Annotated in this window: 47 protein-coding genes and 1 tRNA gene; 28 read left to right on the forward strand and 20 right to left on the reverse strand. The window is 57.4% G+C overall.

Features of this window, described 5'->3' with window-relative positions:
- Positions 1-83: 83 nt before the first annotated feature.
- Together A4E33_RS08490 and A4E33_RS08495 are read right to left on the reverse strand one after the other, a co-directional pair.
- Entirely contained in the window at positions 84-800 is a 717-nt protein-coding gene (locus A4E33_RS08490; protein ID WP_292347268.1) for a DUF4429 domain-containing protein, read from the reverse strand.
- 433 nt (positions 801-1233) lie between these two features.
- Positions 1234-1527 carry a DUF3467 domain-containing protein gene (locus tag A4E33_RS08495; RefSeq protein WP_292347269.1) on the reverse strand — a complete coding sequence of 98 codons (294 nt, stop codon included), beginning with the start codon at positions 1525-1527 and terminating at the stop codon, positions 1234-1236.
- A 113-nt stretch (positions 1528-1640) separates the two neighbouring features.
- Here A4E33_RS08495 and A4E33_RS08500 point away from each other — a divergent pair, with 113 nt between their 5' ends.
- Together A4E33_RS08500 and A4E33_RS08505 are read left to right on the forward strand one after the other, a co-directional pair.
- A complete protein-coding gene (locus A4E33_RS08500; RefSeq protein ID WP_292347270.1) occupies positions 1641-2315 on the forward strand; it encodes a recombinase RecB in 675 nt (224 codons plus the stop codon).
- A gap of 175 nt (positions 2316-2490) precedes the next feature.
- On the forward strand, positions 2491-3213 hold the full coding sequence (locus A4E33_RS08505) for a Bax inhibitor-1/YccA family protein (RefSeq protein WP_292347271.1): 723 nt from the start codon (positions 2491-2493) through the stop codon (positions 3211-3213).
- Positions 3214-3275: 62 nt separating this feature from the next.
- Here A4E33_RS08505 and A4E33_RS08510 read toward each other — a convergent pair whose 3' ends face one another.
- Positions 3276-3581, reverse strand: coding sequence for a DUF3795 domain-containing protein (locus A4E33_RS08510; RefSeq protein WP_292347272.1), 306 nt, complete (start codon positions 3579-3581; stop codon positions 3276-3278).
- Positions 3582-4097: 516 nt separating this feature from the next.
- Between A4E33_RS08510 and A4E33_RS08515 the strand changes: the two genes are divergently transcribed.
- Entirely contained in the window at positions 4098-4463 is a 366-nt protein-coding gene (locus A4E33_RS08515; protein WP_292347273.1) for a hypothetical protein, read from the forward strand.
- 165 nt (positions 4464-4628) lie between these two features.
- Complete coding sequence (locus A4E33_RS08520; RefSeq protein WP_292347274.1) at positions 4629-7232, forward strand: oligosaccharyl transferase, archaeosortase A system-associated; 2604 nt, start codon at positions 4629-4631, stop codon at positions 7230-7232.
- A gap of 333 nt (positions 7233-7565) precedes the next feature.
- On the opposite strand, the gene A4E33_RS08525 is transcribed toward A4E33_RS08520, so the two are convergent.
- The 4 genes from A4E33_RS08525 to A4E33_RS08540 form a co-directional block, all read right to left on the reverse strand.
- The gene (locus A4E33_RS08525; protein ID WP_292347275.1) at positions 7566-8489 is read right to left on the reverse strand and encodes a nucleotidyltransferase domain-containing protein; all 924 of its coding nucleotides are present in this window, start codon (positions 8487-8489) and stop codon (positions 7566-7568) included.
- A 9-nt stretch (positions 8490-8498) separates the two neighbouring features.
- Positions 8499-9071, reverse strand: coding sequence for an L-threonylcarbamoyladenylate synthase (locus tag A4E33_RS08530; RefSeq protein ID WP_292347276.1), 573 nt, complete (start codon positions 9069-9071; stop codon positions 8499-8501).
- 1 nt (position 9072) lies between these two features.
- Entirely contained in the window at positions 9073-9756 is a 684-nt protein-coding gene (locus tag A4E33_RS08535) for a DUF5612 domain-containing protein (protein WP_292347277.1), read from the reverse strand.
- Between the two features lie 13 nt (positions 9757-9769).
- Positions 9770-9840 (reverse strand) — tRNA-Gly (locus tag A4E33_RS08540).
- A gap of 247 nt (positions 9841-10087) precedes the next feature.
- Between A4E33_RS08540 and A4E33_RS08545 the strand changes: the two genes are divergently transcribed.
- Positions 10088-11035 carry a hypothetical protein gene (locus A4E33_RS08545; protein WP_292347278.1) on the forward strand — a complete coding sequence of 316 codons (948 nt, stop codon included), beginning with the start codon at positions 10088-10090 and terminating at the stop codon, positions 11033-11035.
- A 359-nt stretch (positions 11036-11394) separates the two neighbouring features.
- Here A4E33_RS08545 and A4E33_RS08550 read toward each other — a convergent pair whose 3' ends face one another.
- Positions 11395-11832 (reverse strand): hypothetical protein, encoded by a 438-nt coding sequence (locus A4E33_RS08550; protein ID WP_292347279.1) that lies wholly within the window; start codon positions 11830-11832, stop codon positions 11395-11397.
- A 247-nt stretch (positions 11833-12079) separates the two neighbouring features.
- On the opposite strand from A4E33_RS08550, the gene A4E33_RS08555 reads away from it, so the two are divergent.
- From A4E33_RS08555 to A4E33_RS08565, 3 genes are all read left to right on the forward strand, one after another.
- Entirely contained in the window at positions 12080-12868 is a 789-nt protein-coding gene (locus A4E33_RS08555) for an FHA domain-containing protein (RefSeq protein WP_292347280.1), read from the forward strand.
- A 108-nt stretch (positions 12869-12976) separates the two neighbouring features.
- Positions 12977-15241: a protein kinase gene (locus tag A4E33_RS08560; RefSeq protein ID WP_292347281.1), complete on the forward strand. Its 2265-nt coding sequence runs from the start codon at positions 12977-12979 to the stop codon at positions 15239-15241.
- Between the two features lie 48 nt (positions 15242-15289).
- On the forward strand, positions 15290-15481 hold the full coding sequence (locus tag A4E33_RS08565) for a hypothetical protein (RefSeq protein ID WP_292347282.1): 192 nt from the start codon (positions 15290-15292) through the stop codon (positions 15479-15481).
- A 33-nt stretch (positions 15482-15514) separates the two neighbouring features.
- Here A4E33_RS08565 and A4E33_RS08570 read toward each other — a convergent pair whose 3' ends face one another.
- The 4 genes from A4E33_RS08570 to A4E33_RS08585 form a co-directional block, all read right to left on the reverse strand.
- On the reverse strand, positions 15515-16678 hold the full coding sequence (locus A4E33_RS08570) for a deoxyguanosinetriphosphate triphosphohydrolase family protein (RefSeq protein WP_292347283.1): 1164 nt from the start codon (positions 16676-16678) through the stop codon (positions 15515-15517).
- Between the two features lie 97 nt (positions 16679-16775).
- On the reverse strand, positions 16776-17270 hold the full coding sequence (locus A4E33_RS08575) for a YbhB/YbcL family Raf kinase inhibitor-like protein (RefSeq protein ID WP_292347284.1): 495 nt from the start codon (positions 17268-17270) through the stop codon (positions 16776-16778).
- 74 nt (positions 17271-17344) lie between these two features.
- Positions 17345-17797 (reverse strand): YbhB/YbcL family Raf kinase inhibitor-like protein, encoded by a 453-nt coding sequence (locus tag A4E33_RS08580; protein WP_292347285.1) that lies wholly within the window; start codon positions 17795-17797, stop codon positions 17345-17347.
- Positions 17798-17855: 58 nt separating this feature from the next.
- Entirely contained in the window at positions 17856-18548 is a 693-nt protein-coding gene (locus tag A4E33_RS08585) for a zinc ribbon domain-containing protein (protein ID WP_292347286.1), read from the reverse strand.
- Between the two features lie 161 nt (positions 18549-18709).
- On the opposite strand from A4E33_RS08585, the gene A4E33_RS08590 reads away from it, so the two are divergent.
- From A4E33_RS08590 to A4E33_RS08615, 6 genes are all read left to right on the forward strand, one after another.
- Entirely contained in the window at positions 18710-19615 is a 906-nt protein-coding gene (locus tag A4E33_RS08590) for an Mrp/NBP35 family ATP-binding protein (protein WP_292347287.1), read from the forward strand.
- A gap of 3 nt (positions 19616-19618) precedes the next feature.
- Positions 19619-19924 (forward strand): hypothetical protein, encoded by a 306-nt coding sequence (locus tag A4E33_RS08595; protein ID WP_292347288.1) that lies wholly within the window; start codon positions 19619-19621, stop codon positions 19922-19924.
- Between the two features lie 160 nt (positions 19925-20084).
- The gene (locus tag A4E33_RS08600) at positions 20085-20540 is read left to right on the forward strand and encodes a hypothetical protein (protein ID WP_292347289.1); all 456 of its coding nucleotides are present in this window, start codon (positions 20085-20087) and stop codon (positions 20538-20540) included.
- Between the two features lie 72 nt (positions 20541-20612).
- Positions 20613-21731, forward strand: a complete 1119-nt coding sequence (locus A4E33_RS08605; protein ID WP_292347290.1) for a hypothetical protein — start codon at positions 20613-20615, stop codon at positions 21729-21731.
- Positions 21728-22657 carry a hypothetical protein gene (locus tag A4E33_RS08610; protein WP_292347291.1) on the forward strand — a complete coding sequence of 310 codons (930 nt, stop codon included), beginning with the start codon at positions 21728-21730 and terminating at the stop codon, positions 22655-22657. The genes A4E33_RS08605 and A4E33_RS08610 overlap by 4 nt, the downstream gene beginning before the upstream one ends.
- Entirely contained in the window at positions 22657-23001 is a 345-nt protein-coding gene (locus A4E33_RS08615; protein ID WP_292347292.1) for a hypothetical protein, read from the forward strand. Before A4E33_RS08610 ends, A4E33_RS08615 begins: the two co-directional genes overlap by 1 nt.
- A 302-nt stretch (positions 23002-23303) precedes the next feature.
- On the opposite strand, the gene A4E33_RS08620 is transcribed toward A4E33_RS08615, so the two are convergent.
- The 4 genes from A4E33_RS08620 to A4E33_RS08635 form a co-directional block, all read right to left on the reverse strand.
- Positions 23304-24521, reverse strand: a complete 1218-nt coding sequence (locus tag A4E33_RS08620; protein ID WP_292347293.1) for a hypothetical protein — start codon at positions 24519-24521, stop codon at positions 23304-23306.
- 350 nt (positions 24522-24871) lie between these two features.
- Positions 24872-26308: a proline--tRNA ligase gene (gene proS / locus A4E33_RS08625; RefSeq protein ID WP_292347294.1), complete on the reverse strand. Its 1437-nt coding sequence runs from the start codon at positions 26306-26308 to the stop codon at positions 24872-24874.
- Positions 26309-26318: 10 nt separating this feature from the next.
- Positions 26319-26885: a stage II sporulation protein M gene (locus tag A4E33_RS08630; protein WP_292347295.1), complete on the reverse strand. Its 567-nt coding sequence runs from the start codon at positions 26883-26885 to the stop codon at positions 26319-26321.
- A complete protein-coding gene (locus A4E33_RS08635) occupies positions 26878-27744 on the reverse strand; it encodes a DUF63 family protein (RefSeq protein ID WP_292347296.1) in 867 nt (288 codons plus the stop codon). Before A4E33_RS08635 ends, A4E33_RS08630 begins: the two co-directional genes overlap by 8 nt.
- Positions 27745-27755: 11 nt before the next feature.
- On the opposite strand from A4E33_RS08635, the gene A4E33_RS08640 reads away from it, so the two are divergent.
- Together A4E33_RS08640 and A4E33_RS08645 are read left to right on the forward strand one after the other, a co-directional pair.
- Positions 27756-28835 (forward strand): NAD(P)-dependent glycerol-1-phosphate dehydrogenase, encoded by a 1080-nt coding sequence (locus A4E33_RS08640; RefSeq protein WP_292347297.1) that lies wholly within the window; start codon positions 27756-27758, stop codon positions 28833-28835.
- A 5-nt stretch (positions 28836-28840) separates the two neighbouring features.
- Positions 28841-29287 (forward strand): UPF0179 family protein, encoded by a 447-nt coding sequence (locus A4E33_RS08645; RefSeq protein ID WP_292347298.1) that lies wholly within the window; start codon positions 28841-28843, stop codon positions 29285-29287.
- Positions 29288-29309: 22 nt separating this feature from the next.
- Here the strand turns inward: A4E33_RS08645 and A4E33_RS08650 are convergent, their stop codons facing one another.
- A complete protein-coding gene (locus A4E33_RS08650) occupies positions 29310-31028 on the reverse strand; it encodes a histidine kinase N-terminal 7TM domain-containing protein (protein ID WP_292347299.1) in 1719 nt (572 codons plus the stop codon).
- Positions 31029-31329: 301 nt separating this feature from the next.
- Between A4E33_RS08650 and A4E33_RS08655 the strand changes: the two genes are divergently transcribed.
- A complete protein-coding gene (locus A4E33_RS08655; RefSeq protein WP_292347300.1) occupies positions 31330-32004 on the forward strand; it encodes a hypothetical protein in 675 nt (224 codons plus the stop codon).
- A 66-nt stretch (positions 32005-32070) separates the two neighbouring features.
- Here A4E33_RS08655 and A4E33_RS08660 read toward each other — a convergent pair whose 3' ends face one another.
- On the reverse strand, positions 32071-32958 hold the full coding sequence (locus tag A4E33_RS08660) for an ADP-ribosylglycohydrolase family protein (RefSeq protein WP_292347302.1): 888 nt from the start codon (positions 32956-32958) through the stop codon (positions 32071-32073).
- Between the two features lie 55 nt (positions 32959-33013).
- Here A4E33_RS08660 and A4E33_RS08665 point away from each other — a divergent pair, with 55 nt between their 5' ends.
- The 10 genes from A4E33_RS08665 (at position 33014) to A4E33_RS08710 (ending at position 39499) form a co-directional block, all read left to right on the forward strand.
- The gene (locus A4E33_RS08665; RefSeq protein ID WP_292347303.1) at positions 33014-33280 is read left to right on the forward strand and encodes a UPF0058 family protein; all 267 of its coding nucleotides are present in this window, start codon (positions 33014-33016) and stop codon (positions 33278-33280) included.
- Positions 33281-33286: 6 nt separating this feature from the next.
- Positions 33287-34867, forward strand: a complete 1581-nt coding sequence (locus A4E33_RS08670) for a tRNA uridine(34) 5-carboxymethylaminomethyl modification radical SAM/GNAT enzyme Elp3 (protein WP_292347304.1) — start codon at positions 33287-33289, stop codon at positions 34865-34867.
- Positions 34864-35994 (forward strand): DNA primase catalytic subunit PriS, encoded by a 1131-nt coding sequence (priS, locus tag A4E33_RS08675; protein ID WP_292347305.1) that lies wholly within the window; start codon positions 34864-34866, stop codon positions 35992-35994. Before A4E33_RS08670 ends, priS begins: the two co-directional genes overlap by 4 nt.
- Before the next feature lie 15 nt (positions 35995-36009).
- Entirely contained in the window at positions 36010-36678 is a 669-nt protein-coding gene (locus A4E33_RS08680) for a hypothetical protein (RefSeq protein WP_292347306.1), read from the forward strand.
- 37 nt (positions 36679-36715) lie between these two features.
- Positions 36716-36994: a 50S ribosomal protein L44e gene (locus A4E33_RS08685; protein ID WP_292347307.1), complete on the forward strand. Its 279-nt coding sequence runs from the start codon at positions 36716-36718 to the stop codon at positions 36992-36994.
- A 7-nt stretch (positions 36995-37001) separates the two neighbouring features.
- A complete protein-coding gene (locus tag A4E33_RS08690) occupies positions 37002-37190 on the forward strand; it encodes a 30S ribosomal protein S27e (RefSeq protein ID WP_292347308.1) in 189 nt (62 codons plus the stop codon).
- Between the two features lie 11 nt (positions 37191-37201).
- Entirely contained in the window at positions 37202-37996 is a 795-nt protein-coding gene (locus A4E33_RS08695) for a translation initiation factor IF-2 subunit alpha (RefSeq protein WP_292347309.1), read from the forward strand.
- Complete coding sequence (locus A4E33_RS08700) at positions 37993-38148, forward strand: RNA-protein complex protein Nop10 (RefSeq protein ID WP_292347310.1); 156 nt, start codon at positions 37993-37995, stop codon at positions 38146-38148. Before A4E33_RS08695 ends, A4E33_RS08700 begins: the two co-directional genes overlap by 4 nt.
- Positions 38141-38896: a proteasome assembly chaperone family protein gene (locus A4E33_RS08705; protein ID WP_292347311.1), complete on the forward strand. Its 756-nt coding sequence runs from the start codon at positions 38141-38143 to the stop codon at positions 38894-38896. The genes A4E33_RS08700 and A4E33_RS08705 overlap by 8 nt, the downstream gene beginning before the upstream one ends.
- 99 nt (positions 38897-38995) lie before the next feature.
- Positions 38996-39499 carry a GNAT family N-acetyltransferase gene (locus tag A4E33_RS08710; RefSeq protein ID WP_292347312.1) on the forward strand — a complete coding sequence of 168 codons (504 nt, stop codon included), beginning with the start codon at positions 38996-38998 and terminating at the stop codon, positions 39497-39499.
- Between the two features lie 23 nt (positions 39500-39522).
- Here the strand turns inward: A4E33_RS08710 and A4E33_RS08715 are convergent, their stop codons facing one another.
- The gene (locus tag A4E33_RS08715) at positions 39523-39915 is read right to left on the reverse strand and encodes a hypothetical protein (protein WP_292347313.1); all 393 of its coding nucleotides are present in this window, start codon (positions 39913-39915) and stop codon (positions 39523-39525) included.
- 81 nt (positions 39916-39996) lie between these two features.
- Positions 39997-40470 carry a redoxin domain-containing protein gene (locus A4E33_RS08720; RefSeq protein ID WP_292347314.1) on the reverse strand — a complete coding sequence of 158 codons (474 nt, stop codon included), beginning with the start codon at positions 40468-40470 and terminating at the stop codon, positions 39997-39999.
- Positions 40471-41591: 1121 nt separating this feature from the next.
- Between A4E33_RS08720 and A4E33_RS08725 the strand changes: the two genes are divergently transcribed.
- On the forward strand, positions 41592-45426 hold a 3835-nt coding region (locus A4E33_RS08725; RefSeq protein WP_292347316.1), incomplete at its 3' end, for a PKD domain-containing protein.

The raw sequence follows: 45426 nt of genomic DNA on the forward strand, positions 1-45426 counted from the left end.
GTATCATCTTTTCTCTTGATCGTTTCCTGAAAAATCAAAGGGTGTTCAATGTTCTTTGAGCATTTCAACAGGGCCGTAATTCGTTATAATCCGAGTAATTCTTTTTTCTTTCTTTCGAAATCATCCCTTGAAATAATTCCATCATCTAGTAATTGTTTGAATTTTCTTATCTCGTCAGCATTACTAGCTGCCTGACCACCACCTGTGTTCAGCCTCATTTTTTGGACTAGTTCTTCGATTTTTTCTTTTAACCGTATTGCGTCTTCATTTTGCGAACGTTCGAAGGTCACTGTATTCTCATCATAAGCAGCATTAATAACTCCCTTTTTACTTTCGATTCCTCCGGGTAAGGTGAATTGTATGTAGCCGACTATCAAGCCAGCTTGTCGAAATTGAATTCCTGTAATTTGATTTAGATAAATTGTTTTATCACCTTTTGTAAAACCATGTGATAAAACAGCTAAAAAACCTTCACGTCTGATTACAAGTTTATCTTTGTATAATTCAATTTGACCATTTGAGCCATAAAAATCCATAATAATTCCAGCAGTCTTTGAGAAGGGATCTGGTGGTAATGGTTTGATTGAATCCCAATTTATGAGAACAAGGCATTTAGGACAAAAGCGGGCTTTTAAATTTGATATTCTTGTTCCACAGGATGGACAGTGGTAATTTAATTGTGTAGATGGAATGGTTTGAGTTTTTTGATTCTGATTATTTTGAATTACTACTTTTTTCCCACAATGTTGGCAGAAAATACTATCATCTGGATTCGGTTTACCACATTTATTACAAAACATGATTTATCGCTTACGGTAGTTTTCTGTTATAAGACTTTGAATATTCTGATTTGATGCTAGAATTTAACTATTGCATCGTCTATCCTCACGACTATTAATAAAAAAAATAAGCTCTCCGATTGTGATTTATACTCATGGATTCGATATGTCATACAACTTTTAAGAAACTCCATCCAAAAAAGGGATTCATCGCACCGTATATTAGATTCCCTTGGGGCTATGATGAATCACTTATCGGCAAAGAGGTTAATATTTACAAGACCGATACAGGTTTTATAATCCAGTTTAAACAAGACTCTTCAATACAGAAAGTCTATGACGTAAAACCAATCCAAAAACCTGATTACGAATCAGCCGCTATACCGCTAAGCCACGGCGGCGCGATACCTCACAATATCGGTGTATGCGCTAATAAAATGTACGGCCGGAAGGGTTACGAGTACCCGCTCAGCGCGGTAACGTTCTCCTTTCCCGGATTCTCCTTTGAAGCAATGGTCCCGAACTTGGCCTCGTAATCCGCTACGGTTTTGGTCAGGACACCAAGGAGGTTCTTGGCATGGGAGGGGGTGATCGATACAATGGCCTTTGCCCGGGCCTGGTTCACCTGCGGGAGCTGGTGGAGGAACAGGAACGTGAATTCATCGTCCTTGTACGCGATCTGGATCATGTTGCTGTACACGGGATCGAGGGCAGGGGGAATATTGACCGATATTTCCTGGGCAGTCATGCTGATCCTGTAGGATGCCGGGGTAGAAAATGTTTGATGTTCCCCCGTGCGGCAGGAGGAATTCCGCAAGTATAATTTAGGCGCTCCCCCAAGGATAGTTACAGGAAATACCCATGCCGGAGCCTCCGAAATTCTATACTGTCTCGGACCTCGTCCGGGTCCATACCTGCCCGGTGCGGTATTACTACGAACGCAATGAACCGTTTGCCGAGTCAGACCGGTACGCGGTCTGCAAGCAGATCTCCTACCATCTTGGCGACCCGCTCGATGCCGAGGTGATCTGGGCCGAAGTGCTCGTTGTCCGGCCGAAGATCGATCCTTCCCTGCGCGAGTTTCTCGATATCTGTATTGCGGCCTGCAACAAGGGGACATGGCAGCCGGCAGAGGAGACCGACGTGATGGTGCGATCGGAGAAGCAGGGGCTGACCGGGATGATCGACCGGGTCCTCCCCGATGGTTCTTTTTCTATTGTCCGCTCTGCACGTGCCATGCCGATCGGTACCTTTGCGGCCGACCGGCTGCGGGTAGCGGCCATTGCCCTCTGCCTCGGGGAGATGACCGGTGAACCCGTTCAGGGCGGGCACGTGGAGTACATCCCCGACGGGGTGTCGCGCTACCATACCGTCCAGCCCCGCGACCTGCGCCAGCTGATCACGACCCTGTACAAGATCCGGTTCATGCGGGACGGGGAGGTACCGAAACACCCGCTGAACGCTCCCTGCGTCCGCTGCAGGCACATGGAGAAGTGCGAGAGTACCCGCGGGCGCCGGCTCTCGGACCTGTTATGATATCACTCCTGCCCCAACCGTGCCGGATTTCCTTCGAGATTCCCCGGCTGTTTTTCGGATTGAACGCAAATCATAAATGATCCCTGCATAAAAAAAAGTACTATTACGAATCCTGCGACCGGCCTGTGGACACGCCGCCAGGCAGCGGGCGCACTATAGTTCTTCGAGGTACACCATGGAACGTTCTTCCAATCCGGCACTCCGGGACGAGATATTCTACCGCTCCCTCCTCAACGGCACCGAAGACCTGATGACCGTCCAGGGCACGATCAACAAGACCCTGGTCCTCCTTTGTATCGTGCTGGTCACCGCTGCACTCGTCTGGAACAGTTATTCCATCGTGTTCCCGATCATCATCCCCGCCATGATCGGCGGCCTGATCGTAGCGCTCGTGACGATCTTCCGGCAGCAGTGGTCACCGTATACTGCGCCGGTATACGCCCTCTTTGAGGGCATCATCCTCGGAGGGATCTCCGGGTACATGGACGCCCTGTATCCGGGTATCGTTGTCCAGGCTGTTGCCCTCACGTTCGGGGTATTCTTCCTGCTCCTGATCGTCTTCTCGACGCGCCTGATCCAGGTCACGGAGAAGTTCCGGCTTGTTGTGATCGCGGCAACGGGTGCCATCGCGCTCCTGTATATTGCGGACATCGTGCTCGGGTTCTTTGGCAGGCCGGTCGGATTCGTCCACGAGAGCGGGATCTTCGGTATCGGCTTCTCTCTCGTTGTCATCGTGATCGCGTCCCTCAACCTGATCCTTGACTTCGATTACATCGAGAAGGGCGTTGAGCACGGTGCGCCGCGATACCTTGAGTGGTATGGTGCGTTTGCCCTGCTCGTAACCCTTGTCTGGCTCTATCTGGAGATCCTGCGGCTGCTTGGCAAGATGCGGCGATAACCGTCAGGCTGTACCTTTTTTTTATCCTTCCTTCAGGGCGCGATGCAGCAGGACCGGGATCGTTATTCCGGCACCCTGCCGCATCCTGAACACCGGTAATGATGGACATCGATCGTGCCGGAGCATTCCCTGCAGGTCCAGCGCTCCCTCTCGTGCTTCACGAATGCACGGATGCCGTCTTTTCTGATTGCGGCAAGGTTGTCGAGCATGCTCATACGGTACTTCGTGCGGTACCGCCTGTCGGGCTGCTTCAGCCGCCGGTACGGGAACCTCCTGCAGTCATGGGAATATTTTCCCTTCAGGTGTTCACAGGCTGCAATCGCACAGTTCCTGCGGCAGCTGCAGTGTGCATCAGAGCAGCCCCGCACCGGTTCTTCTCCCGCAGAAAAGCAGAACAGAATGCGCAGTGCATGCCGCACGGGGCGATCAGCGTTGTCCTGATCGGATTCTTTGGTGCCATGCCGGAGCATGGATTTCCGACCAGCAAATACCGGGCGAACGGGAGGTGTCGTACCCGGGACCGATCCTGCCTGACCCGGGTTCCGGAATTAATTAAATTCGACCCCCCCCATAACACTTTTACGGATTTTTCCGGATTCTCTCCCCGTAAAAACTCCAATAATTCTCGGATCCTGCAGTGCCTTCCCGCAGGGGTCGGATTTAATTTTCTGTCCGGATCCGTCCGTCTCCGAACGGGAAAATACCTGGTTTTACGGTGATGGATGTGGTTTTTCTGCTTTGCCGGACCGCTGGTAAAAAAATAAATCCGACCCCCCGCATCCCCATGAATCGTTCCCTTCCTGCACTTTCACTCCGCGTCCTCCCGTTGTTTAAAAAGGGAATTTTGCAACCATCCTGATTGCAGTATACGGACGTGAAGAACCATGACCACACAGCGTATCGAAACCGGGACAGCTGAGGGAGACGCACTGGGTTTTTCTGCAAACTTATTCTCCGGCTGGCTCGAGCTGAAGACCGGCAGCAGGCTCTACCTTCATTATATCATCTCCCGCTGCCGCGACAACGGGAACACGCAGGCCCTGATCCGCAGCTGGCTGGACAGGGGGTACGATGTCCGGGTTGTCATGCCCCGGCCGATCATGCAGCATATCCTGGAAAAACTGGGATTCATCCCCCTGCACGAGTACCTCCCGGACCAGTACGAGGATACCGTCGAGGTCTGGTACCGGCCGGCCAGCCGGGTCATATCGCGGCTCCGGCCTCCCGGAACCCCGCGCCTGGTTTCATGATCCTGGATATTCCTCCGGAGCGGTCACCGGGAGTCAGAACGACTGGCGGTCGTGACCGGTCCCGGACCGGCAGGGTCAGCGGCTTTATGTAGGTACAGACCAATTTTTTTCCGGCAGTTCATACGATATGTTTCCGGTGTTCTTTTATCCGGTTCGGGAGGAATCATGCCGCAGAGTGAATGGATGAATTACAGGAAATACGGTATTGCTGCGCTTGTCGTGGTTTTTGCGCTCTTTGCCCTCTGGATCCGGCTTCTCCCCATGGCCAATCTGGGATCTGCCGATATTCTCGACATGCCTGCCATGGACGACCCGATGTACAACCTGCGGCAGGTTGAGGTCATGCTTGCACAGTTCCCCGGGTACGCATGGTTCGAGCCGATGACGCTGTATCCGACGGGAGCGCAGATCTACTGGGGACCCCTGTTTCCGACCATTATCGCGACAATCTGTATGCTGACCGGGGCTGCAACCCGCCCCGGGATCGTCTCGGTAGCCCTCCTTGTCCCGCCCTTCCTTGCTGCAGCCACGGTTGCTGTCATGTATTTCACCGGCAGGGTGTTCGGTGACTGGAAGACGGGTGTCCTTGCATCGGGATTTACCGCAATAATCGCCGGACAGTTCCTCGCGGTTTCGTTCTACGGGTATATCGACCACCATATCGCGGAGGTTCTCTTCTCGACGATCTTCTGCCTGCTCTACGGGTACACCCTGCTGTCTGAAAAGGACCGGAAGATCGACCTCAGGGATCCTGCAGGTTACCGTCAGACCGCATTCCTCGCGATCGCGTGCGGCACAGCCTACCTCCTGGGTCTCTTCGTCATGCCGACGATGATCCTGTTTGCCATGATCGTTGCGATCTTCACCATCATCCAGTTTGTCATCGATTTCCACCGCAACCGGTCCAGTGATTATCTTCTCGTTCTCAACTGCGGGACATTTGTTGTTGCCGCTATCGGCCTCCTCGCGTTCGGGTTCAAGAGCACCGATTTCAACCTTTCCAATTATTCTGCAGGCCACATCTTCGCATATGCCGGGCTGACAGGCGGGACCATCCTGCTCTGGTATCTCGCACGAATTCTCCGGGGAAGACCCTGGTATTACTATCCCGGCTCCATCGCGGGCATCGGGCTTGCGTCGGCAGTGGCACTCTTTGTTGTCAGCCAGCCGCTCTTCACCCTGTTTGTCTACGGGCTGTACGCCTTCTTCGGGCAGCAGGCAATCACGGAGACGGTGCTGGAGGCCATGGGATGGTCGGCTGAACGTGCATGGTACTCCTTCAACTACGGCCTCCTCCTGATGGGTGGCGGGATCCTTGTTATCCTGTACCGCAACATCCGCGAGGAACACCCCCACCATATTTTTGCCCTTACCTGGGCACTCGTCATGCTCGTCTCTACATGGCAGCATATCCGGTACGAATATTATCTTGCAATCTGCATCGCACTGCTTGCGGCGATCTGCGTCTCCTTTGTCATCGACCTTGTCTGGCGGGATATTCCCGTTCTGGCACGGGGCACGTCCCCTGACCGTGATGCAGAAGGAACAGATGGTCACGAAACCGGAACTGCATCCCGGAAGAAAAAGCAGAAACAGGTCCGGAAGAAATCCGGTTCTTCGGACCTGGCAGCATACTGGCACATCGCTCCCGGTGTTCTTGTCATCGGGCTCTCCCTGCTGTTCGTGTATACGTCAGTATCGATGTCCTATTCCTTCATGTCCGCATTCGGTCCCCAGATGGATGGCGACTGGAAAGAGTCGCTGCTCTGGATGGGCAACAACACGCCGGACCCCGGAGTCGGCTATCTCGCGATCCATGACCAGAAAACCTTCCGGTATCCGGCGCAGTCGTACGGTGTCATGTCATGGTGGGATTACGGCCACGTTATCACGTACATCGCGAAGAGGATCCCCAATGCAAACCCGTTCCAGCAGGGCGTGGCGGGGCCCAACGGGTCTGCCGCCTATTTCGTGGCTAACGACGAGGAGGCCGCCAACCGAATCCTCGATGCTGTCGGAACGCGGTATGTCGTTACCGATTATGCGATGGATGATATCGTGACCGGCAAGTTCCACGCCATGGCGACCTGGTACAACAGTTCTGCAGGGAGGGCGCCGTTCATCGGGATGTTCCTTATCCCAAGCCGGCAGAACCCGGGCCGCTACGAACCTGCCACGTTCCTCCGCCAGGCGTATTACCTGACCATGGTCTCGCGGCTGCACAATTTTGACGGGTCGATGACAGACCCGCAGAAGGTGTACTACATCGAATATGATGAATCCGCGGCTGCACGGTTCGGCATACCGGCAATCACGAGTGGCAGTCTGCTCAACTATACTGAAGCAGCAGAAAAAGCTGCAGTATATAATGCCAATGCAACGGCCGGCAGGCATGCCGGTATCTTCAACCGCGACCTGACCAGCCCGGTCGAGACCGTCCCCGCCCTGCGCCATTACCGGCTGGTTCACGAGTCCCCGACGATTGTCAATAACCCTGCCGCAGCAGATGTGCGGACAGTCAAGGTCTTCGAGTACGTGAAGGGTGCGCATATCAAAGGCGAGGGTATCATCAGCGTGCCGATGGTGGCCAATACCGGCCGCCACTTCACCTACCGCCAGCAGAGCGTCAACGGGGAATTCATCGTCCCCTTTTCGACCACCGGAAATCCCTATGACGTAAAGGCAGAGGGCCAGTACCGTATCGAGGGGACGGGTAAGACATTCGATGTTCCGGAGAGCGCCGTGATGAGCGGGGCAGCAATCAACTGATTTTTTCGCTCTGTTGAAAACCTGATCACGATAGTATTGAGTAGTGACGGAGCCACGGGTGCCCGGGGGCTGTCGACCCTCGCCCCGTGGAGCATGGCCGTATATCGGCATGAAAAAGAAGATCCTACCAGGGGGTCAAGGGGGCTTGCCCCCCTGGCTGCCTCCGCCTCGGGGGACCGAACGCAGGGAGGTCAGGAAGAATGCGGATTATTCTTGGAAAAGTGAGGGGGGCACCGTCGCAATTCTCCTTCACGCATTAGGGAAAAGATCTCACCACAGCCGATTTTTTGAATTTTCAGGGATGACACACTGCCTCTCCCTCAGAAAAAGCCGTTACTGCCCGAGCAGCGTCTTCGACACGATATACTCGCCGCGGGCTTCCCTTGTTGTGCCGACGATGAGCCAGCGTTCGCTGCCATGCTGCTCCAGGACACCGCAGGCCTCGATGATCTCTCCCGCGAGAGCCTGTCCGCTGTAGGTGTGGGTGAACGAGAGCACCCGCGATACGGATTCATGGTCGATCCCGTAGAGCGCAGGGTTGTCGAACGCAAGCGAGGCGTCGTTTACCCGTGCCTCGATTGTTGCCTTCCCAAGGACGATCCCCCTGCCAGAGGGTGCTGATTCGATCTCATCGTAGGAGCGGGTGTAGAGGATGTCGAAATACGTCCCGTCGATCTGGCCCCGGTTCCATTTCCGCTGCTCGTGGAGAACGAACTGGTCGTACGGGATCTCGGGTTTGCGCTTGTCGTACACCCTGCGCCACATGTCCCGCGACAGCCCCTCGATCTTCCCCTCTCTGATGCCCCGCTCCACAAGATTCTGGGCGGTGAACCAGTGCTTCCCGTACACGACCATATCGATGTCCGAACTCTCGTCGGCCAGGCCGCAGAGGAGGGAGCCGGTGCAGCCGACCGTGCCTTCGGGCAGCCGGAAGATGCCGAGAAGCTTCTTCACCCGGGGATGGTCCCGCGCTATGCGGCCGATCTCCAGGTCGGGTTTGAGTACCCGGACAATATCGTCGCGGGGTACGCGGTGGATAAGGCCGGCATAGTGCGGCTTCTTCCGCTGCACGAGATCATATGCCTCCTCGAAATCGTACTTGGTGTACCGCTGCCCTGAAGCATGGATCCTTGCACCCTTTTCATCCGGCACGTACCGGAGCACGCAGCCAACCGGCCCGGCATTGTCGTACGTGGAGACGGCATAGAGCCATCCGTCCCTGTCCTCGATAAAATCCCGAAGGCGAACCGGCATCATGAAAAATCCTCACATGTCCAGGAGGAACCTGGCCACCCGGTCGATATCCGCACCGGCCCGGATGACCTTCTTATCCGCCAGGTCGACAACCGTGCTCGGGATACCGGCCAGCCTGCCGCCATCAATGAGGAACTCGTACGGGACGGTACATTCGGAAGGGATGACCGGATCTTTTGCCCCGTGAAGGTTGGCGCTGGTTGCCGTTATCGGCCCGTCGAACCTCACTATCAGTTCACGGGCCAGGTCATGCGCCGGCATCCGGATCCCAATGAGGCCGGTCCCGCCGGTCAGTATCGCAGGGATCATCCTTCGGGCCGGGAGCACCACCGTGACCGGCCCCGGCAGGAACGCAGCAAGGAACGGCTCCTGCGCCGGTTCAACGCGGGCAACGGCATGGAGCATCTCGAAGTCAGCAACAGCGATCGAGACCGGCATGGCAAGCGGCCGTTTCTTGGCCTCGTACACGTGTGCGATCGCCTCATCGGAGAGAGCGTCGGCGCCAAGCCCGTATACGGTTTCTGTCGGATAGACAACGAGGCCGTCATGCGAGAGGACGGCAACGGCCTTTTCGAGCCGGTCCATCCTAGAACTCACGCCCGCGGACCCGGTTGATATCAAAGACTGCTTTCGAGCTGATATGCATCACGGCAAACACCCCTGCCTGTACAGGGTCGGTCACGACAAGGTCGGCATGTTCGGGGACGGTTCCCGCCATTTTAAGGGCGATGACCGGGATCCCTGCCTCCCGCACACGATCGACCGCTTTCGAGATGTTGCCGCCCATCAGCGAACCGGCAAGGACAAGGATGGATGCCCGGGGAAGGCGGGTGACCGCGTCCACCGCGAGGGCGAGGTTCTGCTCGCCCACGAGCGGGATGGTATCCACCGAGATCCGCTCCCCGCGGATGTTGTGGCGGTCTGCCTCGTTGACGGCTCCCACTGCCACCTGCGCGACCTGCGCACCTCCCCCGATGATGATCACCCGCGAGCCGAAGATATGGCCGAAGGGCCGGTAGGCTTTCACATCCTTTACCGACGGGATGTTGTTCAGGTCCTCCAGCAGCTGGTCGTGGTCGTCAGCAGGACCGCAGTCATACTCAAAATAGAGTTCTGCCATCCCGGCATACGGCCCGGTATCGAACAGCTCCTGGTTGATCAGAACGATATTACCCTCGTGATCGGCAACAACGGCTGCAATGTCCCGCAGGACTCCGCGCCGGTTCTCCGCGATGATCCGTATTGCCGAGCGTTCAGGTTCAGCATCCATAGACAGGCCGTGATGCGATAACCGGGGATCGAACCCGGGTTAGAAGCTTGGGAAGCTCCTGTCCTACCGCTAGACTATTATCGCGCACTGTTCGTGTGTTCTCTAATACTACGTGATTTTCACATAAATAAAGTGCTTATCCCCCAACGGGTGGCGGCCGTTGCCGCAGGACAAAGGGGATATCATGGGAACAGTTCCATGTTTTTAAACCGGGCCGATCCATGTACGTATACGACACCCGGTCGTCCCGTACTGACATCCTGTTCCTGGCTCAGGCAGCCCGCCACCGGATCCATGCGGGAGACCGGGTTATCAACCGGAGTAATAACCCATGTCGCTTCGAACCGCGTGTATTCATCTCCTTGCAGCCGTATTCCTGGCTGCGGTCGTCATCCCTGTCCTTGCCGAGACTGACATCTCCCAGAATACGAAAGTCATCTACCAGACCCCCTTCTCTTCGGATCCCCGCTGGGAGACGAACAGCCCCTCCTCCGATTACTGGGACCCGGCAACCGGACGGTACCATTTCTCGATCGAACCGAGCACCCAGAATTACGCGTGGAAGGAGATCCCCCGGACTGACGGCTCCTTTACCTTCGAGTACGATGTGACGTTTGACCGGGTCGACGACGGCGCAACGTTCCGGTTCGGCCTCACCAGCAGTGAGATGGACTTCAACAAGGGTCCCAACGTCATCACCATGTTCTCGAACGGTAAGCACGGTAAGATCATGTCGCTGCACCTGGTCACGGTGGCAAGCAAGCAGATGGTGGTGAACAGCAAGAACGAAGATTACGAGACGAGCGGTAATATCGCGTACAAGGGCCCCACGGTCCGGTACGAGCTGAACAAGACTTACCACGTGGTCCTTGAGTACGATGACGATATCACCACGGCGACCATGCGGGTCAGTGACAAGGCGAGCGGGAAGGAGGTCTGGGTATACTACCTGAAAACGGTGGAAAAATTCCGTGGGATGACCCGTATCTTCCTTGGCTCCAAAGGCGATTACGGGCAGATGTACACGTATGCCCGCGGGTATATCGATAATGTCCGGCTCACCGTGCCCGGCCCGGCACCGACACCTGTTGAGACTGCCGCGGTTGTCACAACAGAGACCACGGTGCCGGTGACAACGAAAACCATAACACTCCCGACAGCACTCCCGAAAGATACCGCAACCCCGACACCCGAATCCCCCGCGGGCGTCCATACGGTTTTCATGGCCATCGGGATCATCACAGCCTGCATGCTTCTTTCCGGTATGAAGAAGTCCTGATCCCTTTTTTCAGGGGCTTCCTTCGAAAACCCGGCAGCCCTTTTTCCCGTTCCTGATGGCACACCGGGCGGGGACCTTTTCATGGAGAACTGATACCTGCAGATCAATAACCGTATGATGGTTCTGCCACGACAGTATCATGGTTTTTTCAGACTATTTAACCCGCAGCAGAAATTCTGATCCGTCCTGTCAAAGACCAGATGGTCGTTTTCAGCATCAGGACTGGTGACAACCAGTGGTATCCTTCCCAGGATTTTGGTTATCCGGGTTGTCAGGTGTCGAAGAACGCCGGTGGGTTCTTATCCCCTTCAAGGTTCTGATGAACCTTTCGGGAAAAAAGTATTGGCTTGTATGTATGATTACAGGGAGGATTGCAGCTCCCTGTACTCTGGAGTGAGAGCTGGTCCGGTCCAATACCGCCTGTGGATGAGAGCGGCGCCGGGCCATATCGTGTTGTTGTTCACATTCCTGTGTGAGGAGATACCGGGGATGTGCATGGAGTGGTCATCGTTCATACGGGTGCGTGGCTCTTTTCCATGGGAGGCAGGTGAGGACCGGGCAGGTGGTGTCATGGTGCTTTCATGATCGTGACTGCTCAGGACCGGTGCCAGGTATGCGGCGGGGGTATCCCGCGCCAGAGGTGAGTATGGGGTCACCGTGGCACCCTGCGGGGAAGATACGCTCCGGCACCCAACCGTGCAGGAGTGCTCGGCCCCGGCTGCTCCGGACGGCGATGCAGGCATGCCGGCCGGGAGTGTGACGAGCGCGATCCCGGTCATGATTTTTCCCAGATCCATCAGACGCTCCTGTGAGGAAATTTGCGTGGGTCGGTGACACGCCGAAACAGAATCGTGTATCACCTGGTACCAGAGTCATTGGGAGAGCAGATAAATTCCCCGAATAACCGTGGTTGGAGGGTGTAACTCAGGAGTTAAATGCTGGAACCTGCGGGATGCAAACGGGGAGAGAATTTAAACCGTAACGACATTATCTTGTGGTGCGAAAACAAGTACCAATGCTACGAGCACATGCTGGTGGAGCGTAATGGCGGACCCTGCAGACAAATCCCCTACCCTGATCATCCATGAAGAGTCGGACTCGCTTGAGGAACTCTCGGAATACCTCGATGTCCTTTCAAGCAGCGCCCGGCTCAGGATCCTGAAGTTCCTTGAGAAGAAACCGCGCGATGCACGTTCGATATCGCGCGAGATCGAGACCAGTTATGAAAATACCAAGAAACATCTCGACAAGCTCCTGAGCATCGGCGTTATCAAGAAAGAGGCCGGCCTCGGGGCCCCCACGTCAAAAGGGATCCACCCGGTCTGGGAATATTCGCTCGTGCCCGGGGGGCTTGAAGCAATTATCCGCAACCTCGGGCTCTTTTCCAACACCAAGGTTCAGGTAATGGGAAGCGAGATCGCCAAAAGGCTCGATGAGGTCAAGAGCACGCTCAACCGGGAGGTTCTCGGTGACGTTCCCGCGGTCATCATCCTTGGCGGATCGGACGATGCCAGGGTTTTCCTCCTGAAGACCGACACGGTCAGTATTGGCAGGGTCGACCCGGCGAACCGTGCGGCATACCGGGACGGCGAGGACGTGGTACTCTCCGAGAGCTACTCGGCAGTCACCCGCGTCTCCAGGCCCCATGGCAGGATCGTCAGGGACAAGGACGCCTGGTATATCGAGGATTGCGGCAGCACGGGAGGCACCCAGCTGAACAACAGGCGCCTCGAGAAGGGTATCCGGACGCTGCTCCACGATGGCGACCTCGTGGAACTGGCAAAAGGGGTCACCGGGGTCCGGTTCCTCGTGATCCTTCCAAAGGATCATTGAGATATTTTATATTCCTTGTACAGCGAACCTTATTTTTAAACATTGGACGCGGGGACAACAGGATCCCCAAAGAACCGGCTCATGATACTGCACTCCCGTTTTATCAGCATGCTGACTCTCGCGGCGCTGCTTCTTATGAGCGTATGCTGCCTGCCGGCTGCTGCCGCAGAGCACATCGTTGCCCCGTCGGGAGCTGAATTTGTCTCCATCCAGGAAGCGGTCGAGTGGGCCTCGGCCGGGGATGTCATATTTGTCGAGAGCGGGACCTACTTCGAGACCATAACCCTGAACAAAAAGATCGCCCTTGTCGGTATCGACAGCGGCCGCGGGCTCCCGGTCATCGATGCCGCCCGGAAAGGCAACGGCGTGGATATCCGGGTGGATAACTGTACCGTCGAGCACTTTGTCATCCAGAACGGGTCGCTCTTCGCCGGTATCCGTGCCGGATCCAGTGACAATATCCTGCGGAAGAATACGATCCGGGATTTCAGCCAGGGAATCCTCCTCGACTCCTCGAAAGGGAGCCTTGTTACCGGCAACAATATTACCCAGAACGGACGGGCGGGGATTGCCCTTGAATCGTCGAATTCCAATGACATCGAATACAACAGCGTATCGAAGAATACCATCGGGATCACCCTCGATGAGTATTCGCTGTCAAACAGGATCAGCCGGAACAACTTCATCAACAACCAGAACGTGATCTCGAAGAGCGCCACCTCGCGGTGGGTGTCCCAGGATACGTTTTCCTATACCTACCTCGGCCACCGGCAGCAGAGCCGGATGGGCAACTACTGGAGCGATTACCGGGGGAAGGACCGGAACAGTGACGGTATCGGTGACACACCCTACACGATCACGCTCGGGGGCAATCCCAAGGCTATCCTCGAATCCAGCCAGAACATCATCGATGCGTATCCTCTCATGGATCCCACGGATTACTATACCAGTGTATCCGTTGTCCCGCCATCGGCTGTGACAAACCCCGTGTTCCCCGGGACAACGGAATCCGCCCAGACATCGCCTGCAGCCGCGGTGACAACCCCCCTGCCGCAAACTCCCCGGCAGCCCCTTGTCCGCGGCTTTTCCCTCACCGGCCCGGTTATCCTGTGGGGATCAGTGATTATCCTTGGCATCGCGATCGTTTCAGGTCTGTACCTGATGCGCCGGAGGAAAACCGGCAGCGGAACACCCCCGGCAGAAGAACCCGCACCCCCCGCACCCTCCGTACCGCCCGAATCTGCCGCAGAACCGGATAATCTTAACCAGGCCGCAGGAACGGACGGCATATCCTCCCAGGATACCGTGGCCATGCCTGCTCCTCTTGCACAGCGGGTTACCGACGGACTGAAAACCGCCCTGATTGGCATCACGAAGACCACGACAGAGGTTGCACGGGCTGGCGCTGCAGCAACCATCCCGCTCACCGCCAGGGCGGCGGAGGTCCTCCGGACCGTGGTTGCCGACCGTTCGCGATCCCCCGCACCGGCAACCGCGGTGCCCCGGACCGCCCACCCTGAGGCTCTTGAATCCCCCCCGATCGTTCCCGCTCCTGAGCAGAAGAACTATTTCCCGCGGGAGCTTGAGAGCAAGTATACCGATATCACCTACGTGGGAAGGGGCGGCATTGCCTGGGTCTTCTCAGCAAGGAGAAAGGATAACGGCGTGAAAGTTGCCGTCAAGATCCCCATCAGTTTCGATGAGACGACCGGAAAGTGTTTCCTGAACGAGATCGCGGCATGGGAGACCCTGCGCCATGACAATATTGTCGAAGTGACGGCAGTCAATATCCTTCCCGTCCCCTACGTCGAGATGGAGTTCGTGCCCGGTTCGCTGGAGGCCATGGAAAAACCGCTGCCGGTCTGGAAAGCGGTGCATATCATCCGGGGAGTGACCGCCGGTCTCCAGTACGCCCACGAGCACGGGTTCATCCACCGCGACATCAAGCCCCACAATATCCTTCTGACGGACGACGTGGTGCCCAAGATCACGGACTGGGGAATGAGCAAGGTGCTTGCCGCAGACGTAAAGAAGTCGAGCATTGCCGGGTTCTCGCTCTCGTACGCGGCGCCCGAGCAGGTTTCCCCGACGGAGTTTGGCAGGACCGGCGAACGCACGGATATCTACCAGCTGGGCGTGGTCTTCTACGAGCTGGTGACCGGATCGATCCCGTTCGGCGGCGAGAGTATCGTCGAGGTCGGGAATTCAATCCTGCGCGACGACCCGACCCCGCCCTCGGAGTACAACCCCGATGCCGAGGCCGTCCAGAAGATCATCCTGAAATGCCTTGAGAAGGACCCGGAACGCCGCTACCAGTCTGCTGCCGAGCTGCTGGGAGCCCTTGACGGGTACCTTGACGAGGATGACGGATAATCATCGGTAAGGCTTGGTGCCCGTGAAGGAGGATTTGGCTGTTTCATCATGGCAGAACAGGAAAAGCTCTACGAACCTGCCATCTGTGCCGGCTGCGAAGGTCTCGGCTGTTCCTATTGCCGGGGAACCGGGAGCGTCCTTGTCGAATCCCCGAAGAAAAAGTGCCCGCACTGCGATGGTGCGGGATGCATCTACTGCGGTTTCACCGGCTGGCACCGCCCCAAAGGGAAGTTCGACTGAAGGTGAATGTGCGGCGCAGGCTGCAATGAATGATTACCCGAACCGCTGGTCCACCCGGCGCGGGATAACACATTCTCTGAACCGCCGCCCGAAGTACCGGTCGGTCATCCCGGCAATATAGTCACGGACCAGCTCTGCCGGAGTCGCAGTATCCAGGTACCTGCTGCTGATCCAGCCGGTCCTGAGGAAATCGGTATAGATACGTGCCGACGTCCGCTCCTGCTCAAGGTCATCGAGGCAGGTGGCAAAGAGGGTGGCATACATCCGCTCGATCTTCTCCCGCTCGGATGTCAACCGCTCGTTGTCATAGATCTGCCTGCGGGAGAACCGGCGCAGGGCAATGAGGGCGTTCTCGGTCTCCCTGCTGTAGGAGATGAAGTTATCGCCGGCGGTGTCGCTGTTCTCGAGGAGATCGTAGATGAGCGTGTTGATGATCTCGCTGTTGGAGGAGCCAAGGACGGTTGTCGCCTCCTCAGGCAGCGGCGTGTGCTCATCGATCAGGCCGATCTCCCGGGCGTCCTGCAGGTCCCTGCCGATGTACGCGATTGTGTCGGCGAACTTGACAACGCAGCCCTCGATCGTTGCCGGCCGGATGGGGCGGGTGCCCCCGGAAGCATCCTGTACCTTCTTATCGAATGCAAGCCAGCCGGGACAGGGCTCCGGACGGATCCTGACATCCTCTGCCTCGCCGTTATGGCAGAGGATCCCGTCCAGCACCTGGAGGGTGAGGTCGCAGTCTTCAATCCTGTCGAGGAAATGCACGCTCTGGACGTTATGGAAGAACTTCCCGATCCCGTACTGCTCACAGAGCCGCGAGAGGCACTTCTCACCGAAATGGCCGTAGGGGATATGCCCGATGTCATGGCCGAGGGCGATTGCCTCGATGAGGTCCTCGTTGAGCCGGAGGGACCTGCCGATCGTGCGGGCGATCCGCGATACCAGCTGGACATGGATGACCCGGTGGGTGATGTGGTCGTTCTCGATCAGGTAGAAGACCTGGGTCTTGTCGATGTACCGGGAATACGCGCGTGTATGAATGATCCGGTCTGCATCCCGCGAATACGGCGTGCGGATATCGTCCCTGACGCGGTTGTGCCGGCGGAGCGCATCGGCACTGATCGTGGCACAGGGCGAGAGCAGTCCTTCCTGCCTGCCAATCTGTGCCCTGATGGATGAGAACATGCCGGGTTCAGGCACCCGACGGTGATCCTGGAGGGGACTCATTCATCTCAACGTCTCGTTCATGATCCTATAATCCTGCCGAACCCTGCACACGTTGCAGAATCCGGGGGAATCAGCGGTTCTTTGGCGGGACGGCCTGAGCAGGAAGGGGGGCTCCCGAGGCATAGGCCTCGGTCTCCCCGTACTGGAGGATATGGCCCTGCAGGGCTGAGAGGAGCGCTGTCTTGCCGGAGCCACCGGGGATCTGGAGGAAATCGTCGAGGCCGTAGACCCGGAAGAGGTAGCGGTGCGTCTCGCCGGGCCCGGGACTGGGGCCGGTCCAGCCGATAACACCGGCATCGTTCAGACCCTGTATCGCGGAGATTGGATCGGCAATCTTCTTTCCTTCCGGGATGCCAGCGGGGATGGTCCTTGCTGCAGGCATGTCCCAGACAAGCCATGCACAGTAGGAGAGAACCTCCCTCACCGACGGGTTGAAGACCATGATGGCAAGGGAAGATGATTCATCGATTCCCTCGATGGTAATGGCAGGAGAGAGGTTTCCTCCGTTGCAGGTATGCTCCGGGGGGAAATCCTGGAATTCCAGACTGACATTCAGTTTTTCCATAACAATCGCTTTATACCGGAGAAATAATGCCCCCGGGCTTAAATATCTAGTGGATACCCGGATTTCTGGTGCTGCTACCGTGAGCAGACTGCCGCAGTCTCGGCATACTGGATGACGTGCCCCTTCATTGCTGCGATGAGCGCATGCTTGTCCGAACCTGCCTGCAGGTCAAGCATGGTATCGAGCCCGTAGACCCTGAACTGGTACCGGATCATGCTGCCCGGCGGAGGACAGGGACCGGTCCAGCCGATCGTCCCGTAATCGGTGATTCCCTGAACCGCGTTCACCGGCAATGTCGTCCTGCCGTCCCGGGGGATACCGGCCGGGATGACGGGAATTGGCGGGAGATTCCAGCAGAGCCACGCGGTGAACGAGCAGCAGGCCTTTTCGAAGGGATTGAAGACCATGACGGCGATCGATGCTGCTGCAAGACCTTTAAGCCGCAGGGATGGCGAGAGGTTTCCGCCATCACAGGTATGGACGGGCGGGAACTCGAGGAAGTCAAGGGAGACGGTGAGCGGATCCATTGTTCTTTCCAAGGGCGGACCGAAAGAAAAAGGCTCCGTTCCTGCCAAACCCTAGGATTTACCTGTATTCCTGCCCTGAGAGCAGGCGATCGAGTCCCCGACGGTGGTGAAGGTGGTCTTCCATGGTGAGCCGGTCCCCGAGGAGCGGAGCCAGGATGCGGGCGAGGTACGGCCCCTGCGAGTACATGAGGTCGAACGTCTGTTCCCGGTTCCTGTCCCTGACGTACAGTTTGTCCTGCGTCGATGTCAGGGTCTCGCAGACGATGTTGATATCCGCGATCTCATCGACCGGAATCGTGATCGTTCCGGGGGCACCGGCAATGATCGCATCTGGGTTCATAGACCGGTACCGCTCCCAGGGTCCGCCGGCCCAGTCTTTCTCCCGGAAATGGGCGATCTCGTCTTTTGTCCCGCTGATGTCGCACGACTCCTGCATCACGGCATCGTCAGCATCGGACATTGCCTCGTCGCTCTCCGGACTCCACGTGCAGAAGATGAGCCTGCGGTCGGTGACGATGAGGGTGTAGTGGATGACCGACAGGAGTCCCTGTTCGATGAACGGAACGATGCCGAGGATCCGCTCCCCGCTCCCTCCGACAGCGGGAGCCACGGGGGCAGCCCGGATGGTTTCCGGGGCCGTTGTGGCGGGCTGGCCCGGCAGTACGACGGGTTGTCCGCACTGTGTGCAGAACCGTTTTCCGGCAGCAAGCGGAGCACCGCACGCGGTGCAGAATTTCGGGGGAGCAGTCATTGCTCACCAGTGAGCGGGGATAGGTAAAAAAACCGTCCCCTGTGTGCTCCATTACCGGACCGGCTCTCCGGTATGCCGGTGCCACGATCCCTGCATCTTTATTGTCTTCCGTACATAACCTATGAGAATACAGAGCGTAATTTTTCCTTTTGAGGTATCCCATGGCAAAGAAAGAAACAAAAAAGAAACAGGAACAAGAGGAGTGCAACAGCAACTGCGCGGGATGCGCGAGCGCCTCGACCTGTTCATCGGTAAAGAAAGAAGGGCAGGCTGCCGGCGGCCTCCCGCCGAAAGTGAAGATGGACGTGAAGCACGTCATCATGGTCCTCTCCGGCAAGGGCGGCGTGGGCAAGTCCACGGTCTCCGTGAACCTCGCTTACGCCCTCTCGGCGCACGGCAGGAAGGTCGGGCTCCTCGACCTCGACATGCACGGCCCCAACGTGCCCAAGATGCTGGGGATCGAGGACCATAAGCTCGGCGTGATGGGCCAGCAGATCGAGCCGGTCCGGATCACGGGTAACCTCTCGGTCATCTCGATGGCCTTCCTCCTCCCCGACACGAGCACGCCCATCATCTGGCGCGGGCCGATGAAGATGGCGGCCATCCAGCAGTTCCTCGGCGACGTGAACTGGGGGCCGCTCGATTACCTTGTCGTGGACCTCCCGCCCGGCACCGGTGACGAGGCGCTCACGATTGCCCAGCTCGCCCCCAATGTCCGGGGCGCGGTCATCGTGACCACCCCGCAGGACGTTGCAACGCTCGACGCCCGCAAGTCGGCGAAGTTCATCGAGAAGCTCGGCCTGCCGGTCATCGGCGTGGTGGAGAACATGAGCGGCATGGTCTGCCCCCACTGCGGCGTGGAGATCGAGCTCTTCGGGAAGGGTGGCGGCAAGAAGATCGCCGACGAGCTGAAGGTCCCGTTCCTCGGCTCCATCCCTCTTGATATCGAGATGCGCAAGGCCGGCGACGAGGGTCGCCCGTTCATCATCCGGCGCAGCAGCGAGAGCCCCACGTGGAAGAGCGTGGACAGGGTCATGGAAGAGCTCATCCGGGTCACCGGGGGATAAGCCATGGACTACCTGCGGATTCTCACCGGGAAGGAAAAATCCCTTCCCGTGTACACGAATGTCGTAGCAGCACTCGAGAACCCGCTTGCCTTCCCTGACCTCCTGGAACCCATTTACCGGGAGGCCATGAAACTCGACGACGAGACGCTCGACCGCTTCCGCTTCTCCCTGATGCGTCTCCAGATCTGGGCTGATATCCACCGCAACGAGGACCTCGAGAAAGCGATGCACATCAAGTACGTTGCGCAGGTGCTCGAGAAAGTGGTCTTCGGCTCGCTCATCATGGAACCGGCCGAACCCGCGGAATAAGGAATCATCCCCTCCACAATCCTTTTATCGGGGAAGATCGCCCGCAGTGATACGCTTATCACCACGCCCGATCAATACTAGGAACAATCCACAACCCGATACAAAAACCGTTTTCCCCACCGCCCGCTGAATACCCGATATACCCTATAACGGAGCAATAATGACATCACGCATGCAATCCCCGCACACGACCTGTCCGGGGTGCCAGGAAGAGGTCTTTCTCGACGAGCTCGTGGGCGGGAAGTGCCCGCTCTGCGGCTGCTCGCTCGAGGAGTTCGACGAGCAGTTCGGGGAGTACGAAGGGATCCTCGACCGCTCGGACCTCTCGTGGCTGATCTTCAACTATTTCGTCTTCAAGAAGTTCGTGGACCTCGGGGTGCCGCCGCACCAGATCATGGAGTTCGTGGCGGCCTACGAGGAGAACACGGAGAAGCCGCCCGAGGAGTGGACGAAGACCGCGTTCGTCCTCGAGCTCCCGATGGGCTGGCTCGACCGGATCCGGCCCAAGCGCTGCGCAAAGTGCGGCAAGTGGTTCATCGCCGGCGGCAGCAAGCAGATCTCGGGCGACATGCGCCGGACGGCGCTGAACGTCGGGTACGTCTGCGACCGGTGCTGATTCGATACTCTCCCTTTTTTTCATCGGGTTGCAAATAACAATCCATATATCGGATTGAATTTTACGCTGGTTATGAAAGGGGCGGCATTCGGGATTGTAGTTGTCTGTCTGGCGATGGCGGGGTTTCTTGCGGGAACGGTTTCTGCTGATCTAATGCTGCCGACAATAACTCATGTGTATATTGAACAGAATGGGACTCCTTTTCATGAAAGCGTTAATTACACAGTCACCTGTTTTGGATATCGTACGCAACTCTCGCCCCCGCCAGTAACTACTCTCGCCCCTGGTTCATATCAACCGGAATCCGTTTACTCGTATTCTGCAACCTGTCCGGATTACGGTTGTGTGATCTATGAGCCATATTATACCAAACACAGCCATATTGACTGGTGTGATCTTCAGGTAAATACGAAAGACACTAAATTTATTTTCAGGAATTTTTCCCATAATCCATATTCAAAATGCACAGACGTACCGTCACCTGAGAAAATATCTCGGAATCGATCTATGGGATTATACTATAAAACCCCGGAATATCTGGCTTGCTGGGCGCACGGTCAGGGATATATTCAAGAAAAAACGGGTAATTGGCCAACGCGTCACCGTGTTTTTCAAACATGTGATTCGGATTCAGAGCCTGGTTGTATTAAATTATTTTCGGAAATGAAACCTGTGAAAGAAATCTCATCTGATGAGATACCTACGCCGAAGTCCCGATGGTCTGGGATGAATGATCAGGAATTCCTGTCATTTCTTGAAACATGTAATCCCATCTCGGATACTTCATGTGGGGGCTGGATCATTGATGGAAAACCGGTAAAACGAATCCCCGGAATGAGGCCCTTCGCAAATACATCCTCGGGAAAGTCTTGGATTTGCGACAAATTCCTTATCAATGCGAGTCCTGCAATCATGGTACCTGAAGAAATTATCAACGGAGCATGGGTTGACAACGATTATCTTGCAACAGAGGTATGTGAGTTGAGGATTAATCTTCCCCCCGTTAACCGAACATCAAATAAATCTCCTACCTTTATCCAAACCCCGACCCTTTCTGTAAAGCAGGAACCTCTGATTAAACAGGGTCCGATAATCACAACAGATCCGACAATCGTGCCTGTAAAGGTCCAATCCCCCGTCGAATCCCTCTACTGCAGCCTTCTCCAGCGTATTGGCAGGATGTGCGAATGAGCCGTCTCTCGATCAAGAAAATCCTTGCCTGCAGCATCCTGCTGGTATCGGTAATTGTCTCAATACTGCCTGCTTCCGCAGACATCATGGTCCCGACGAACACCCGCGTGTATTTCGAGAAAGACGGCGTTCCTTTCAACGGGTCGGTCGATTATACCGTGGACTGCTACGGCCACTACGATTACCCGTGGATCCGTGAAACAGCCACCACGCAGGCGAACCCGTCCGGTGAAAAAGGGATCGTCTTCTCCTACTCGGCGTCCTGCCCGGGATACGGCTGCACCATCTACGAACCCTTCTATCTCAACTACCGGGCAATCGATACCTGCGACATGCAGGGGACCGCGGGGGGAGTACCATTTGTCCTGCGGAACTTCACCCGGGATCCTACGCCGAAAAACTGCATCAACCTCCGGCAGTTCGATATGTCGAAAGGCGATGAGGGCTATTTCCGTGCAACACCGAAGTACCGGGAGTGCGAGAACGAAAGCCTTGAGGCATCGGCGCTCTGTATCCAGTACGTTGTCCCCTGCACCGCGGGCACCGACGCGGACTGCGGGAAGTGGGTCATCAACGGCCTTCCGGTGAAGGATACGGAGAAATCCCGTTCGTGCCGGGACGAGGCGGACAAGAAGGAGCGTGCATGCGAAGCGTATCTCGAGAAGGTTGATCCTTCATCCATGATCCTCTGGAGGAACAACTGGACCGGGAAGTACGAACCTGCCATGCTGTCCTGCGAGCTGCGGATGACACTGCCTTCGGAGACCGGAGGAATGTCCGCCGGGCTACAGGTCACACCTGACGGGATCGGTCAGACGCCGGCCATGACGTACGGGCCGCAGGCCGCTGCACCTGCCGGGTCTTCCGGTCCGGTCAGGACATTCTGGTGCAGCATCCTCTCACTCTTCGGCGGGAAGTGCGAATAGTGCTCTACGAGACCCGCTTCCTCCTCGCCCTCGTCACAACCTGGTGCATCGAGATACCAATCCTCTTTGCCCTCATCCGGTTCGTTCTCCGCGACAAAACACAGCCGGCCATCAGGATTGCAGGAGTGGGGGCGCTCTGCACCGCCCTGACCCTTCCTTACCTCTGGTTCATCCTGCCGCCGTATGTCGATGCGGCGCAGTATATCGTTGTCGGGGAGACGCTCGTTTTCCTTACCGAGGCATTCATCCTCAACCGGCTGCTTGGCCTGAAACCGGCCGCTGCCCTTGCCTGTTCGTTCGCGATGAACCTGGCTTCGTTCCTGCTCGGGCTGGTCCTGCTCTGAAGATTGCCGGTACACTCGATGCGGATGATTTTATCCCCAGCGACCCCCCCTACCCCGTTTTGAAAGCCCATGCTGGAATTATCGTCACTACAACAGGGAAAAAGCCATACCGGAAACCCGGGCTGTTGGGGGGGGTCAGTGGGGATAATGTACTGCAGGGAACCCTATCAGGCAATGATAAAGCGTTCTTTTACGGGGTAATCCAGAAGCCCGCTGCCGGAGTGCCGGATCCCGGATATCCCCGCTGACCCCCTGGCACTGGTAAACAGATGATATTGTTGGTAAAAGGAATGACGGGGAGATCAGTGCGGGTACGAGATATCGATAATTTCCCCGGTATAGGTATCCACCCAGCCGACACCCGGCTTCAGGATATCCGGGTTTGCCCGGATGGTTTCGTCGGTGAAGACCACCTTCCACGCCAGCGGGATGGAAGACGGCCGCGGGGTGACACCCGGTGCATGTCCGTCCTTCCAGACCCGTTCTGCCGAGACGACCTGCAGTGACGAGATCGAGGACGGATAGATGGTCTTGGCCTTTGCCTGTACTGCATAGATGGCATCGTACTTGGGCACGGTCGGGGTGTCGAGGATCATGAATGCATTGTCGGGGGATTCCCAGCGCTGTTCCCACTCCGTGACCGCACCGGAGACGGAATCGATCGAGACGATGAACCCGTCATTGTCGCAGGGGTAGTCCTGGATGATGCGGTCGAAGACGAACCGGTAGGTCCCGGCAACATTGCCCCCCGGGGTGGAGAGCGGGATATACCTGCCGTCGCTCATGTTGATCGAGAGGATACCGGTGTTCCGGTCGTTTATCGTGCTGTCGGCAATCTGGCGGGCGTTCCCCATGGTGAGCACGGGGTTCTGCGGCCGCCCTCCCGGGTGGATCGTGCGGTTGAAGGCAACGACCGTTCCGGACTGCGCATCGATGAGGCCGGAGGCTTCCGTTGTTGTGCCGGCCTGCAGCGTGAACTTCCAGACCTGCCCGAACACGGGATCGGTTGCCAGGTCAACAGAAGTCCGTCCGGCCGGAAGGTTGGGGAAAGCGACGACGGCTATGGCCTGTGCCTCTTTCTCGGTAATTTTCGGCCCGTCTGTTTTCTGGGTTGTGATGACGGCAGCGCGTGCGGTCAGGATCGGTTCCGGTGTCTCGGTTGTGGTGATGATTGCGACCGTGTCCGGCTTTAAAATGGCCGTTGTCGGGACTGGTGTCTTCATCGTTGCCGGGGCTGCGATCGTGGTCTGTATCACCTGTGCTGCAGTTGTCGTTGTTTTCGTTGCGGAGGGTGTGGTAACGAGGGTTGCCTCTGGTGAGGGACTGGTTGTGGGTGCGGGGGACGGTTGCGGGGATCCCCCGAATATCCCGCTTGCGAGAATAAATACCACGATGATTGCAATGACGGCAATTGCAAGTATCGCGATCTTTTTGAGCAGGCGGCGCTGCTTCTTTTTCCGGACAACTTCCTTGTATCGTGCAGGAAGGTATGGCTCGTTGAATTCGTCATCGTCTCTCACGGGTGCCGCCTCAGAAGTATCTAATTATCTATCTCTTCTGTTAATAAAAATGACCGGGGTATATCCGGGGTGATTCTCCGGCTTTTCCTGAATGAAAAAAAGGTTTTTCAATCAGTGTTCTGTAAAAAACCTCCTGAGAGATCGCTGAAAATTATGACAGGGCCACGGGCGCCCGAGGTCTATCGACCCTCGCTCTGTGGAGCATTACCTTTTCCGGACATCTTAAAAAAATCGAATATGGGGATCAAGGGGGCTTGCCCCCTTGGGCTGCCTCCCCCTCTGGGGGAGAGAGGGGGTCACCTTCGCAAATTCCGCTGAGTGTTTCTTTAAGGATTTCTACAGAGCCTCAATCAGTACGTCCTTCCGACAAGCGTTGCCCTGCCGGGCTTCCCGCAGATGATGCACTTCCCGTCCGATGCATCAACATACGGGGAGCGCACTTCGGTGCCGAGGATGGACGAGTTCGCCTTCTCCTCGATGGCATCCCCGCAGCCCCGCTCCCGGCACCAGTGGACGACCGCGACCTTGCCCTCGTTGAGGGCGGTGTTGAGTGCATCCGTTGAGTCAACGGCGCAGAGGTGGGATTTCGTGTGCTCTTCGGCACGGGCCCGGATCGCTTCCGTGATCTCCGCAAAGACCGTTGTTATACCGTCAATGATGGTTGCACGTTCAAGGGACGTCTTCTCTCCCGTCCTCTTCACTGCCATGACCTTGCCGGCATCGATATCCCGGGGGCCGAGTTCGAGCCGGAGCGGGACGCCCCGGAGTTCCCACCAGTAATATTTGGCGCCCGGCCGCATGTCGCGGGTATCCATCTTCACGCGGAACCCGGCGGCTTTCAGGTCAGCCTCAAGCTTCGTGGCTGCAGCGAGCACATCCTCGTGCCGCTTCCCGATCGTGATCGGGACGATGACCGCCTGGACCGGTGCAACCGCCGGCGGGAGGATGAGGCCCTTGTCGTCGCCGTGCATGGAGATGAGAGCTGCGATGGACCGCTCCGAGATCCCGTAGCAGGTCTGGTTTGCCAGCTGTGCTTTCCCGTCCTTGTCCTCATACTGTATCCCAAAGGTCTTCGAGAAGTGCGTGCCGAGGTGGTGGACCGTGCCGATCTGGAGTGTTTTCCCGTTCGGCATGATCGCGTCAACGGCGATCGTATAGTCGGCGCCGGGGAACTTGTCCCAGTCCGGCCGTTTCGAGATGGTGACGGGGATGCAGAGGCCGTCGTAGAACTCCTTGGTGAGGCCGAGCTCATACTCGCACTGGGCCTCTGCCTCGTCCCATGTGGCATGGACCGTGTGGGACTCCATGAACGAGGTGATCTCGCGGAGACGGATGAGCGGCCGGGTCTGCTTGGTCTCGTACCGGAATGTGTTCACGATCTGGTAGTACTTCATCGGCAGGTCGGCGTGGGAGCGGAGCCAGAGGGCGTACATCGGGTAGATTGCGGTTTCGCTCGTCGGGCGGAGTGCAAGCTTCACGTCGAGCGGGGTCGTGCCCCCGTGGGTCACCCAGTAGACCTCATCCTCGAAACCCTTGATGTGCTCGGCCTCCTTCATGAACTCCTGTTCGGGGATGAGGAGCGGGAAGAGGGTCTCCTGGTGGTCCCGGTCAAGGAGTTCGCGGAGCCGGTTGTACACGAACTTGCGGATCGCAAACCCGTACGGGTACCAGACGTACAGCCCCTTGACGGGGTAGCGGACATCCATGATCTCGGCCCGCCAGAGAATATCGTTGAACCATCCTGAAAAGTCCTGCCGGGGCGGCAGGGTGCCACTGTCGTCGTCCATGGGGTGTCCTCTACGCTACTAAATGTATGACCACCGGCGTAATAAAAGCCTCGACCACGGCTGCAGTTGCGACGAGCGGCAGCACCACGGCAAGGAACAGGCGGGCGAACGTGTGTGCGGCGACCGCGGAGTCCCCGCCCCCGTACCATTCCGCGATCAGCGACTGGGCAAGGAGGATCCCGAGCGCTCCCGAGATGATGAACGCGGGGATCTCGAAGATGCCGTGCGGAACGATGGCGGCTGCAACAAACAGCGCCGTGTGCTCCTTGCTCACCATCTCCATGATGGCCCCGATGACGATGCCGTTCAGGCTCATGATGAAGATCGTGAGGATCCCGAACGTTGCACCGCCCAAAAAGAGCAGGATGCAGGCCTGGAAGTTATTGAAGAAGAGCTTGACGCACATATCCGCGGGATTGTTGCCGTCTATCTGGCCGGCCACCTCCTTTGCGAAGAGTTTCAGGAGTTCTTCACCAATGGCCGGGTTCTGGGCCGATCCCACCCACCCCATGGTGACCGTGGCCAGAAAGAGAAGGAAGACCACAATGATTGCATTGGTGAGCGGGGCATCAGACATAGAGAACCATCCGGACCATATCGCGGACGCCCGGTGCAAACCCGACCACGATCATGGCGAGCAGCACGAGATGCCAGAACGCCGGACTTGCCTCTTTCCGGTACAGCTGCATGACGTAGACCGCCGGAAAGAGCACGATCAGCTTGAGGGGGAACATCACAAACGCTGTCCCGGTCATGGCGATTAGCGTTGAGCCGACGACGTGCTGTTCCACATACTGGACATGGGGGTGCAGGTCGATGCCGTAGCTGGTGGCGCTGGCGTCCAGCAGCTGGCCGAAGATGAGGGTCAGGTACACCGGGTCAGAAACATAGCTCCATCCGAGGGCATACCGCATGACCCCCCAGACGACAGCGGTGGCCGTTACCGCCATGAGCGGGATGACCGACAGGATGACGAGGTCAATGCCGTTGTGGGCCATGCCGAACCCGAGCAGGACAAGGGAGGCGATGACCATCGCCGCAATGCCGGCGAAGGCGTAGAACTGGATGAAATTTTTCGTGATCCCCCGGACTGCCAGTTCCCGTGCCAGGAACATCATGCCGATGACAAAAAAGAAGAGCGTGAAGTAGATGAGGGGCGTGATCAGCAGGAACCGCCAGTCACTTTCGATCATCCCGGTATCCTCGACCACCCGGAGGAGCCCGCCGAGAATGACGTAGGGAACGGTTGCGAGGATGAATGTGCCGTCGAACCGGAAACCGGCATCAGACAGGTACGTGGAGGCGGACAGCCAGCGGTACAGGATATAGACACCGATGACGAGGATGATCGCGTAGGTCAGGGTGTCGACGACATTATAGGCTTCGCCGTATCTGATGGGATCGATGTAGTATTTGTATATGAAATCACTAATCATCCTTGATCAGAATGAGCGCAGATGCAATAAAATTACTCAAACCCCGGGTCTTTGACAAGTCCAAGTGGATGCAGCTCCCCCGCGACGTGGTGATCGGCCACGACGTGCTCGGGCAGCTGCCTGCTGTCTGCGGGGATCTCAAGCTCGGCGGCACTGCGCTCCTCGTCTCCGGCAGGGGGACCATGGATCTTGCCGGCGGCACCGTGCAGGAGATCCTTTCCCGGGAATACACGGTGAAGCCGTTCATTGCCGAAGAGATCACGGCTCCCGTCATCAAGAAGGGCGAGAAGGCCGCAAAGGGTGTGGATTTCCTCATCGGTGTCGGGGGCGGGCGGGTGATCGATACCGCGAAGATCGTCTCGTTCAACCTTGACCTGCCCTTCATCTCGGTCCCTACAGCCGCGTCCCACGACGGGATCGCATCCGCCCGTGCCTCGGTTGCCATGGAGGGCGGCCATTCATCGCTTGAAGCCCACCCGCCGGTTGCGATCGTTGCTGACACCGGCATCATCGCCTCCGCCCCGCACCGCCTCCTCGCTGCCGGCTGCGCCGATGTCATCTCCAATTATACGGCAATCCTTGACTGGGAACTCGCCCACCGGGTCAAGGGAGAGCCCATGAGCGAATACGCCATCACGCTCTCGAAGATGACCGCGGAGATTCTGGTGAAGGATGCCCATCTCATCAAACCGCACAACGAGCAGTCTGCGTGGATCGTGGTGAAGGCGCTTGTCTCGAGCGGGGTTGCGATGAGCATCGCAGGATCGTCACGGCCTGCGAGCGGTGGTGAACACAAGTTCTCCCATGCCCTCGACAGGCTGGCGCCCGGCAAGGCCCTCCACGGGGAGAGCTGCGGGATCGGCACGATCATCTCGATGTACCTCCATGGCGGTGACTGGCGGGGTATCCGCTCGTCGCTGAAGATGATCGGCGCCCCGGTGACGCCGGCGGAGGTCGGGATCGATGACGCGGTCGCGGTCGATGCCCTGCTGATGGCAAAGACTATCCGTCCCGAGCGCTTTACCATATTCGATATGGGGCTGACCCGGGAATCGGCAGAGAAACTCGTACACATGCTGTACGAGGAGTGAGGATCATGACAGAGGCAAAGACGAAAGTGACGCTGATCGGAACGGTGCTTGCAAAACCGGGCATCGAGTTCATCTACGAGGGGGAGACGGCTGCCTGCGACACCTGCAAGGTGAAGAAGGCCTGCAACAACCTGGTGAAAGGGCGGAAGTACCGCATCGTCTCCGTACGATCAACGCACCACGACTGCTCCGTCCACCTCAACGGGGCGACCGCGGTCGAGGTCACCGACGCCCCCATCACCATGCTCATCAGCCCCGAAATGGCTATCGTCAACTCAAAGATAAAAGCAGAGCTCTCCTGCAACAAGAGCGACTGTAAAAGTTTCCCGCTCTGCCGCCCGGATGGCGTCGTCGACGGCGAGAAGTATGTTGTCACTGACATTATCGGGAATGCCTCCGATATCTGCGAAAAGGGCCGGTCGCTGAAGCTCGTGGAGATCCGGCCGGCGTAACCCCCTCTCAGGTATTCCGGATCTACCGGGTTCCCGTTCCCGGTGGATACGTACCTGTCTGCCGCATCCGGTACTTGCCAGCCGGCACAATAATCTCGAACCGGGCCCCCTTCCCTTCCTCACCGGTCTCCCGGATGGTAATGCCGGTAATGGAGAGGATCCTGCGGATGAGGAAAAGCCCGAGGCCCGTCTGGCTGCCAAACCCGCGGGTGAATATCCTTTCCTTGTCGGCAGCCGGGATCCCGCAGCCATCATCCGCGAAGACGATTATAAGCCCGTCGTCCGTCTCTTCAGCAGTAACCATACAGCGGGTCACGTGATCCCCATGGGTGAACGCGTTGTCGATGAGGTTGTAGAAGACCTTCGCGATGAGCGGGTCGGCATAGATCTCTGTCTCACCGCTGTCGAGCCGGACCTTTACCTCCCGGAAGGAGTGGGCTGCCGCTGCCTCAAGAACCACGGTGCGGAGGTCAAACCATGCGGGTTCCTTGCCCCCGGTCTCCTCGTAGTACTGCATGAACTCGATATGGGTGCGGATCGTCTGGGATGTTTCCTGCAGGTGCTGGAAATAGCCGAGTGCGGACGGGTCCGGTACCCTCTGGCGGCAGAGATCGAGATACATATCCAGTGCTGTAAGGTTATTGAGGATATCATGCCTCGTGACTGAGGAGAGTATGGTGAGCTTGCTGTGCGCTTCCTGAAGGTCCTCCTGTGCTTTCCTGCAGGTGGTGATGTCGTGGAAGATAACGAGTTTCCCGTACGGCCGGCTGGAATAATCCTTCAGCAGCGATATGCGGGCGCCAAACCATTTCCTGTCCGGCTGTTCGCCGACAGAAAACTCGTACTGCCTGCCGGTATCGGTCTCGGCAGTCCTGATGAGTTCAGCAAGCGCTGGTGCTGAGGTCTCGAGGGGAGAATCACCGGCCGTCCCTGCGAGGGAGAGGTACTGGCGGGCAGCGGGATTGCATTCTATGATACTCCCCTGGTTGTCCACGGCGATGACCCCTGTCTGCATGGCGGAATACATCTCATGGTACACGATGGGAGCGATGTCGAGCAGCCGGTAGCGTATGGCTCCTTCGAAGACGATGATGCCACAGATACCGAGTGCGAGCGGATCGAGATCCAGCCCGGGAACCGGGCTGAGGCTGAAGATATCGATAAGATCTGAGATGAGGAAGATGCCGGTACACAGGATGAGCAGCCAGATCTGCCTCCGGTAGATCTCTGAGCACTGGACCAGCGTGAAGATCAGCATCGAAACAGAGGCGACAGCGAGGATATACGAATATCCCGTGGAAGCGAGTGCCGCAGGGCCGTTGGCATACACCATGACGAAGGTACCACGGGTAACCGCCGGCACGATCTCCGGCCAGACCAGGCCGTGCATCTCGTTGGTGAAGACCAGGATAACGGTGAGTGCCGGGACGACCCAGAGCAGGAGGGCTTTTTTATCCCTCGTCCAGCTGTCGTTGCGGGTATACCCGGCAACGAACAGGAGCATGAGCGGGGCGATACAAACAATGCCGAGGTACTGGAACTTCCCGATCAACACCTTCAGCGAAGGATCGGCGACGAGCAGCTCGAGCGAGAAGGTGAGGCACCACTCCGCAGCAGCGAGCATCAGGAGGGAGAACCAGAACGTGCCCGGGACCGCCCGGCGTTTCCATGAGTAGATGGCAAGGAGCAGGGTGATGATTCCCGTGGTGAAATAAACAAAAGCGTAGACAGAGAGCTGCATGGCCATCGGACGGATTCAGATTATAAAGATTATAACCGGGGAACAATAAAGGGTGCGATTTTGATCCGGGAGGATGACCCCCTTTGAGCTGTTTTCGTGAATTCGTATCCTCCGTTCAACAATGGTCGTACGATGGGACAGGTGGTATGGTACCAGGATAACGTGGATCTCCAGAATAATATTCCATCCCACGTCAAATTTCAGTCTTTCCCTGATTCAATGGGCCGGCTGATGAACTCTCCTGACGGAAATCCTGGGGACGATTAAATATTATCTTATCAAATAATTTTTTCTGATACACATGAGAACAAAACTGGAAAAAGCGACCATTGGCGTCATCCTCCGGTTTCTCATCCTTGTTCTCCTAATCCTATCCCTGGTTTTAATCGGGTCCTTCCATGGTGAACGTGACGCCTATATCGGCCCGGTAATCGTGACGCTTCTTGCACTGGCAGTTGTCTGTTCTCATCTAATCTATAACAAAATCATGCATCCGGCACCGGATGATCTGATGTATGCACGAAATCAGGATTATATCATCGCAATTATCTGGTGCGGTATTTTTTTCTGTTATCTTGAAGCGCTCGCATGTATCCAGTATGCAATCCTGCCGAACGCATTTCCTTCGGTGGTTGTGTCCCCGGTTGTCTTCCAGGGCCTGGTACTCGTTCCGATGGCAATCTCTGTGACCTGGTATGTCCTTTGGGAGATCCTGATTAACCTGGTTTCGTTGAAGAATATTACACTTGAATACTACCGTCAGAATCCAAAATCCTTCTGGGGCTTTGGAGTATTTATCATCATCAATGGTGCGATATTCTACTCCGTTATGAGTATTGTTGCGGCGTTCAGGGAAGGACAGATCGATAAAGCAACGGCCAATCAGATCTTCAGTGTTATTCTCTGGGTTATGATACTGATGAGTATTGGCACACTGGTCTACACCTGGATAATTAATAACCGGGACAGTTGCTGAAGGGACAGGCAGAATCAGGGAGAATAATGAAGAGTGCGATTTTGATCCGGGATAGAACAGAGAGGATTACCTGTCCGCCCGCAGCTCCCACACCCGCTCCGCCAGCTGCACGAGCTCATCGTACTTCTCAAGACCGGCAAGCCACCGCCGGGGCAGCGCCTCAAGCCCCCAGTATGCTCCTGCAAGGGCCCCGGTACATGCTCCCACCGTATCCGCATCCCCGCCCATGTTGACCGCAGAAAGTATTGCCATCTCAGCGGACTTCGCGTGCATGAATGAGTACAGCGCCGCATGCGAACAAAGTACACTATCTAAGGAAGGATCCGGTCTGTGCTCATTATAATTAGCCAGCACTTCATGCACTTCCGGATTAGTACAGAGCGACCGTGCATGCCGGAACGCGTATGCCCGCGACTGCCCGCGAACCATGTCGCTCACCATCGCGTTCAGGAACGCTGAGCAGTGGCCGGCAACAGGATCATGGTGCGTGAGCTGCGAGCAGGTTACGCTGACACCATAAACCTGCGGTGCCGGGTAGAAGATGGCGAGGGGAAATCCCCGCATTACGCTGCCGTTCGTCCGGCTGCCGCCACGGCGGCGGTGCACGATGCGTGCGGCACGGTGCGGCACGGTCCCGGATCGCACGAGATCAAAGAACAGGGATGAGGTGGGACCGAACCATTCCGGTTTTTGAATATAGGAACAAGATAATTTTTCAACAACGTCATTTTCACAAAAGCCCCTGCATGCCACGAGCGATTCCGCGATCGCTTCTGCCTGAAGAGTGTCGTCGGTGACGTCTCCCTTTTTCCGGAAATGGCGCCCTCCGGGACGGTATTCTGCCAGCCAGCGTTCAGGCTTTCGAGATCCTTCAAGGGGCGCACCCAACGCGTCCCCAATTGCGAGCGCAACAAGCGATCCCACGTGCCGCATGGTACCTGATATAAACCTCACCAGTAAGGTATATCAGTGCCCCAGAAAAAAGGATCTTTTTGGAAAAGGTGATAGTGTGCAAAAGGAAGAGCTGCTCCATCTCCACATGCTGATGATTCACATCAAGAAGTACTATGAAGGAATCTCCCACGAAGAAATCCACACCGACCGTTACAACTCCCTTGAAATCTCTCCTGTCCATATCCATAAAGATAAGAAAGCCCATAAGGATGCACTTCTCACGCTCGGCGATGAGATAGTCTCCCAGATCCACGGCAGGCATGTGCCCGTGGTGACCTATTCTCCCGATGCTGCCTCCCAGAAAGTTGCAGCAGAACATTAACCCGTCATGGATGAGGTGACCGCATACCGGGAGATCATCTCCCGCATCCTCTCCCTTTCAGAAACCGGTGAGGAGGCTGTCCGTTCTGCCAAGATCGCGGTCTGCCGGAAGTATTCGCTGCCCGCCGTGCCAAAGAACTCCGCCATCCTTGCCGCCGCATTGCCGGAGGAGCGCGAGATCCTGCGGAGGGTGCTGATGGTCAAGCCCTCCCGGACGCTCTCCGGTGTTGCCCCGGTTGCGGTCATGACCTCCCCGTACCCCTGCCCCCATGGCAAATGCCTCCCCTGCCCCGGGGGGCCGGATCACCCGTTCCACTCTCCGCAGAGCTACACCGGAGAGGAACCGGCGGCAAAGCGGGCCCGCGAGCATGACTTTGACCCGTTCCGGCAGGTGCAGGCCCGGCTCGGCCAGTTCGAGACGCTCGGGCACCGGGTGGAGAAGGTGGAGCTGATCGTGATGGGCGGGACGATGACCGCCAGGCCGGCGGAGTACCAGCAGGAGTTTGTTGCCCGCTGCATCGAGGCGATGAACACCTATCCCTGCGGGACGCCGGCGACGGAAGCTCCTGCAGTCCGCGAAGTCGGGGATGCCAACGAACAGGCGGATATCCGCTGCGTTGCGATCACCTTCGAGACCCGCCCCGACTGGTGCAGGAGGGAGCATATCGACCGGATGCTGGACCTTGGCGTGACGAAGGTGGAGCTTGGCGTCCAGCATGTGGACGATGCGATCCTCTCCTTCAACCGGAGGGGCTGCACGGTCGCAGACACCGTCGAGGCCAACACCCTGCTCCGCGATGCCGGGCTCAAGGTCGGGTTCCACATGATGCCCAACCTGCCCGGCTCGGACATGGCATCCGACCGGAGGATGTTCGAAACGCTCTTTGATGATCCCCGGTTCCGGCCGGACTTCCTCAAGCTGTACCCGACGCTTGTCACCCCCGGGACAGAAATCGAGGCGCTCTGGAAGGAAGGGAAATATTCTCCGTACGCGGAGGACGAATTGGTCGATCTCATCGCGTACGCCAAGTCGCTTATACCGGAATACACCCGGCTCCAGCGGATCCAGCGGGATATCCCGGCAAAGCTGATCGTCGCAGGATCGAAGCATTCCAACTTCCGGCAGCTGGCAAAGAACCGGCTCCTTGCATCCGGGAAACGGTGCCGGTGCATCCGCTGCAGGGAGATCGGCAGGGCGCCGTCACCTGCAGAATCGCGGATCCGGGACCTGCAGTACGAAGCCTGCAAAGGGACGGAGCACTTCGTCTCCGCAGTCTCGGGCGACTCCCTGATCGGGTTCGCCCGGCTCCGCTTCCCCTCGTCCGTGTACCGGGAAGAGCTGGAGAACGCGGCGGTGATGAGGGAGCTCCACGTGTACGGCAGTCTCGTGCCGGTGGGCAAAGACGCAGAAACCGAGGAGTGGCAGCACCGCGAGTACGGGAAGGCGCTCCTTGGCCGGGCCGAGGAGATCGCCCGGGACGCAGGGTTCCGGCGCCTTGCGATCATGAGCGGGATCGGGGTCCGGCCGTATTACAGGCGGCAGGGATATGAGCGCAGGGGCCCCTATATGGGTAAGGAGTTGTCATGAACCCGGCGACTACAGAGTTCCTCCGGCAGCGGTTCACCGAGTATTATAAAAAAGCCGTGCTCGTCCCGCCCCCCTCGCTCCCCCAGCGGGAATGGGGCTTCATCCTCTTCAACCCCGCCGGGGGCGACACGCACATGCGCCGGCACATCGGTTTCTCCGGACGCGAGGAGATGGCCGACTACATCAGGAACCTCGTGCCCCAGCACACCTACTTTTCAACGGCATATTACGAGAAACCGGATGCCGGCACCATGGCGGACAAGGGCTGGTGCGGAGCCGACCTGATCTTCGACCTCGATGCCGACCATATCGTGCGGGGCCCGTACGACCAGATGCTTGCCCGGGTCAAGGAGGAGACAGAGAAACTGCTTTCCATCCTGACCGAAGAGTTCGGCATGGACAAAAAAGCGATCGCGCTCGTCTTCTCCGGCGGTCGCGGGTACCATGTCCACGTGCGTGACCTCGCGTTCCGCTCGTGGGGGAGTTCCGAACGACGGGAACTGATCGACTATGTCTGCGGGATCGGGATCGACCCGGCCGCGATGCTGGCCGGGAAGAACGTTCCATCCACCGGCTGGCACCGGCGGTACCGCGAGGCGCTTCTCGGGTACCTCCGGTGGATAGGCAGCCTTCCGGAAGAAGAAGCGATGGCTCACCTGACCGCGATGGAGGGGATCGGGAAGGAGTCCGCAACCCAGTTCCTGAAGAAGCGGGAGGAGATTATCAGCGACATCGAAAACCGTCCTTCGGGCATGATCATGAAGAACCGGGTCCTTGGGATCATCACCGGCCAGCAGGAAGGGGAGTTCAGGAAACGGCTGAACGAACAGGCCGCCCTTGCGGACGAACCGGTCACGACCGATACCAAGCGGCTGATCCGGATGCCGGCATCCCTGCATGGCGGGAGCGGGATGCTGGTGCGGGCGCTTGAGCTCCGCGACCTCCATGACTTCGATCCCCTGACCGACGCCGTCGTGTTCGGCACCCGGGACGTGAAGGTGGACCAGAGGTTCCCGGTGAAGATGCCGATGCTCGGAAGCACTTATGAGCTCAAAAAAGGTATCAATACAGTACCGGAAGCGGTGGCGGTCTTCCTCTGCTGCCGCGGCATGGCGGAGATTGCCTGATGGCTGGTGCATACCGTGAAGCTTGACGACCTGCGCAGCATCCTGTTGTCGGAGCGGGAGACCGGCAGGCTCACGGCCGTTGCACCGGATATCTACGAGAAGGGGCATGCCGAACTTGCATCCATAACAAAGAAGGTCTATGCCTTCGATGACCCGTTCTCGGACGAAGCCCGGGCGCTCATCGATGAGACCCTTGCGATCCGCGAAACGATCCAGGACCTCTTTGCCATCCGCTCCCGCAAGATCCTCGCCCTCACCATCCTGCATGCCGAGGGTAACTATTATGACCGCGAGGAGGTGAAGCGGATGATCCCGGCCGAAAAGGAGATGTTCGACCAGATGACCGCGAGCGTTGAACAGTGCCGGGGCATCCTGCTGCACAACAACCCGCCGGGCCTCGTCTCCCCCCGCCCGGCAGCGCCTGCGGTTCCGGCAGGCTCCTCCCTGGAAGAAGTGTCCGGTGAGGACGAACCGGACGGCGAACCCGTCACGGTACAGGAGCCGGCCGGGCCGGTGTCGCACCCCTGCGTGCTCGTCCACGTGCTGCAGGACATGGACTCCTTCATGGGCGTGGATGGGAGAATTTATACCCTCTCAAAAGGAGATATAGTGACGCTTCCCGAGCGGAATGCTGCGGTCCTCTCCGAGCGCAACATAGTCTTAAATATCAATGTCTGTAAATGATATAGGTATTCGTAGTCAGGATTATCGGTGAAATTTCATGAAAATGCCAGCAAAATTTACAACCTACTGCCCCTTCTGCAGGACTCACACGGTGCACGAGGTTGAGAAGGTAAAGAAGGGCAAGACGACCGGCCTCCACTGGATCGACCGTCAGAAAGCCCGCCGGGGCAAGATCGGCAACATGGGCAAGTTCTCGAAAGTGCCCGGTGGCGACAAGCCCACGAAGAAGATCAATGTCCGGTACCGCTGCGTGACCTGCAAGAAGGCACACCTGCGCAAGGGTTACCGTGTAGCAAAATTCGAACTGACGGAGTGAAGTGTTCATGGTAAGCCAGATACGGGAGAACCGGAGCAAGTTTTACAAGGTAAAATGCCCGGACTGCGAGAACGAGCAGACCATCTTTGAGAAGGCAAGCACGACAGTCAAGTGCGTTGTCTGCGGGCACGACCTTGCAACCCCCACCGGCGGCAAGGCCAGTCTGAAGGCCGAGATCGTCCAGGAACTCAGGTAATACGGAAAGCCATGCAGGACAGAGAGTGGCCCCAGGAAGCGGAACTGGTCGTCTGCACCGTCGAGAACGTCAAGGACTTCGTTGCTTTTGTCTCGCTCGACGAGTACGGCGGCAGGCAGGGGCTCATCCCCATCTCTGAGATTGCAACCGGCTGGATCAAGTACATTCGCGACCACATCCGCGAGGGCCAGAAGATCGTCTGCAAGGTCCTCAACGTTGACCGGAGCCGCGGCCATATTGACCTCTCATTAAAAGACGTCAACGAACACCAGCGCCGCGAGAAGATCCGCGAGTGGAAGAACGAGAGCAAGGCAAGGAAGTGGCTCGGGTTCGTGGCGGAACAGACCGGCACACCGGCAGCCGAGATCGAGGACGTCCTGTTCAAAAAATACGGGTCGCTCTATCCCGTTTTCGAAGACCTTGTCGTGGAGTCCGATGCAACACTCAAAAAACTCGGTTTTTCAAAGAAAGTGTCCGAGACGCTCCTGAAAGTTGCGCAGGAGAGTGTCAAGGTCCCGCGTGTCGAGGTGACCGGCCACCTGCACCTGACCTCCAATGATCCCGATGGCATCACCGTGATCAGGAACGCCCTCAAGAAGGCCGGCGCCGAGCAGAAGGGCTCCGGTGTCGATATCGAGCTGCTCTACCTCGGTGCACCCACGTACCGGATCAAGGTAACCGCTCCTGATTACAAGAAAGCGGAGAAGGCCATCGAGAAGGCGGCACATGCTGCCATTGCCGTGGTGGAAAAGTCCGGCGGCGAGGGCAAGCTCGTCAAGAAACCGAAGTCCGGGAAGAGCCAATGAGCGGCAGGATCCGGCGCTGCCCGGTTGACAACATCTATACTCTTTCCCTGACCTGTCCCGCGTGCGGGACGGCAACAGCCATCGCACACCCGGCACGGTTCTCTCCTGAAGACAAATATGGCAGGTACCGCAGGCTGGCAAAACATGATTGAGGAGATCAGTATCCGGTTCCTCGAGGATTTCAGGGACAGGCAGCTGAAGGATCCTGTCCTGATCGAGGGCCTTCCCGGGATCGGGCAGGTAGGAAAGCTCGTGGCAGAGTACATGATCCACCAGCTCAAGGCCGAAAAGATCGGCGAGATTCATTCCATCTACTTCCCGCCGCAGGTCATCCTCGACGAGAACGGCCTTGCCCGGATGGTCCGGAACGAGTTCTGGCTCTATCATACCGAAGAACGGGATTTTCTCTTCCTGGTCGGCGACCACCAGAGCACCTCCAACGAGGGGCATTACCTTCTGGCCGACCAGTACTGCGAGATCGCCAAAGAGCTCGGGGTCCGGCGCATCTACACGCTCGGCGGCTTCGGTGTCGGCCATCTCGTGAACGAACCCCGTGTCCTCGGGGCGATCAACCGGGCTGAACTCAGGGAGGAGATCGAGGCTGCCGGCGTCACGTTCGCCCGCGACGAGCCGGGCGGCGGGATCGTCGGGGCTGCCGGGCTCATGCTGGGGCTCTCTGCCGAACGGGGCATCGATGCTGTCTGCCTGATGGGCGAGACGAGCGGGTATATCGTCGACCCGATGGCTGCCTCGGGTGTCCTTGCCGTGCTCTCGAAACTGACCGGCATCCCGGTTGACGCAACCCGGCTCAACGACCGTGCCGCCGAGATGGAGAAGGTCATCGAGAGCATGGTCGAGGGCGAAAAGGGCAGGGACGAGGAACTGAACTATATCGGGTGACCAGCTCCCGGCCCCTGTTTTTCGGGCACTTTCTGATCACGGTGCCTTCCGAAGCCACATTTCACACTCTTTATTTTATCCCGCCCCGATCCTTTTCCCATGACCCTTCCGGCTGCTGATGATGAGGGCTGTGTCCGCCTTGCAACACCCGGGGATATCCCTCTTCTGGAGACGCATCACCGGATCATGTTCGAGGAGATCCGGAGGAAGAGCGGAGATGCAGCGGACCCGGCCGTTCTGGGGGTGGTCGGGATAGAGTATGCAAAGAAGCTCGCCCGCGAGATCCCTGCCGGTGACTGCGTCGCATGGATCCTGCAGATCGGGGACCGCGGGGTATCGAGCGGTGCGATCAGTATCGTATCCTATGTCCCGGTCCCCCACGATCCCCACTCCCGGATCGCGTTCCTCCACAGCATTTACACGGAAGAGGAGTACCGGCACCGGCACTTTGCCTGCCGGATTACGCAGGCAGCGGCAGACTACTGCAGGACCCTGGGCATCAGGCGCATGTACGTGTTTACCAACGATGCCGGAAGACCGGTGTACACGCGAACCGGTTTCGTTCCGGTACCGAATATGATGATTCTGTCATTCGGGACCTGACCGGGCAGGAAAAAGGAAGAACCTTACAAGGACTTTCTTCTCAGTGCAAGGAGACAGAGAGCGAGTCCGCCAATAATGACCAGCGGCTCACCGGCCGAAGGGGGTGTTGTCGGTGTAACGCAGACCATGCCGCATCCTCCCGGGCAGCCGTTACCTGCCGGGGGGCAGGTGAGGGTTCCCCCTGTCGGGCAGGGTGGCGGCGTACAGACAATGGTCGGGGTGGCGCAGACCACCCCGCATCCTCCCGGACATCCGTTTCCAGCCGGCGGGCACGTGTACGTTCCGGAGGAACAGGGCGGGGGTGTGCAGACGATCGACACTGACGGGGACGGTGAGAGAACCGCCACCGCTGCTGCCGGGGCAGCGGCGATAACAAGGATACCAGTCAGGAGGGCTATGGCGAATCGTTTTTCCATACACTTCATTTCGTATGATTTTATAAAAAAATGTGGCAGCAGATCGACCGGTCCTTCCGGTATGCCGCCAGGCCATCCTGCTTATCCTGTCTGCTGCAAAAACGACAGGATCTCCCGGATGTCCGGCACCGAGTGTACCGGGTACACCTTCACGAAGACGACCCGCTGCTTCCCGTCAACGATGATGTTTGCCCGTTCGGAGAACCCGTTCTCGTCCCGGAAGATCCCGTACTTCATGGCAGCTGCCCCGTGCGGCCAGAAGTCGCACAGGAGCGGGGTGTGGGTGATATTCAGGGATTTTGCCCACTCCTTCTTGCAGGGCTTCGAGTCAACGCTGATGCCGGCTGCGACACAGTTCAGTGCTGCGAACTTCTCCCGGTTCTCCTCAAGCGACTTCATCTGGGCGGCGCAGAACTCCGTCCAGGCAAGCGGGTGGAAGGAGAGGAGCACGCGTTTCCCTGCCTGCTCGTACAGGTCAAAGGTTTTGTCGTTCTGGTCTTTCAGCGAGAAATTCCGGGCCGGGTCGCCCGGCTGGACAATGGGTGCCTGCATCATGGGATCACCATGGGCTTTCTGTTGTCCCGGGACGTGATGATGGTTTGGATGGTGGCAGGACCGGCAATCTGTTCCGTACGACAGGGAATGGGGCGGATTTCCGTCGCCTCTGGAGGCGAAACGGATTGGATTGCAGGTGCGGGATTCCTGCCATCGGCATGGATCAGACACGTATTCCAGGATCTTTGCCGTGATATGGCCGGGAGGGAACGGATCAAACGCGGGGTCCTCTGCCAGCGAATGGGATCGGATTGCCGTTTTTGATCATTGCCGGAGGGATTGGACTGCTGTTCCAGGATCTTCAGCAGTGGTACCGGCCACGCTGCAGCAGCGGTAATTTCCGCTGCCCGGGCCGGCCTTCAAATCTGCCCCTGCCCGACCCCCCTCAATCACTTTTTCCAGATTTATGACGTAAAATGGTACGTTTTCCACGCGAAGAGCAGGGGGGTCGGGCAGGGGCAATTGTGTTTTTGGCTCCCCGAATCGTGCGATTATTGCTGCGAAAAGGCAATCCGGGATCTGCGAATCTCTCCTGAAGTGCCCCATGACGCCTGTCACATATGGCGGTCCGCGAAACCTGTTTCGTGACCCATGTCCCTTCCCCGACCCCCCCATACCTGTCGACCGGACAGAAAAGGCCGTTGGTAATGCAGTGTGTCACTGCACATGCTGACCGCAGGATATTTTGGCACATAAAAACCCAACGAGATTCGCTCATCGCGTTCCTGAAGGAAACGTGATATTGGTTCAGGATTATCCAGCGCGCTGCTATTCTCTCGTTGTGGATTATTCAGGATAAAAAAAGAAAGTTTAATAGGTCGGTTCAATTTCGTAAAAGTTAAAAAATAACGCTTATATAAAATGAATCGAAAAACTTCCGGCACCAGTCAGAAATCGTTTCACGCGGGGCGTATGGCGTATCGGGTTCCTGTTCCCGGCGGGAACAGACCCCGACGGGCAGGAGAATCCCTGCCAGGTTTATTCCGGTCAGCCTTGGCTGTGTACGGTTTTTACGGTGGTTTCCCATGAAGACATCATGCTTACAGTTTCCTGTTCTTGTTGCACTGATCATCGGACTCCTTTTCACCGGATTTGCGTCTGCTGCCGGGGAAGAGACAGAAATGCCGAATCTGACCCTGGAGGTTACACCGGAAATTACCCCGGCAGAGACCCCGGACATCTCTATTGACGATATCGCGGAGGTAATTCCGGATACAATACCTGAGAAAATTCCGGAGACAACGACGGACCTTTTCACCGCTGAGATACTATCAGCAGACGATCTGCCGGCCCTGGATGCCGAAGACGGTTCCCTTGAAGCAAACTATACCCAGAACCGGACCTCTGGCCCGGTCCCGCTTGCAATCCGGTTCTATGACCGGTCCAGCGGCACCGTGACAAACTGGAGCTGGGACTTCGGCGACGGGGAAACCTCGGACCTGAAAAATCCCGTCCACACGTTTGCATCAGCCGGGACTTACACGGTGAGGCTCACGGTGAGCGACGGGATCATTTCCGATACATACGAGGTTATCGATCGGATCCGCGCGGACACGCCGGAAGCGCCGGTTGCCGCGATCTCGGCAAACAAGACCTCGTGGTCATCCCCGGCTGTAGTGCAATTCTATGACCGGTCAACCGGGTACCCGACTTCGTGGGCATGGGACTTTGGCGACGGAACGACCTCGAACGTGAAGAACCCTGTCCACACGTACGAATCAACCGGGAACTACACCATAACGCTGATCGTGACCAACAATCTTGGCACAGATACGATTACCAAAGATGAATATTTCCATGCATACGATCCGTCATCTCCTGTTGCTGCATTGTCGGCAAACAAGACCTCGTGGTCATCCCCGGCGGTCGTGCAGTTCTACGACCGGTCGACGGGTTTCCCGACATCGTGGAGCTGGGACTTCGGAGACGGGACAACGGCGAACGTAAAGAACCCTGTCCATACCTATGCAGCGACCGGGAATTACACGGTCACGCTCACGGTTACCAATGACCTTGGTACGGACACGATTACCAAAGATGAATATTTCCATGCATACGATCCGTCATCTCCTGTTGCTGCATTGTCGGCAAACAAGACCTCGTGGTCATCCCCGGCGGTCGTGCAGTTCTACGACCGGTCGACGGGTTTCCCGACATCGTGGAGCTGGGACTTTGGTGATGGTGAAACAGCGAACGTAAAGAACCCTGTCCATACCTATACAGCAGCCGGGAATTATACGGTAACACTCACGGTCACCAATGACCTTGGTACGGACACGATAACACAGACCGAGTACTTCCATACGTATGATCCCAGAGCCCCGGCAGCAGCGATCTCTGCGAACAAGACGGCCTGGTCAGCGCCTGCAGTTATCCAGTTCTACGACCGGTCAACCGGTTTCCCGACATCGTGGGCGTGGGACTTCGGTGACGGTGAAACAGCGAATGTGAAGAATCCGGTCCATACCTATGCAGCAACCGGCAATTACACGATCACGCTCACCGTGATCAACGATCTTGGATCCGACACAAAGACTGCAACCGATTACATTATTGTGAGCGGTTCATCTGCCCCGGTCGCAGCGATCTCTGCGAACAAGACCTCGTGGTCGGCCCCGGCAGCGATACAGTTCTACGATCGGTCGGCCGGTTTCCCGACCTCATGGACATGGGACTTCGGTGACGGCACGACCTCGAACCTGAAAAACCCGGTCCACACGTATACCGCCACCGGGAACTACACGGTCAACCTTACTGTGACGAACGAGGTTGGATCTGACACGAAGGTTGCGGTCGATTACATTAAGATCAGTAATTCCGCAGCCCCGGTCGCAGCGATCTCTGCGAACAAGACCTCGTGGTCAGCACCGGCAGCGATCCAGTTCTACGACCGGTCAACCGGTTTCCCGACCGAATGGCTCTGGGACTTTGGCGATGGTAACACGTCAACGCTGAAAAACCCGGTCCATACGTATACCGGTACAGGGAATTATACGGTCACCCTTACGGTATCGAACGACCTGGGAAGCGACACAGCAGTCCAGACGGATTATATAAAAACAAGCCTTCCGGAGGCCCCGGCAGCATCTCTCTCGGCTAACAGGACGAGCGGCACTGCTCCCGTGGCAATCCAGTTTTACGACCGGTCGGCCGGCTTCCCGACCGCATGGGTATGGGATTTCGGTGACGGAACGACTGCATCTGTCAGGAACCCGGTCCATACGTATATGACGGCGGGGAACTACACGGTCAGCCTGATCGCAACCAACGATCTCGGCAGTAATACAACAACCCGGGCGGATTACATCAGGTTGACCGGGACACCCGCGCCGCTCCCGGTCCCGTACATCTGGTTTGATCCCGGTTCCGGAACGGCTCCCCTGTCGGTTATGTTCATGGGCAGTTCAGATGGATCACCGCTCAGCTGGAACTGGAGTTTCGGTGACGGATCGTTCTCGGACCTCCAGAACCTGAACCACACGTACCAGGACCCCGGCCAGTATACTGTAAGCCTGACCGTAGGATATGCCGGAGGCACGAACACGAGCACCTTCCCCGGGGTCATTAACGTCACGGTTCCGGAGGAACCGCTGGCTGCCAACTTCACCGGGGACGTAACGGAAGGCCCTGCTCCGCTGACTGTCAATTTCACCGACATCTCGACCGGTTCCCCGACAAGCTGGAACTGGAGTTTCGGTGACGGCACGTTTGCGGAGGTGCAGAACCCGAAGCACACGTACGCTGCTGCCGGGAATTATTCCGTGTCGCTCGCGGTATCCAACGCGGGATCGTCGGACAGCCGGACAAGGACGGATTATATTGCTGCACTGCCGTCCGGGCCGGAATTTGATGCTGAAATTATCCTGAATTCAATGCCGACCACCATGTTCCAGGGCGAACATTATATTGTCGACATCAAGGTGAACAATACCGGAACTGAGACATGGTATGCAGATCCGGCAAGCACCAATCTGGTCTACCTGCAGGGTCTTGGGGGTCCCTCCGGTAATGCATCACAATTCAACATCACACACATCCCGATGATCTTCCAGAACGAGACGGTGGCGCCTGGCGAGAGTTACGACTTCTTCTTCTACGTGAAGGCACCGGACACCATCGGCACCTACACGCCGGAATACCAGGTCAGCTCTGCCAGTGGCACGTTCGGGCCTGTGGCGAATGCGACCGTGAACGTCATCAAGAACCCGTTCCACCCGGTACTGCAGCCGGACGGCTCGAAACTCTACACAACCACGTTTGGCAACACCAGTTCCGGCGTCAGCGTGAACATTGTCGGGCCGCGGGTGTATATTGACGACATCAAGGCTTCAAGTTTCGATGACCCGCGGTTCCTGATCAATCCCGCGCTGAAGAGCGGGGTTTTCAACCTGGAACTGAATGAATCGTTCAACTACGCAGATATCTCAATAAGGTACGACCCGGCAAAGACTACAACGCCATCCAACCTTGCGCTCGGTTACTTCAACTACACAACCGGTAATTATACCTTTATCCCGTCGACCGTTGACACGACCAACCATACCGTCACATCCCGTGTGACGCCCGGGGATCTCGCCATGCGCGGCAGCAGCATCGGGGCTCTCGACCCCGTCCAGTACCATGCCCTTCCCGCCAACGCCCAGAACGAGATGGGGTACATGGATATCGGCGCGAATGACAACTGGACGATCTATCCGCCGGTTGATTCGTATGCTACAACGTCCTTTGCCAATGGTGCGAGTTTCCCGCCCGGGAACTATACCATCCTCACCAGCGGGTCGTACACCAGTTACTACGTCCAGTATATCGGCTGTGTCGGATGGGTCACCGCCGATAGTAATCCCGACAACACATACGGGTATTATGTTAACTTCAACAATCCGGCCGGCGGGTACAAGCAGGTCCAGAAACTCCGCGTAGCAAGCGGGACCCTGAAGGTCGATCATAAAGGCGGCC

This window comes from Methanoregula sp. PtaB.Bin085, assembly GCF_002067035.1.
In the GTDB taxonomy this organism is placed as follows: Archaea; Halobacteriota; Methanomicrobia; order Methanomicrobiales; family Methanospirillaceae; genus Methanoregula.

Coding starts and splice junctions, on each gene's coding strand:
- A4E33_RS08560 (WP_292347281.1), top strand. CDS start 12,977: ATGCTGACTCTCGCGGCGCTGCTTCTTATGAGCGTATGCTGCCTGCCG.
- A4E33_RS08590 (WP_292347287.1), top strand. CDS start 18,710: ATGGCAAAGAAAGAAACAAAAAAGAAACAGGAACAAGAGGAGTGCAAC.
- A4E33_RS08580 (WP_292347285.1), bottom strand. CDS start 17,797: ATGGATCCGCTCACCGTCTCCCTTGACTTCCTCGAGTTCCCGCCCGTC.
- A4E33_RS08650 (WP_292347299.1), bottom strand. CDS start 31,028: ATGCAGCTCTCTGTCTACGCTTTTGTTTATTTCACCACGGGAATCATC.
- priS (WP_292347305.1), top strand. CDS start 34,864: ATGAACCCGGCGACTACAGAGTTCCTCCGGCAGCGGTTCACCGAGTAT.
- A4E33_RS08550 (WP_292347279.1), bottom strand. CDS start 11,832: ATGGATCTGGGAAAAATCATGACCGGGATCGCGCTCGTCACACTCCCG.
- A4E33_RS08575 (WP_292347284.1), bottom strand. CDS start 17,270: ATGGAAAAACTGAATGTCAGTCTGGAATTCCAGGATTTCCCCCCGGAG.
- A4E33_RS08535 (WP_292347277.1), bottom strand. CDS start 9,756: ATGGATGCTGAACCTGAACGCTCGGCAATACGGATCATCGCGGAGAAC.
- A4E33_RS08720 (WP_292347314.1), bottom strand. CDS start 40,470: ATGATGCAGGCACCCATTGTCCAGCCGGGCGACCCGGCCCGGAATTTC.
- proS (WP_292347294.1), bottom strand. CDS start 26,308: ATGGACGACGACAGTGGCACCCTGCCGCCCCGGCAGGACTTTTCAGGA.
- A4E33_RS08670 (WP_292347304.1), top strand. CDS start 33,287: ATGGATGAGGTGACCGCATACCGGGAGATCATCTCCCGCATCCTCTCC.
- A4E33_RS08520 (WP_292347274.1), top strand. CDS start 4,629: ATGCCGCAGAGTGAATGGATGAATTACAGGAAATACGGTATTGCTGCG.
- A4E33_RS08640 (WP_292347297.1), top strand. CDS start 27,756: ATGAGCGCAGATGCAATAAAATTACTCAAACCCCGGGTCTTTGACAAG.
- A4E33_RS08630 (WP_292347295.1), bottom strand. CDS start 26,885: ATGTCTGATGCCCCGCTCACCAATGCAATCATTGTGGTCTTCCTTCTC.
- A4E33_RS08600 (WP_292347289.1), top strand. CDS start 20,085: ATGACATCACGCATGCAATCCCCGCACACGACCTGTCCGGGGTGCCAG.
- A4E33_RS08525 (WP_292347275.1), bottom strand. CDS start 8,489: ATGATGCCGGTTCGCCTTCGGGATTTTATCGAGGACAGGGACGGATGG.
- A4E33_RS08565 (WP_292347282.1), top strand. CDS start 15,290: ATGGCAGAACAGGAAAAGCTCTACGAACCTGCCATCTGTGCCGGCTGC.
- A4E33_RS08705 (WP_292347311.1), top strand. CDS start 38,141: ATGATTGAGGAGATCAGTATCCGGTTCCTCGAGGATTTCAGGGACAGG.
- A4E33_RS08490 (WP_292347268.1), bottom strand. CDS start 800: ATGTTTTGTAATAAATGTGGTAAACCGAATCCAGATGATAGTATTTTC.
- A4E33_RS08605 (WP_292347290.1), top strand. CDS start 20,613: ATGAAAGGGGCGGCATTCGGGATTGTAGTTGTCTGTCTGGCGATGGCG.
- A4E33_RS08530 (WP_292347276.1), bottom strand. CDS start 9,071: ATGGACCGGCTCGAAAAGGCCGTTGCCGTCCTCTCGCATGACGGCCTC.
- A4E33_RS08635 (WP_292347296.1), bottom strand. CDS start 27,744: ATGATTAGTGATTTCATATACAAATACTACATCGATCCCATCAGATAC.
- A4E33_RS08555 (WP_292347280.1), top strand. CDS start 12,080: ATGGCGGACCCTGCAGACAAATCCCCTACCCTGATCATCCATGAAGAG.
- A4E33_RS08715 (WP_292347313.1), bottom strand. CDS start 39,915: ATGGAAAAACGATTCGCCATAGCCCTCCTGACTGGTATCCTTGTTATC.
- A4E33_RS08655 (WP_292347300.1), top strand. CDS start 31,330: ATGAGAACAAAACTGGAAAAAGCGACCATTGGCGTCATCCTCCGGTTT.
- A4E33_RS08500 (WP_292347270.1), top strand. CDS start 1,641: ATGCCGGAGCCTCCGAAATTCTATACTGTCTCGGACCTCGTCCGGGTC.
- A4E33_RS08495 (WP_292347269.1), bottom strand. CDS start 1,527: ATGACTGCCCAGGAAATATCGGTCAATATTCCCCCTGCCCTCGATCCC.
- A4E33_RS08695 (WP_292347309.1), top strand. CDS start 37,202: ATGCAGGACAGAGAGTGGCCCCAGGAAGCGGAACTGGTCGTCTGCACC.
- A4E33_RS08595 (WP_292347288.1), top strand. CDS start 19,619: ATGGACTACCTGCGGATTCTCACCGGGAAGGAAAAATCCCTTCCCGTG.
- A4E33_RS08645 (WP_292347298.1), top strand. CDS start 28,841: ATGACAGAGGCAAAGACGAAAGTGACGCTGATCGGAACGGTGCTTGCA.
- A4E33_RS08585 (WP_292347286.1), bottom strand. CDS start 18,548: ATGACTGCTCCCCCGAAATTCTGCACCGCGTGCGGTGCTCCGCTTGCT.
- A4E33_RS08515 (WP_292347273.1), top strand. CDS start 4,098: ATGACCACACAGCGTATCGAAACCGGGACAGCTGAGGGAGACGCACTG.
- A4E33_RS08545 (WP_292347278.1), top strand. CDS start 10,088: ATGTCGCTTCGAACCGCGTGTATTCATCTCCTTGCAGCCGTATTCCTG.
- A4E33_RS08610 (WP_292347291.1), top strand. CDS start 21,728: ATGAGCCGTCTCTCGATCAAGAAAATCCTTGCCTGCAGCATCCTGCTG.
- A4E33_RS08690 (WP_292347308.1), top strand. CDS start 37,002: ATGGTAAGCCAGATACGGGAGAACCGGAGCAAGTTTTACAAGGTAAAA.
- A4E33_RS08685 (WP_292347307.1), top strand. CDS start 36,716: ATGAAAATGCCAGCAAAATTTACAACCTACTGCCCCTTCTGCAGGACT.
- A4E33_RS08710 (WP_292347312.1), top strand. CDS start 38,996: ATGACCCTTCCGGCTGCTGATGATGAGGGCTGTGTCCGCCTTGCAACA.
- A4E33_RS08700 (WP_292347310.1), top strand. CDS start 37,993: ATGAGCGGCAGGATCCGGCGCTGCCCGGTTGACAACATCTATACTCTT.
- A4E33_RS08505 (WP_292347271.1), top strand. CDS start 2,491: ATGGAACGTTCTTCCAATCCGGCACTCCGGGACGAGATATTCTACCGC.